42 protein-coding genes, 1 other RNA gene and 2 pseudogenes (1 of these 45 running past the window's edge) are annotated in these 45,303 nt (G+C 59.1%); 15 read left to right on the top strand and 30 right to left on the bottom strand.

Features of this window, described 5'->3' with window-relative positions:
- Positions 1-88: 88 nt before the first annotated feature.
- Both KGB14_RS27510 and KGB14_RS27505 read left to right on the top strand, forming a co-directional pair.
- The gene (locus KGB14_RS27510; protein ID WP_223490632.1) at positions 89-316 is read left to right on the top strand and encodes a hypothetical protein; all 228 of its coding nucleotides are present in this window, start codon (positions 89-91) and stop codon (positions 314-316) included.
- Positions 317-359: 43 nt separating this feature from the next.
- The gene (locus tag KGB14_RS27505) at positions 360-1,001 is read left to right on the top strand and encodes an HD domain-containing protein (RefSeq protein ID WP_223490630.1); all 642 of its coding nucleotides are present in this window, start codon (positions 360-362) and stop codon (positions 999-1,001) included.
- Between the two features lie 137 nt (positions 1,002-1,138).
- Here KGB14_RS27505 and KGB14_RS27500 read toward each other — a convergent pair whose 3' ends face one another.
- The 8 genes from KGB14_RS27500 to KGB14_RS27465 all read right to left on the bottom strand — a co-directional run bounded on the left by KGB14_RS27500 (position 1,139) and on the right by KGB14_RS27465 (position 10,304).
- Positions 1,139-2,029, bottom strand: coding sequence for an ABC transporter permease subunit (locus KGB14_RS27500; RefSeq protein ID WP_223490628.1), 891 nt, complete (start codon positions 2,027-2,029; stop codon positions 1,139-1,141).
- Positions 2,026-2,907, bottom strand: coding sequence for an ABC transporter permease subunit (locus KGB14_RS27495; protein ID WP_223490641.1), 882 nt, complete (start codon positions 2,905-2,907; stop codon positions 2,026-2,028). The genes KGB14_RS27500 and KGB14_RS27495 overlap by 4 nt, the downstream gene beginning before the upstream one ends.
- 35 nt (positions 2,908-2,942) lie before the next feature.
- Positions 2,943-4,085: an ABC transporter ATP-binding protein gene (locus tag KGB14_RS27490; protein ID WP_223490626.1), complete on the bottom strand. Its 1,143-nt coding sequence runs from the start codon at positions 4,083-4,085 to the stop codon at positions 2,943-2,945.
- A 61-nt stretch (positions 4,086-4,146) separates the two neighbouring features.
- Positions 4,147-5,244 (bottom strand): polyamine ABC transporter substrate-binding protein, encoded by a 1,098-nt coding sequence (locus tag KGB14_RS27485; RefSeq protein WP_223490623.1) that lies wholly within the window; start codon positions 5,242-5,244, stop codon positions 4,147-4,149.
- 188 nt (positions 5,245-5,432) lie between these two features.
- Positions 5,433-6,527 (bottom strand): polyamine ABC transporter substrate-binding protein, encoded by a 1,095-nt coding sequence (locus tag KGB14_RS27480; RefSeq protein ID WP_223490639.1) that lies wholly within the window; start codon positions 6,525-6,527, stop codon positions 5,433-5,435.
- Between the two features lie 182 nt (positions 6,528-6,709).
- Positions 6,710-8,074, bottom strand: a complete 1,365-nt coding sequence (locus KGB14_RS27475) for an aspartate aminotransferase family protein (RefSeq protein ID WP_223490621.1) — start codon at positions 8,072-8,074, stop codon at positions 6,710-6,712.
- A gap of 57 nt (positions 8,075-8,131) precedes the next feature.
- Positions 8,132-9,490 (bottom strand): glutamine synthetase family protein, encoded by a 1,359-nt coding sequence (locus tag KGB14_RS27470; RefSeq protein WP_223490619.1) that lies wholly within the window; start codon positions 9,488-9,490, stop codon positions 8,132-8,134.
- Positions 9,491-9,527: 37 nt separating this feature from the next.
- A complete protein-coding gene (locus KGB14_RS27465; protein ID WP_223490617.1) occupies positions 9,528-10,304 on the bottom strand; it encodes a gamma-glutamyl-gamma-aminobutyrate hydrolase family protein in 777 nt (258 codons plus the stop codon).
- Positions 10,305-10,582: 278 nt separating this feature from the next.
- On the opposite strand from KGB14_RS27465, the gene KGB14_RS27460 reads away from it, so the two are divergent.
- Both KGB14_RS27460 and KGB14_RS27455 read left to right on the top strand, forming a co-directional pair.
- The gene (locus KGB14_RS27460; RefSeq protein ID WP_010466681.1) at positions 10,583-11,959 is read left to right on the top strand and encodes a glutamine synthetase family protein; all 1,377 of its coding nucleotides are present in this window, start codon (positions 10,583-10,585) and stop codon (positions 11,957-11,959) included.
- Between the two features lie 216 nt (positions 11,960-12,175).
- The gene (locus KGB14_RS27455) at positions 12,176-12,814 is read left to right on the top strand and encodes a TetR/AcrR family transcriptional regulator (RefSeq protein WP_223490614.1); all 639 of its coding nucleotides are present in this window, start codon (positions 12,176-12,178) and stop codon (positions 12,812-12,814) included.
- A 201-nt stretch (positions 12,815-13,015) separates the two neighbouring features.
- On the opposite strand, the gene KGB14_RS27450 is transcribed toward KGB14_RS27455, so the two are convergent.
- The 8 genes from KGB14_RS27450 to KGB14_RS27415 form a co-directional block, all read right to left on the bottom strand.
- Complete coding sequence (locus KGB14_RS27450; protein WP_003229256.1) at positions 13,016-13,231, bottom strand: molybdopterin-binding protein; 216 nt, start codon at positions 13,229-13,231, stop codon at positions 13,016-13,018.
- 34 nt (positions 13,232-13,265) lie between these two features.
- Positions 13,266-14,072 carry an aliphatic sulfonates ABC transporter ATP-binding protein gene (ssuB, locus tag KGB14_RS27445; protein WP_223490612.1) on the bottom strand — a complete coding sequence of 269 codons (807 nt, stop codon included), beginning with the start codon at positions 14,070-14,072 and terminating at the stop codon, positions 13,266-13,268.
- Positions 14,069-14,851 (bottom strand): aliphatic sulfonate ABC transporter permease SsuC, encoded by a 783-nt coding sequence (ssuC, locus tag KGB14_RS27440; RefSeq protein WP_411740811.1) that lies wholly within the window; start codon positions 14,849-14,851, stop codon positions 14,069-14,071. Before ssuC ends, ssuB begins: the two co-directional genes overlap by 4 nt.
- 6 nt (positions 14,852-14,857) lie before the next feature.
- Positions 14,858-15,823 (bottom strand): sulfonate ABC transporter substrate-binding protein, encoded by a 966-nt coding sequence (locus KGB14_RS27435; RefSeq protein WP_223490607.1) that lies wholly within the window; start codon positions 15,821-15,823, stop codon positions 14,858-14,860.
- Positions 15,824-15,912: 89 nt separating this feature from the next.
- Positions 15,913-16,506: an NADPH-dependent FMN reductase gene (gene ssuE, locus KGB14_RS27430; RefSeq protein ID WP_223490605.1), complete on the bottom strand. Its 594-nt coding sequence runs from the start codon at positions 16,504-16,506 to the stop codon at positions 15,913-15,915.
- Between the two features lie 354 nt (positions 16,507-16,860).
- A complete protein-coding gene (locus tag KGB14_RS27425; RefSeq protein ID WP_223490603.1) occupies positions 16,861-17,499 on the bottom strand; it encodes a peroxiredoxin in 639 nt (212 codons plus the stop codon).
- Between the two features lie 292 nt (positions 17,500-17,791).
- Entirely contained in the window at positions 17,792-19,153 is a 1,362-nt protein-coding gene (locus KGB14_RS27420) for an OprD family porin (protein ID WP_223490600.1), read from the bottom strand.
- A 394-nt stretch (positions 19,154-19,547) separates the two neighbouring features.
- Positions 19,548-20,876, bottom strand: coding sequence for an OprD family porin (locus KGB14_RS27415; protein ID WP_223490598.1), 1,329 nt, complete (start codon positions 20,874-20,876; stop codon positions 19,548-19,550).
- A 323-nt stretch (positions 20,877-21,199) separates the two neighbouring features.
- Between KGB14_RS27415 and KGB14_RS27410 the strand changes: the two are divergent.
- Positions 21,200-21,695, top strand: a pseudogene (locus tag KGB14_RS27410) (hypothetical protein).
- Between the two features lie 61 nt (positions 21,696-21,756).
- Here the strand turns inward: KGB14_RS27410 and argA are convergent.
- The gene (argA, locus tag KGB14_RS27405; RefSeq protein WP_223490595.1) at positions 21,757-23,055 is read right to left on the bottom strand and encodes an amino-acid N-acetyltransferase; all 1,299 of its coding nucleotides are present in this window, start codon (positions 23,053-23,055) and stop codon (positions 21,757-21,759) included.
- A gap of 135 nt (positions 23,056-23,190) precedes the next feature.
- Entirely contained in the window at positions 23,191-24,342 is a 1,152-nt protein-coding gene (gene argE, locus KGB14_RS27400) for an acetylornithine deacetylase (RefSeq protein WP_223490593.1), read from the bottom strand.
- 190 nt (positions 24,343-24,532) lie between these two features.
- Here argE and KGB14_RS27395 point away from each other — a divergent pair, with 190 nt between their 5' ends.
- The gene (locus KGB14_RS27395; protein ID WP_223490591.1) at positions 24,533-25,900 is read left to right on the top strand and encodes an inorganic triphosphatase; all 1,368 of its coding nucleotides are present in this window, start codon (positions 24,533-24,535) and stop codon (positions 25,898-25,900) included.
- Between the two features lie 100 nt (positions 25,901-26,000).
- On the opposite strand, the gene KGB14_RS27390 is transcribed toward KGB14_RS27395, so the two are convergent.
- A complete protein-coding gene (locus tag KGB14_RS27390) occupies positions 26,001-26,474 on the bottom strand; it encodes an Lrp/AsnC family transcriptional regulator (RefSeq protein WP_008076029.1) in 474 nt (157 codons plus the stop codon).
- 126 nt (positions 26,475-26,600) lie between these two features.
- Between KGB14_RS27390 and KGB14_RS27385 the strand changes: the two genes are divergently transcribed.
- From KGB14_RS27385 to KGB14_RS27375, 3 genes are all read left to right on the top strand, one after another.
- On the top strand, positions 26,601-26,939 hold the full coding sequence (locus tag KGB14_RS27385; protein WP_223490582.1) for a hypothetical protein: 339 nt from the start codon (positions 26,601-26,603) through the stop codon (positions 26,937-26,939).
- Between the two features lie 90 nt (positions 26,940-27,029).
- Complete coding sequence (locus KGB14_RS27380; RefSeq protein ID WP_223490581.1) at positions 27,030-28,814, top strand: GspE/PulE family protein; 1,785 nt, start codon at positions 27,030-27,032, stop codon at positions 28,812-28,814.
- Between the two features lie 194 nt (positions 28,815-29,008).
- Positions 29,009-29,329 carry a DUF2388 domain-containing protein gene (locus KGB14_RS27375; RefSeq protein ID WP_223490579.1) on the top strand — a complete coding sequence of 107 codons (321 nt, stop codon included), beginning with the start codon at positions 29,009-29,011 and terminating at the stop codon, positions 29,327-29,329.
- 174 nt (positions 29,330-29,503) lie between these two features.
- On the opposite strand, the gene gcvP is transcribed toward KGB14_RS27375, so the two are convergent.
- Positions 29,504-32,377 (bottom strand): aminomethyl-transferring glycine dehydrogenase, encoded by a 2,874-nt coding sequence (gene gcvP / locus KGB14_RS27370; RefSeq protein ID WP_223490577.1) that lies wholly within the window; start codon positions 32,375-32,377, stop codon positions 29,504-29,506.
- Positions 32,378-32,530: 153 nt separating this feature from the next.
- On the opposite strand from gcvP, the gene KGB14_RS27365 reads away from it, so the two are divergent.
- Positions 32,531-33,670 carry a DegT/DnrJ/EryC1/StrS family aminotransferase gene (locus KGB14_RS27365; protein WP_223490575.1) on the top strand — a complete coding sequence of 380 codons (1,140 nt, stop codon included), beginning with the start codon at positions 32,531-32,533 and terminating at the stop codon, positions 33,668-33,670.
- 103 nt (positions 33,671-33,773) lie between these two features.
- Here KGB14_RS27365 and gcvH read toward each other — a convergent pair whose 3' ends face one another.
- The 9 genes and pseudogenes from gcvH to KGB14_RS27320 form a co-directional block, all read right to left on the bottom strand.
- Entirely contained in the window at positions 33,774-34,157 is a 384-nt protein-coding gene (gcvH, locus tag KGB14_RS27360; RefSeq protein WP_223490573.1) for a glycine cleavage system protein GcvH, read from the bottom strand.
- 49 nt (positions 34,158-34,206) lie between these two features.
- Positions 34,207-35,289 carry a glycine cleavage system aminomethyltransferase GcvT gene (gene gcvT / locus KGB14_RS27355; protein WP_223490571.1) on the bottom strand — a complete coding sequence of 361 codons (1,083 nt, stop codon included), beginning with the start codon at positions 35,287-35,289 and terminating at the stop codon, positions 34,207-34,209.
- Between the two features lie 157 nt (positions 35,290-35,446).
- Entirely contained in the window at positions 35,447-37,063 is a 1,617-nt protein-coding gene (locus KGB14_RS27350) for an ABC transporter permease (RefSeq protein WP_223490569.1), read from the bottom strand.
- A gap of 141 nt (positions 37,064-37,204) precedes the next feature.
- The gene (locus tag KGB14_RS27345) at positions 37,205-38,209 is read right to left on the bottom strand and encodes an extracellular solute-binding protein (RefSeq protein ID WP_223490566.1); all 1,005 of its coding nucleotides are present in this window, start codon (positions 38,207-38,209) and stop codon (positions 37,205-37,207) included.
- Between the two features lie 140 nt (positions 38,210-38,349).
- The gene (locus KGB14_RS27340; RefSeq protein ID WP_223490637.1) at positions 38,350-39,567 is read right to left on the bottom strand and encodes a 2-octaprenyl-3-methyl-6-methoxy-1,4-benzoquinol hydroxylase; all 1,218 of its coding nucleotides are present in this window, start codon (positions 39,565-39,567) and stop codon (positions 38,350-38,352) included.
- A 9-nt stretch (positions 39,568-39,576) separates the two neighbouring features.
- A pseudogene (locus KGB14_RS27335) lies at positions 39,577-39,672 on the bottom strand (tetrameric acyl-CoA thioesterase); the annotation flags it as partial.
- 31 nt (positions 39,673-39,703) lie between these two features.
- Positions 39,704-40,891, bottom strand: a complete 1,188-nt coding sequence (gene ubiH, locus KGB14_RS27330) for a 2-octaprenyl-6-methoxyphenyl hydroxylase (RefSeq protein WP_223490563.1) — start codon at positions 40,889-40,891, stop codon at positions 39,704-39,706.
- Positions 40,888-42,222, bottom strand: coding sequence for a Xaa-Pro aminopeptidase (gene pepP, locus KGB14_RS27325; protein WP_223490561.1), 1,335 nt, complete (start codon positions 42,220-42,222; stop codon positions 40,888-40,890). Before pepP ends, ubiH begins: the two co-directional genes overlap by 4 nt.
- A gap of 27 nt (positions 42,223-42,249) precedes the next feature.
- Positions 42,250-42,810, bottom strand: a complete 561-nt coding sequence (locus tag KGB14_RS27320) for a YecA family protein (protein ID WP_223490558.1) — start codon at positions 42,808-42,810, stop codon at positions 42,250-42,252.
- 267 nt (positions 42,811-43,077) lie between these two features.
- On the opposite strand from KGB14_RS27320, the gene KGB14_RS27315 reads away from it, so the two are divergent.
- The 4 genes from KGB14_RS27315 to KGB14_RS27300 all read left to right on the top strand — a co-directional run bounded on the left by KGB14_RS27315 (position 43,078) and on the right by KGB14_RS27300 (position 44,503).
- Entirely contained in the window at positions 43,078-43,287 is a 210-nt protein-coding gene (locus KGB14_RS27315) for a TIGR02449 family protein (RefSeq protein WP_007982902.1), read from the top strand.
- A complete protein-coding gene (locus KGB14_RS27310; protein WP_223490556.1) occupies positions 43,284-43,601 on the top strand; it encodes a cell division protein ZapA in 318 nt (105 codons plus the stop codon). The genes KGB14_RS27315 and KGB14_RS27310 overlap by 4 nt, the downstream gene beginning before the upstream one ends.
- 30 nt (positions 43,602-43,631) lie before the next feature.
- Positions 43,632-43,810, top strand: a non-coding RNA gene (gene ssrS, locus KGB14_RS27305) — 6S RNA.
- Between the two features lie 87 nt (positions 43,811-43,897).
- Complete coding sequence (locus tag KGB14_RS27300; RefSeq protein ID WP_223490554.1) at positions 43,898-44,503, top strand: 5-formyltetrahydrofolate cyclo-ligase; 606 nt, start codon at positions 43,898-43,900, stop codon at positions 44,501-44,503.
- Positions 44,504-44,538: 35 nt separating this feature from the next.
- Here the strand turns inward: KGB14_RS27300 and KGB14_RS27295 are convergent, their stop codons facing one another.
- Positions 44,539-44,688 (bottom strand): hypothetical protein, encoded by a 150-nt coding sequence (locus KGB14_RS27295; RefSeq protein WP_223490552.1) that lies wholly within the window; start codon positions 44,686-44,688, stop codon positions 44,539-44,541.
- Between the two features lie 200 nt (positions 44,689-44,888).
- Between KGB14_RS27295 and KGB14_RS27290 the strand changes: the two genes are divergently transcribed.
- Positions 44,889-45,303 carry the 5' portion of an EVE domain-containing protein gene (locus KGB14_RS27290; RefSeq protein WP_223490550.1) on the top strand. The gene runs 35 nt beyond the window's last position, so the window shows 415 of its 450 coding nt (coding positions 1-415); it begins with the start codon at positions 44,889-44,891; its stop codon lies off the right edge, out of view.

Here is a 45,303-nt window from a genome sequence, read left to right as displayed (position 1 = left end):
ACGATTGGCTTCGGAGAACACATCCATGGGGCCCGTGACGTCCAGTGACTGGACGCCTGGGAAAATGACGATGGCGACGGTTTTGTGCATGGTTCAAGTTCACCTTCAAATTGAAAAGATCGCAGCCTTCGGCAGCGCCTACATGGAATTGCGTACACCTGTAGGCACTGCCGAAGGCTGCGATCTTTTCTGGCTGATCACCATCAACCCTAGCCAATCCAAGCCCAACAAGCGAGGTTGGCGCGATATGCCTGCTCATTGGCCGGGATCGCAGCCATGGATCGATTGTCCGGTTTCGGCTGCATGGACAGACTGAACCCATCAGCGCCGCCACGGCGTTTCCCCATGAGGACAGCACCATGATCAGCATCATCGCCGGTATCAAAATCCCCGACAGCGCATTGGCCAGAGCCACCACTGAATACATTCGCGACGTCGAGTCCGACCTTCTGTATCACCATTCACGCCGGGTGTTTCTGTTCGGCGCCTTGAGCGGTGAGCGCAAGCAATTGGCCTACGACCCGGAGCTGCTGTACGTCGGCGCGATGTTCCATGATCTGGGCTTGATGGAAGGTCATCGCAGCGATGATGAGCGATTCGAAGTCGACAGTGCCAACGCAGCCAAAGCGTTCCTCAAACCCTACGGTTTGTCTGACGACGATATCGAACAGGTGTGGCTGTCGATTGCCCTGCACACCACACCGGGCGTGCCACAACATCTGAGTCCCAACGTGGCGCTGGTGACGGCCGGCGTCGAGATGGATGTGCTGGGCATCGACTACGCGGCGTTTTCCACCGTGCAGCGTGAAGCGGTGGTGCATGCGCATCCACGGGGTGAAGGGTTCAAGGAGTGCATTCTGTGTGCGTTCGCCAATGGCTTCAAACATAAACCGGACAGCACGTTTGGCACCGTGAACGCGGATGTGCTGGTGGACAGCGAGCCAGGGTTCAAACCGATGAACTTCGTCGAGATTATCCGCAAGTCACCGTGGGTCGCTTGACCCTATGTGGGAGCGAGCCTGCTCGCGATGCAGGCAACTCGGTGCAACCAAGAGACCGAGGTGATGCTATCGCGAGCAGGCTCGCTCCCACAGGGATTTGGGTTGGCCACGCAACGGTGGTCAACCCAACATCTAGCTCAAGCCGCTTCCGGCGCCCGCGCCCGGCGCACGTCCGGTTGTTTCCAGGAGTCGGCGGCGCCTTCCTCGATGGCCTGCTGAATCGCACGCTTGCGAATCTCTTCGGCACGACGGCTGAAGAACCAGACCAGGAACGTCACCAGCGACACCGCCAGCAGAATCAGGCTGGCCACGGCGTTGATCTCGGGTTTCACGCCCAGGCGCACCGCCGAGAACACTTCCATCGGCAAGGTCGTGGAACCCGGGCCCGACACGAAGCTCGCCAGCACCAGGTCATCGAGGGACAGGGCAAACGACATCATCCCGCCCGCTGCCAGCGACGGTGCAATCATCGGAATGGTGATCAGGAAGAACACCTTCCACGGCCGCGCACCCAGGTCCATGGCTGCCTCTTCGATGGACAGGTCCAACTCACGCAAGCGAGCCGACACCACCACCGCCACATAGGCCGCACAGAACGTGGTGTGGGCGATCCAGATGGTGATGATGCCGCGCTCCTGCGGCCAACCGATCATCTGCGCCATGGCCACGAACAGCAGCAACAACGACAGACCGGTGATCACTTCGGGCATCACCAACGGCGCGGTCACCAGGCCACCGAACAGCGTGCGGCCCTTGAAGTGGGTGATGCGGGTCAGCACGAACGCCGCCAGCGTTCCCAGTGCCACCGCTGCAATCGCCGTGTAGCAGGCGATTTCCAGCGAGCGCAGCACCGAGCCCATCAATTGGGTGTTGTCCAGCAACCCCACGTACCACTTGATCGACCAGCCACCCCACACCGTCACCAGTTTCGAGGCGTTGAACGAGTAGAGCACCAGGATCAGCATCGGCGCGTAGATGAACAGCAAACCCAGCACCAGCATCAGGTTCGAGAAACGGAAGCGCTTCATTCTTTACCCTCCATTTCCTTGGCCTGACTGCGGTTGAACAGGATGATCGGCACAATCAGGATCGCCAGCATCACCACCGCCAGGGCAGACGCCACCGGCCAGTCACGGTTGTTGAAGAACTCTTGCCAGAGCACTTTACCGATCATCAGGGTTTCCGGCCCGCCGAGCAGTTCCGGGATCACGAACTCCCCCACCACCGGGATGAACACCAACATGCAGCCGGCAATGATGCCGTTTTTCGACAGCGGCACGGTGATCTTCCAGAAACTGTTGAAGGTGCTCGAACCGAGGTCCGATGCGGCTTCCAACAGGCTGGTGTCGTGTTTGACCAGGTTGGCGTAGAGCGGCAGGATCATGAATGGCAGGTACGAATACACCACGCCGATGTACACGGCCAGGTTGGTGTTGAGGATCTGCAGCGGTTCGTCGATCCAGCCCATGCTCATCAGGAAACCATTGAGCAGGCCGTTGTTGCTGAGGATGCCCATCCACGCATACACGCGGATCAGGATCGCGGTCCAGGTCGGCATCATGATCAGCAGCACCAGCACCGTTTGCAGCTCTTTGCGTGCACTGGCGATGGCGTAGGCCATCGGGTAGCCGATCAGCAGGCAGAGGACGGTGCTGAACAGCGCCATCTTCAGCGAGCCGAGGTAAGCGGCGATGTACAACTCATCGTCACCGAGCATCGCGTAGTTGCCCAGGTTAAGCAGCACCTGGAGCTTCTGGTCGATGAAGCTATAGATCTCGGTGTACGGCGGTATGGCCACGTCTGCTTCGGCGAAGCTGATCTTCAGGACGATGAAGAACGGCAACATGAAGAACAGGAACAGCCAGATGAACGGAACCCCGATGACCAGCTGACGGCCACCGGGAATTATTCGATTGAGGCGGCGTTTGAGCTTGCGCATGTTCATGAGCGAAGTACCACGCCGCTGTCGTCTTCCCAATACACGTAAACCTGATCACCCCAGGTCGGCCGCTGGCCACGGCGCTCGGCGTTGGCCACAAAGGACTGGACGATCTTGCCGCTTGGCAGCTCGACGTAGAACACCGAGTGACCACCGAGGTAGGCGATGTCATGCACCTTGCCACTGGACCAGTTGTACTCGCAGGTCGGCATGGTCGGCGTTACCAGCAGTTTTTCCGGACGGATCGCGTAGGTGACGGACTTGTCCTGCACCGAAGTGCTGATACCGTGGCCCACATAAATCTGCCGGTCCAGATCCTTGCAAGTGATGGTCGCGTGGCCTTCGGCGTCGTCGATCACTTCGCCTTCGAAGATGTTGACGTTACCGATGAATTCGCAGACCAGACGGCTGGTCGGGGTTTCGTAAATGTCGATCGGGCTGCCGATCTGGGCGATCCAGCCCAGGTGCATGATCGCGATGCGCTCGGCCATGGTCATGGCCTCTTCCTGGTCGTGGGTCACCATCACGCAGGTCACACCAACCCGCTCGATGATCTCGACCAGTTCCAGCTGCATTTGCGAGCGCAGCTTCTTGTCCAGCGCGCCCATCGGTTCGTCGAGCAGCAACAGCTTCGGTCGCTTGGCCAACGAACGCGCCAGGGCCACACGCTGACGCTGACCACCGGACAATTGATGCGGCTTGCGCTTGGCATACTCGCTCATCTGCACCAGCTTGAGCATCTCGGCCACACGAGCATCGACTTCAGCCGACGGGATCTTGTCCTGCTTGAGACCGAAGGCGATGTTCTGCGCCACCGTCATGTGCGGGAACAAGGCGTAGGACTGGAACATCATGTTGATCGGCCGTTCGTACGGCGGCATCTCCGTAATGTCGACGCCATCAAGGTAAATGCGCCCCTCCGTGGGCCGTTCGAAACCTGCCAGCATCCGCAGCAAGGTGGACTTGCCCGAACCCGAGCCACCGAGCAAGGCGAAGATTTCGCCTTTCTTGATTTCCAGGGACACGTCGTCCACGGCAATCGTCTCGTCGAACTTTTTGGTGACCCGGTCGATTTTGACCAACACCTGTTTAGGTGTCTGGTCGCCCTCGAGGGCTTTCTTATAGGCGCCGGAGGCAACTGCCATTTACGAAACTCCCAACAGAATTTGCAGTTCGCTCAACGTGGCGAACCTGGATAGTTTGAAGCTATTTGCCCGACTTGACCTTGGTCCAGCTGCGCGTCATCAAACGTTGAATGTTCGGTGGCAACTCGATGGATACGTACGTCTTGTCGAGGACCGCTTGCGGTGGATAGACCGATGCGTCGGTGCGTATGGACTGTTCCATCAGTTTGTCCGACCCGGGGTTCGGGTTGGCGTAGCCTACGGAATCGCTGACCTGGGCGATCACCTCGGGTTTGAGCAAATAGTTGATGAAGGCATGGGCTTCCTTGGCGTTGGCGGCATCCTTGGGGATCGCCAGCATGTCGAACCAGAGCGCACCGCCCTCTTTCGGAATCGCGTAGGCGATGTTCATGCCTTTGCCGGCTTCAGCCGCGCGGGCCTTGGCCTGGAACATATCGCCGGAGAAACCGATCGCCACGCAGATGTCACCATTGGCCAGGTCTGCGATGTATTTGGATGAGTGGAAGTACGTCACGTAAGGCCGTACCGCCAGCAACTTGGCTTCAGCCTTTTTGTAGTCTTCAGGGTTGGTGCTGTTGGCGTTCAGGCCCATGTAGTTGAGGACCGTCGGCATCATTTCATCGGCGGAGTCGAGGAACGCCACGCCACAGCTGTGCAGTTTCTTGATGTTCTGCGGCTCGAACACCACATCCCAGGAATCGATCTTGTCGAGGCCCAGCACCGCCTTGACCTTGTCGACGTTGTAACCGATGCCGTTGGTGCCCCACAGATACGGCACGGCGTACTGGTTGCCCGGATCGTTCTGCTCCAGGCGCTTGAGCAGCACCGGATCGAGATTGGAATAGTTGGTCAGCTTCGACTTGTCGAGCTTCTGGAAAGCGCCGGCCTTGATCTGCTTGCCAAGAAAGTGGTTGGACGGCACGACCACGTCATAACCGGTACGCCCGGCCAACAACTTGCCTTCCAGGGTTTCGTTGGAATCGAATACGTCATACACCGGCTTGATGCCGGTTTCTTTCTGGAAGTCGACCAGGGTGGTTTCACCGATATAGTCCGACCAATTATAAACATGCACCGTGCTGGCAGCCTGAACACTGACGGCAAGTGTCAGCCCGGCGCCGACCAACAGGGCATTGCGCAACAAAGAAAAAATAGGCAAGTGCAGGTCCTCTAAAATGAGTTGGGCCCAAGTTGCCCCGCGCTACATGACAGCCATGGCTGCCTGGCAACAAAACCGGCGCGCAACTTACCCTCGAAAAACCGTTCCAGCAAAACTTTCTGTCATTTAATTATTCCTGTTGCCGCCATCGCGCAGACGACGGCAACAGGGGGTTGCCTCAAATCGGCTTATTTACCGGATTTGATCTTGGTCCAGCTGCGGGTCAGGTCACGTTGAGTTGCGGCTGGCAAATCAGCGATCGCATACAACTTGGCCTGCACGTCGGGAGTCGGATAGATGCCCGGGTCCGAAGTGATGTCCTTGCTCACGTACTGGGTTGCTTCGGCGTTACCGTTAGGGAAACGCACGGCGTTGGTGATATCAGCCATCACTTTTGGCTGCAGCAGGTAGTTCATGAACTTGTAGGCACCCTCGACGTTTTCCGCATCCTTGGGGATAGCGACCATGTCGTAGAAGCTGCCCGCGCCTTCTTTAGGAATGGCGTAGCTGACTTTCACCTTGTCCCCGGCTTCGGCGGCACGGGATTTGGCTTGCTGCACGTCACCCGAATAACCAACGGCTACGCAGATGTTGCCGTTGGCCAGGTCCGAGATGTACTTGGACGAGTGGAAGTAGGTCACAGAAGGACGGATCTTGAGGAACAGCTCTTCGGCTTTCTTGATGTCTTCCTTCTTCTGGCTGTCGGTTGGCAGACCCAGGTAATGCAGGGCGACCGGCAGCATTTCGGTAGGCGAATCGAGGAAGCTCACACCGCAGCCCTTGAGCTTGGCGATGTTCTCGGGCTTGAACAGGGTGTCCCAGGAATCGATTGTGTCGACGCCCAGCGCGGCCTTGACCTTCTCGGGGTTGTAACCGATACCGATCGAGCCCCACATGTAAGGGAAGGCATGTTTGTTGTCCGGGTCGCTGACGGAAACCGCTTTAAGCAGCGACTTGTTCAGGTTGCCGTAGTTGGACAGCTTGGACTTGTCCAGCTCCCGATAAACCCCGGCCTTGATTTGCTTGGCAAGAAAGTTGTTCGACGGCACGACGACGTCGTAGCCGGACTTGCCTGCCAGCAACTTGGCCTCCAGGGTTTCGTTGCTGTCGAAAACGTCGTACACCACCTTGATCCCGGACTCTTTCTCGAAGTTCGCGATGGTGTCCGGTGCGATGTAATCGGACCAGTTGTATACGTGCAACACTTTATCGTCAGCCTGAACGGCGCCCGCCATCACGCCCATCAGGGACATGGCGAGGAGGGTCTTGCCAGCTATCTTCATACCTAATGCCTTCATGGGTAATGCTCCAATTTTTCTTTTTAACCACGTGCTCAGCGGCCTGTTACTGGGCATCCGAACAACCGTTAGTCTGGCAAGATCCAAGGCAGGCTTTCAAGGAAAGCCCCATCCTTTGTTTGCACTGAGCGAAGTGCACACTTCGCACCTCGCTCAGAGCCTAGCACTTAGCCCTGTAACGCACTCAGGGTCAGGTCCAGGCACTTGCGTGCTTTTGTTACCAGCTCATCGATTTCAGCCGGTGTAATCACCAGTGGCGGAGCAATGATCATGGTGTCGCCCACCGCGCGCATGATCAGGCCGTTGTCGAAGCAGAAGGTGCGGCAAATCATGCCAACGCCCTTGCCTTCGTAACGTTTACGGGTGGCCTTGTCCTGAACCAGTTCGATGGCCCCCAACAGACCGACCCCACGCACTTCCCCCACCAACGGGTGATCGCTCAGTTCCCGTAGACGCTTTTGCAAATAGGGTGCCGTTTCTGCATGAACGCGCTCGATAATTTTTTCTTCGCGCAGGATGCGGATGTTTTCCAGCGCCACTGCAGCGGCCACCGGGTGCCCGGAATAGGTGAAACCGTGGTTGAAATCGCCACCCTCATTGAGCACGTCGACCACTTCGTCACGCACGATCAGGCCACCCATCGGGATGTAGCCGGATGTCAGGCCCTTGGCGATGGTCATCATGTCGGGTTTGAGGTCGTAGTAATCGCTGCCGAACCACTCGCCGGTACGGCCGAAACCGCAGATGACTTCATCGGCCACGAACAGAATGTCGTACTTGGCGAGGATTTCCTTGATGCGCGGCCAGTAGCTGTCTGGCGGAATGATCACGCCGCCAGCGCCCTGGATCGGCTCGGCGATAAAGGCACCGACGTTGTCGACGCCGACCTCCAGAATCTTCTCTTCCAGCTGATTGGCCGCCCAGATACCGAACTCGTTCGGGGTCATGTCACCGCCTTCGCCGAACCAGTACGGCTGGGCGATGTGGACGATACCCGGAATCGGCAAGTCGCCCTGCTCGTGCATATACGTCATGCCACCCAGGCTCGCGCCGGCCACGGTGGAACCGTGATAACCGTTCTTGCGGCTGATGATGACTTTCTTCTTCGGCTGGCCCTTGATCGCCCAGTAGTGGCGGACCATACGCAGCATGGTGTCGTTGCCTTCGGAGCCGGAGCCGGTGAAGAACACGTGGTTCATGCCTTGCGGCGCGATGTCGGCGATGGCTTTGGCCAGCTCCAGCACCGGTGGGTGAGCGGTCTGGAAGAACAGGTTGTAATAAGGCAGTTCGCGCATCTGCTTGCTGGCGGCGTCGGCCAGTTCATCGCGACCGTAACCGATCGCGACGCACCACAGGCCGGCCATGCCGTCGAGGATCTTGTTGCCTTCGCTGTCCCAGAGGTACACGCCCTTGGCGTTGGTGATGATGCGCGGGCCTTTCTCTTTCAGCTGCTTGAAATCGCTGAACGGGGCCAGGTGGTGATCACTGCTCAGGGCTTGCCATTCACGGGTTTGCGGGTTGTTGCTGGTCATGCGAATTCTCCTTGGATTCCGGTGACAGCGCGATGAGGATCCATCGCGCCCGGCGCATCAGACGGCGAAGAGCAGGAATTCCCGCTCCCACGAACTGATCACGCGCTTGAAGTTTTCATGCTCGGCCCGCTTGACCGCGACGTAGCCAGTGATGAATTTCTTGCCCAGGTATTTCTCGATAGTCGCGCTGTTTTCCATGCGTTCCAGTGCGTCTTCGATGGTCAGCGGCAGGCGCAGGTTGCGGCGTTCATAGCCACGACCCACTACCGGCGCGCTCGGGTTGAGGCCTTCGACCATGCCGATGTAACCGCAGAGCAGGCTCGCGGCAATCGCCAGGTACGGGTTGGCATCGGCGCCCGGCAGGCGGTTTTCCACCCGACGGTTTTGCGGCCCGGCATCCGGCACTCGCAGGCCCACGGTGCGATTCTCTTCGCCCCACTCCACGTTCACCGGTGCAGACGTGTCCGGCAGGAAGCGGCGGAACGAGTTCACGTTCGGCGCAAACAGCGGCAGCAATTCAGGAATGAATTTCTGCAGACCGCCGATGTGGTTCAGAAACAGCTGGCTCATGGTCCCGTCTTCATTGGAGAAGACGCTCTTGCCCGTCTCGATGTCGACGATGCTCTGGTGCAGGTGCATCGCACTGCCCGGCTCACCGGTCATGGGTTTGGCCATGAAGGTGGCGGCCACGTTGTGCTTGAGCGCGGCTTCGCGCATGGTGCGCTTGAACACCAGAATCTGGTCGGCCAGGGATAAGGCATCGCCATGACGGAAGTTGATTTCCATCTGAGCGGTGCCGTCCTCGTGGATCAGCGTATCGAGGTCCAATTCCTGCAATTCGCACCAGTCATAGACATCTTCGAACAACGGGTCGAATTCGTTCGCCGCTTCAATGGAGAAGGACTGGCGACCGGTTTCCGGACGACCGGAACGGCCAACCGGCGGTTGCAACGGGAAGTCCGGGTCTTCGCAGCGCTTGGTCAGGTAAAACTCCATTTCCGGCGCCACAATCGGCTGCCAGCCCTTGTCGGCATAGAGTTTCAGGACTTTCTTGAGCACGTTGCGCGGTGACAACTCAATCGGGTTGCCCTGCTTGTCATAGGTGTCGTGGATCACCTGTGCGGTGGGCTCGATGGCCCAGGGCACCAGAAATACGGCGTTATGGTCGGGACGACAGATCATGTCGATGTCGGCCGGGTCGAGCAGTTCGTAATAGATGTCGTCTTCGACATAGTCGCCGGTGACGGTCTGCAACAGAACGCTTTCGGGCAGGCGCATGCCTTTTTCGGCAATGAACTTGTTGGTCGGCGAGATCTTGCCCCGGGTGATGCCGGTCAGGTCGCCAATCATGCATTCGACTTCTGTGATCTTGTGGTCTTTCAACCAATCAGTGAGCTGGTCGAGGTTGTTACTCATAAATGCCTCTTAGGCTGAGTTTCCTGACTTCTATAAGTCAGGCGTTGTTTGACGCATCGGCGTCGCGTTGTAGTGCGCGCTTGCGGCAGGCATCGCCAAATGCCTGAAAGATCGCAAGGTAGTCAGGGTTAGAGCTTACCTGCCATTCGGGATGCCATTGAACTCCCAGAGCAAAAGCCTTGCCGCCATTGACTGAGACAGCTTCGATCAAACCGTCTGGGGCCAAAGCCTCTACGCGAAGGCCCGGCGCCAGACGGTCAACGCCCTGACCATGAATAGAATTGACTTGAATCTCGCTCGCCAGGCCCAGCCCGGCCAATACGCCGCCCGCCTGGACATGCACCGGGTGACTTGGCGCGTATTGCCCTTCCAGCGGCAGACTGTCGTCTTCACGGTGATCCATGAAAGCACCGGCTTCGTGAACTTTTTGATGCAGGCTGCCACCGAATGCCACATTCATTTCCTGGAAGCCGCGGCAGATGCCGAGCACGGGAATGCCGGCCTCGACAGCGGCGCGGATCAGCGGGAGAGTGGTGGCATCGCGTGCAGAATCGTGAGCAGTCCCTGGCGCACTGGCCGGGCCTTTATAGTGAAACGGTTCTATATTGGAAGGAGAGCCTGTAAAGAGAATGCCGTCCAGAGCGTCCAGAATATCGGACGGCGCCAGTAGATCCGCCAGGGATGGAAGAATCAACGGCAGGCCCTTGGCAGCTGAAGCCACGGCGCGAACGTATTTGTCGCCACTGATGTGATAAGCATGCAGACCGATCTGCTTTGAGCAGGCGGTGACGCCGATTAACGGCAGGCGAGACATCAAGCACCCCGGTATTATTGCTGTTATGGGTTTAAATCGAGCTTAGCCTTGTTCATTTTTTTACACAACACCCCCGTAAAAAATACAACACGGCCCGCTCAAGCTCGCGGGCGCCAAGACGACTGAAGGCAAAAAAATGCCCCAAAGTGCCTCAAAAAAGCCCCATGAGTGCTTTTTTAGGGCAAAAAAGGCCTCGCTTGACTTCGGCATGCCGTTCGGGTTGACTGGAATCCGAAGAGATCAATGATTGATATTTTTAACAACAAAGGTGTTGCATCATGTCGGTACCCCCGCGTGCCGTTCAGCTTAACGAAGCGAACGCGTTCCTTAAGGAACATCCTGAGGTTCTGTACGTTGACCTTCTGATTGCGGATATGAATGGTGTGGTGCGTGGCAAGCGCATCGAACGCACCAGCCTCCACAAGGTTTACGAGAAAGGCATCAACCTGCCGGCCTCTCTATTTGCTCTGGATATCAATGGCTCGACGGTGGAAAGCACCGGTCTGGGCCTGGACATCGGCGATGCTGACCGAATCTGCTATCCAATCCCCGACACCCTGTGCAATGAGCCCTGGCAGAAGCGCCCGACCGCGCAACTGTTAATGACCATGCACGAACTCGAAGGTGAACCTTTCTTCGCCGACCCGCGCGAAGTCCTGCGTCAAGTGGTGACCAAGTTCGATGAGATGGGCCTGACCATCTGCGCCGCGTTCGAACTGGAGTTCTACCTGATCGACCAGGAAAACGTGAACGGTCGCCCGCAACCGCCGCGCTCGCCGATCTCCGGCAAACGCCCGCATTCGACCCAGGTCTACCTGATCGACGACCTCGACGAATACGTCGACTGCCTCCAGGACATTCTGGAAGGTGCGAAAGAGCAAGGCATCCCTGCCGACGCGATCGTCAAGGAAAGTGCCCCGGCGCAGTTCGAAGTGAACCTGCACCACGTGGCCGACCCGATCAAGGCCTGCGACTACGCGGTCCTGCTCAAGCGCCTGATCAAAAACATCGCCTACGACCATGAGATGGACACCACCTTCATGGCCAAGCCTTACCCAGGCCAGGCGGGTAACGGTCTGCACGTCCACATCTCGATTCTTGATAAAGATGGCAAAAACATTTTTGCCAGCGAGGATCCCGAGCAGAACGCCGCACTGCGTCACGCGATCGGCGGTGTGCTCGAGACCCTGCCGGCGCAGATGGCTTTCCTCTGCCCGAACGTCAACTCGTACCGTCGTTTCGGCGCACAGTTCTACGTGCCGAATTCGCCATGCTGGGGCCTGGATAACCGCACCGTGGCGATCCGCGTACCAACCGGCTCCTCCGATGCCGTGCGCATCGAACACCGTGTGGCCGGCGCCGATGCCAACCCGTATCTGTTGATGGCTTCGGTTTTGGCGGGCGTGCACCACGGCCTGACCAACAAGATCGAGCCGGGCGCACCCGTGGAAGGCAACTCCTACGAGCAGAACGAACAAAGCCTGCCGAACAACCTGCGTGATGCATTGCGCGAGCTGGATGACAGCGAAGTCATGGCCAAGTACATCGATCCGAAATACATCGATATCTTCGTCGCCTGTAAAGAGAGCGAGCTGGAGGAGTTCGAACACTCCATCTCCGACCTCGAGTACAACTGGTACCTGCATACCGTGTAAGCGGTTGCAGTAAAAAACAACGCCGTCGGCCTTACAGCTTGCGGCGTTTTTTTATGGCCGCCTGCGGCGGATCGCGGGCAAGTCGGATCGCCGCACCGCTCGCTCCTACAGGGTGATACATGTGACCTGTAGGAGCGAGGCTTGCCCGCGAAGGCGTCCTGGCAGACAACATAGATGCCTGCTCGTACAATGCCCGCTGCCCCGCAGGAGACTTCAATGACGCGCACCGCCACCATTCGCAAACCCCGCGCCCGCAGCCAGGCCCGGATCGATTCGATACTCGATGCCGCCCGCACGTTGCTGGCCGCCGAGGGCGTGGGCAGTCTGTCGATCTACAGTGTTGCCGAGCGCGCCGAGATTCCGCCCTCCTCCGTCTACCATTTTTTCGCCAGCGTCCCGGCCTTGCTCGAAGCCCTGACCGCCGACGTCCACGCCGCGTTCCGCGCGTGCCTGCAAGCGCCCATCAACCACAATGCCCTGAGCGGTTGGCGCGACCTGTCGCGGCTGGTGGAACAACGCATGCTCGCCATCTACGACGAAGACGCCGCTGCCCGGCAACTGATCCTCGCCCAGCACGGCCTGACCGAAGTCACCCAGGCCGACCGCCAGCACGACATCGAACTTGGCGACCTGATGCACAAACTGTTCGACCACCACTTCGAACTGCCGACACTGCCCAGTGATGTCGATGTGTTTGCGCTGGCCATGGAGCTGGGCGATCGGGTGTATGCACGCTCGGTGCAACAGCATGGGCAGATCACGCCGCGCATGGCTGAAGAAGGGATGCGGGTGTTTGATGCTTATCTTGGGTTGTACTTGCCACCCTACCTGCCCAAGCGCTCCTTCCCCGCTTGATTATTGGCTGACCATCCCGACCTCATCGCGAGCAGGCTCGCTCCCACATTGAATCAGCGTCGGGCACACAATTCATGTTCACTGAAGATTAACTGTGGGAGCGAGCCTGCTCGCGATAGCCGCACAGCTGATTTACCGGAAAACACCCACAAAAAACCCCGAAGGGCTCACACCCTCCGGGGTTGTTGTTGGCGCACGCGCTTACAACTTGGCGATCGACACCTCGGTGGATTTCACAAACGCAATCACCTCACTGCCAACCACCAGTTCCAGCTCTTTCACCGAGCGGGTGGTGATCACCGAAGTGACGATACCGGAGGCGGTCTGCACGTCGATTTCCGACAACACATCGCCGAGTACGATTTCCTTGATCGAGCCTTTGAACTGGTTGCGAACGTTGATGGCTTTGATAGTCATGATGTTGATTCCTGTCGTGGGATGAATCTTCAAGTTATTGAGCCCAGCGCAATTGCGTAGGCAGTGGTGAAACAGGTTCCGGTTCCGGCGGTTGGCCGGGCAGGGACAGCACGCGGTTGAGCACTTCGGTTTCCAGCGCCGCCAGCCGGTGAGAGCCGCGGACCCGAGGGCGCGGCAGCTCCACCGCCAGGTCGAGGCCGACTTCGCCCTCTTCAATCAGGATCACCCGATCGGCAATCGCCACCGCTTCGCTGACGTCGTGGGTCACCAGCAACACGGTGAAACCGTGCTGTTGCCAGAGCCGTTCGATCAGTTGCTGCATTTCGATTCGGGTCAGGGCATCCAGTGCGCCCAGGGGTTCGTCGAGCAATAACAAGCGCGGTTGATGAATCAGCGCACGAGCCAGAGCCACACGTTGCTTCTGCCCACCGGATAAGGCTGCCGGCCACTCGTTGGCACGATCCGCCAGGCCGACCGCTTCCAGCGCTTGCAATGCTTGCGGTCGCCAGCTGCCCTTGAGCCCGAGACCGACGTTGTCGATGACCTTTTTCCACGGCAGCAAACGTGCTTCCTGGAACATCAACCGGGTGTCTTCCCGGGCGTCACTCAGCGGTGCGGCGCCCGCAAACAACTCGCCAGCCGTGGGTTTGTCGAGACCGGCGAGCAAGCGCAGCAAGGTACTTTTGCCGCAGCCGCTACGCCCTACCACCGCCACAAACTGCCCGGCCGGAATGTGCAGATCGATTTCACGCAGCACTTGCCGTGAACCGAAGGTTTTTTGCAGTTTGCGCACGGCCAATGGAATACCGCGCAGCAGGCGTGGCGGTTGTTGAGCCGTCATGCGGCACCTCCCTTGGCAACCTGATAGGCCGGATGCCAGCGCAGCCACACGCGTTCAAGCCCACGCGCCGCGAGGTCGGCCAGCTTGCCGAGCAACGCGTACAAAAGAATCGCCAACACCACGACGTCGGTCTGCAAGAACTCCCGCGCATTCATCGCCAGATAGCCGATGCCGGAGCTGGCAGAGATGGTTTCGGCGACGATCAGGGTCAGCCACATGAAGCCCAGGGCAAAACGCACACCGACCAGAATCGATGGCAGCGCACCCGGCAGGATCACCTGACGGAACAAGCTGAACCCGGACAAACCATAGCTGCGGGACATTTCCACCAGCGCCGGATCAACGTTGCGGATGCCGTGATACGTGTTGAGGTAGATCGGGAACACCGTGCCCAACGCCACCAGAAAAATCTTTGCCGATTCGTCGATGCCGAACCACAGGATCACCAGCGGAATCAGCGCCAGGTGCGGCACGTTGCGAATCATCTGCACCGAACTGTCGAGCAGGCGCTCGCCCCATTTCGACAAGCCGGTGATGAAGCCTAATGTCAGACCGATGCCGCCGCCGATGGCGAAACCGAGCGCCGCACGCCAGCTGCTGATGGCCAGGTGGGTCCAGATTTCACCGCTACCGACCAGGCTCACACCGGCCTCGATCACCGCGATCGGCGCCGGCAGAATCCGCGTCGACAACCAGCCCGCCGACACCGACAACTGCCATACCGCCAGCAACAAGACCGGCAACGCCCAGGGCGCGAGGTTGTGGATGAATTTTTTCATGGCCAATTACGGCGCCTTGGCGACGGCCGCCGGTGGCGTCCAGATCACGTCTTTGATGCTCAAGGGCTTGGGAATCAGCTTGAGCTGGTAGAAGCTGTCGGCGATTTTTTGTTGGGCAGCGACCACTTCCGGTGTGAGAAACAGCGCGCCGTAGCCCTGGCGTTTCATCGACGTCAGGGTGATGTCCGCTGGCAGGCCAAGCAGCGGCGAAACTTGCTGGGTCACGTCCTCGGGATTGGCCTTGGACCATTCGCCAACCGCGCGTACTTCTTCCACCAGCGCCTTGATCACTTCAGGATTTTTCTGCGCGTAAGGTTTGGTCGCCAGGTAGAACTGATGATTGTCGACGATGCCTTGGCCATCGCGCAGAGTGCGCGCTTGCAGTTGTTGTTCAGCGGCGGCCTGGTACGGGTCCCAGATCACCCAGGCATCGACACTGCCACGCTCAAACGCGGCACGGGCATCGGCTGGTGGCAGGAACACGGTCTGGATGTCGGTGTATTTCAGGCCGGCATCTTCCAGCGCACGCACCAACAGGTAATGAACGTTGGAGCCTTTGTTCAGGACGACTTTTTTGCCCTTGAGGTCCTGCACCGATTTGATCGGCGAGTCCTTCGGCACCAGGATCGCTTCGCTGTGGGGCGCGGGCGGTTCATAGGCAACGTAGAGCAGATCGGCGCCAGCGGCCTGGGCGAACACGGGCGGCGTTTCACCGGTGACGCCAAAATCGATGGAGCCTACGTTCAGGCCTTCGAGCAGTTGCGGGCCGCCGGGGAACTCAGTCCATTGCACGTCCACGCCTTGGGTGGCGAGGCGTTTTTCCAGAGTGCCTTTGGCTTTGAGCAGCACCAGAGTGCCGTACTTTTGATAGCCGATTCGTAACGTCTCGGCCTGAGCTTGAGCAATGGCGCCGAAGGTGACAGCCGCAGCAAACAGAGCGACCAGACCACGACGCAAAATGACAGTGCGCATAGCGCTCTCCTTTTTGCAGTTGGGTTTTGGCTGCACCTGCTTGCCCGTTAGCGGGCCAGTAAGGTGGAGTACATCAAATTCGGTGAGGCTTAAATGCTCCAGCGAGCACTCAACAGACGTTCGTTCAACAGGTTCGGATCGAGCGGCCTGGGCCGACGAGCCATGGCGCTGAAAAACTGCTCCAGCGCTTCAAACAATCGTTGCGCAAGCTCCGGCGCCAACTGGGCCTGGGCACTGCCTTCGCCGTAAGCGATCTGGCTGTCCACGGCGAAAATCCCCTGCAGCATTTCCTGGGCTTTCAACGCCGACAGCACCGGCTTGAGCGCGTAATCCACCGCCAGCATGTGGGCGATGCTGCCGCCGGTAGCCATCGGCAGAACCACCTTGTGGCTCAGGGCGCGCTCGGGCAGCAGATCGAGTACGGTTTTCAGCGCGCCGGAGAACGACGCTTTGTAAACCGGTGTGGCGATCAGCAAGCCATCGGCGTTTTCAATCTGTTGCAACAGGTCGATCACCTTCGGGCTGTCGAAGCGGGCATGCAGCAAGTCTTCGGCCGGGAAGTCCCGTACCTGGTAACTCACCACTTCCACACCTTGCTCTTGCAACCAGCGTCGCGAGCGCTCCAGCAAAACCCCGGAACGGGAGCGTGGGCTGGGACTGCCACCGAGTGAGACGACCAGCATTCAGACAATTCCTTGAACAGTGTTGGCGATTCGCGGCTTGCGGTCTCGCGTTGATGGAATGACCTTAACAGCCGACGTATATATCCATAAATCATATTTATTCATTTAGTTATTCATTAAACGAATATGAAAATTGTCTTTTCCCAAGCAAAAAAAACAGGCCGTCGAAACGACCTGAAATCCCCTGCTTTGTGGATGACATGAAATTTTCACTGGCCGGTCTGCCGCCTTCGCGAGCAAGCCCGCTCCCACAGGATTTTAGGTCTGCCACACATCTCTGACCCTCCCCCAATCCATTGTGGGAGCGGGCTTGCCCGCGATAGCGATTTCAGCCACTGCGCAAAATTCGGATGATTACCTGTTCGGTTGAGGTGTCAGGCGCAGGTACGGCTTCACTGCGCGATAACCCTTGGGAAAACGTCGTTTGATTTCGTCTTCGTCCTTGAGCGACGGCACGATCACCACTTCATCACCGTCCTGCCAGTTGGCCGGGGTGGCCACCTTGTAGTTGTCGGTGAGCTGCAGCGAATCGATCACCCGCAAAATTTCATTGAAGTTACGGCCGGTACTCGCCGGGTAAGTAATCGTCAGCCGAATCTTCTTGTTCGGATCGATCACAAACAGCGAACGTACGGTCAGGGTGTCGTTGGCATTCGGATGGATCAAGTCGTACAGGTCGGACACTTTACGGTCCGCATCGGCGAGGATCGGGAAGTTAACGATGGCGTTTTGGGTTTCGTTAATGTCCTCGATCCACTTGTGATGCGAGTCCACCGGGTCTACTGACAGAGCAATGGCTTTGACGCCGCGCCGGGCGAACTCATCCTTGAGCCTGGCGGTGAAGCCCAGTTCGGTGGTGCACACCGGTGTGAAGTCCGCCGGATGGGAAAACAACACGCCCCAGCTATCGCCCAGCCATTCATGGAAACGGAGGGTGCCGGCGCTGGAATCCTGTTCGAAATCGGGGGCGATGTCGCCCAGTCTGAGGCTCATGGTGCTGCTCCTTGTGAAGGCTTGTTGAGCTCAACTGTGCCTGCACTCGATATCAATTAAAAAGAATAAATATCGATTTATTTAGACTTAAAGTGAATATTAAAAATCTGTTCACTGGACCTGAATGGCCATCGAGACGAACATCGACCCCAAGGTTCGAGAAGGCCTTGAGTTGCTGCAAAAAGGGGAATTTCAAGGAGGGTTTACGGGGGTGAGCCCGCCTTGAAAACGCAAAAGCCCCGCCCGGCGTGATGCCGGGCGGGGCTTTTTTACGTCGGTTACGCGAGCGCTATTACAACAGCGGGATCGAGTAGCTGACGATCAGACGGTTTTCGTCCTGGTCGCGCTGACCTGGGACGTCATTGCGCCACATGGCATTTTTCCACGTGAGGCCCAGGTTTTTCAGCGGACCTTCTTGTACTACATACGCCAGGGTCAGGTCACGTTCCCACTCGGAACGACCGGAACCGTTCTCGCGACCATTGGTCCCCACGGTATCAATGTTGTCGCCACGCAGGTAAACCATGCCGGCAGTTGCGCCTGGCAGGCCAACCTTGGCGAAGTCAAACGAGTAGCGAGCTTGCCAGGTACGTTCGCCGGCGCGGGCGAACTTGGCGATCTGACTGTCGGTCGTCAGGTAAGCGGACGAGCCGTCACCCTGGTTCAGCCAAGGGAAGTCGCTGCTGCCGTTGCTGACCTGATAACCGCCACCGAAGGTGTGACCGGCAACGGAGTACAGGAACAGGCCGCTGTACAAGTTGTTGTCGACTTTACCGCGACCGGAACGGAAGCCCTCATCGTTACCGGAGCTGTAGTAAGCCGAGTCGTGGCCGTTGGCACCGTCATCGGAGCTGTTGAAGTAGCGCAAGTCAGACTTCAACACACCAGGGCCGATCGACCAGTTGTGAACCAGGCCCAGGAAGTGTTGCTTGTAGAAGTCTTCCAGGTTGCCGTAGTAGTACTGGGCAGTCAGGTCTTTGGTGATTTTGTAGTCACCGCCACCGTAGATGAACTTGTTGCTGTCACGGAAACCAGTACCGCGCGTGTTCGCACCAGCGATCGACAACTCTTCATTGTTGCTGGAGTTACGGCCCTTGGCGTGCTCGATCTGACCGCCGACCAATGTCAGGTCTTTGATCTCGTTCGAGGTAATCTGACCACCCTGGAAGGTTTGCGGCAGCAAACGACCGTCGTTGGTCACGATCACCGGCAGTTTTGGCTGCAGGGTGCCCAACTTCAATTCGGTCTGGGAGATCTTGGCTTTGGCGGTCAGGCCCAGGCTGGAGAAGTTATCAACCGCTTCGCCGTTGGACTTGCTTGGGAAAACGGTACCGCCGTAAGAGGTAGGCGTGGCGCCGTTGGTGCCGCCGCCCGAATCCAGACGAACGCCCAGCAGGCCGATAGCATCAATACCGAAGCCAACGGTGCCTTGTGTATAGCCCGAGGTGAAACGCAGATCGAAGCCTTGGCCCCACTCTTCGTTCTTGCTCTGAACATTGGAAGCCGTTTTAGCTGCCGAATCGCGGTTATCGGTGTTGATGTAGAAGTTACGCAGCCCCAATGTAGCCTTGCTGTCTTCGATGAAACCGGCGGCGCCTGCCTGCTGCGCCAAAACCCCTACGGCCACGGCCAGGGCCAAGGTGGACTTGTTCATTTGTTTCGCTCCTCTCGTTTCTAATTCTGGGTTCCTGGTCCTGGGTCGAGTGCCCGGATCCTAAGAGGCGCGATTAGCGCCAGACCATGATCTGCCCCCCGTGATGTGGGCAGTCTGGTAAGCATAAAAAGATTTACATCATTACTTTTTCATACCATTTCGGAATATGTCTCGGTGCCGAGACACAAGGTATCGGCTCATGAGCCAATTTCTTAACCATCGAAATCGGGTCGCAAATTGCTGTGTCCGATATGAGCGTCCGATGGATTTCACTTTATAGGCCGGCAACAAAAACCAAAAAGAATTAAAAATTAATTTGTCTGCTACTTTTGGAATATCAAAAAAAACGCAAAAAAAAGCCTCGCCAGCCGGCGAGGCCTTTTTTCTAACGGTTTTACAGGAAGCTGTAGGTGTAGTTGAAGATCAGACGGGTCTGGTCTTGGTCAGCAATGTCGATCTGGCTGCCACGGTAGACACCGTTACGCAGCGTCACACCAAAACCTTTGAGAGAGCCTTGCTGGATGGTGTAGTCGATCCGCATATCGCGTTCCCACTCGGACATATCGCTACCCACACCGCTCTTGGCCTTGATGTCGTCACCATGCAGGTAAGCAATCGAGGTTTTCAGGCCCGGCACACCCAGCGCAGCGAAGTCATAGGAGTACTGGCCGAAGGTGGTGTTTTCACCGGCACGAACGAAGCCGTTGATCATGGAATCGGTGAACAGGTAGAAGCTGGCGCCACCGTTCCCTTCCGAACGGCCATTACCATTAACCACGTTGCCCTGGTTCAGGTAAACGAAGCCGCCGTCATCGCTGACGCGCTGATGGCCGAGCAGGAACGCGTTGCCACCCAGGGTATAGGTGAACATGGCGCTCCAGGTCTTGTTATCGACCTCGCCCTTATTCTTGGCATAACCACCGTTGTTAGAGAATTGATAGCCCGGATCACCATTCTTGCCGTCAGAGCCGCTGTCGAAATAGCGCAGATCGGTCTTGAAGGACTGGTTGGCGTCGATCGGAAAGACGTGGATCAAGCCGAGGAAGTCCTGCTTGTAGTAGTCTTTCAGGTTCGAGTGGTAGTACTGCAGGGTGAGGTCCTTGGTGACCTTCCAGTCAGCACCGGCGTAACGGAACTGGTTGCTGTCCTGAGTACCGCCAGCCACAGCCATGCCGGTGGCGTTTGACGAGGCGCGACCCGTCGTGTGCTCCAACTGACCTACGTTAAAGGTCACGTTGTCGATTTCCTTCGAGGTGACGGTGCCACCTTCAAAGGTCTGTGGCAGCAGACGGCTGTCATTGGCTACCAGAATCGGCATGTTAGGCTGCAGAGCTCCACCCAGGTGGGCCTCGGTCTTCGAGAAGCGTGCCTTGACGTTAGCTGCCGCGCGGCTCCACTCGTCCACGGCCGAGCCATCGGTATCGCTTGGGGAGAACGTGTTATTGGCTGGGTGGTGACCCTTGCCACCATCAAGGTGGATGCCGACCAATGCCTGGGCATCGATACCGAAGCCGACAGTACCTTGGGTGAAACCGGACAGGTAATCGAACTTGAGGCCTTCGGCGGTCTCGTTCTGATCCGCGCCGCCATCCCGGTTGTCGTTATTGAAATACATGGTGCGGGAACTGACGGACGCTTTGCTGTCATCGATGAAACCGGCGGCGCCTGCCTGCTGCGCCATAACCCCTAAGGCCACAGCCAGGGCCAAGGTGGACTTGTTCATTGTTTCGCTCCTCTCGTTTTCTAATTTTTGTGTTCTTTGGTCTTGGGTCGAACGCCCTGGATCCACAGATGCGCGATTAGCGCCAGACCGTGACTGCCAAGTCAATCGTAACCATGTATGTCTACGACCAAGGTCTAACCTCGAATATTGAGTCCCTGCCGGGTAATGATTTCTTCATCACTCCAAAAAGAATTTTTAGATTCTTTTTAATACCCTTTAGGAATATTGCAGCTAATTCCTAAAGGGTATTTGCTAGCCTTTTTTTAGATCGATCAGCTTTGGCACATCCCGTATACGTCAACCCCTATCGAAAAGGCGACGTCATAATGGCCAAACGCGCACTATCTAGTCAATTTGTTACAGTTTGTGTATCGATGATATTTTCTTTCTACCACCCAGGCGGAGACGCTCACGGTCGGTTATCAAACCGGTATCGGCCCCAGCAAAGTCCCCCAGGCTGACGGCGTTTACGAGAGAACCATATGCCATAAAATCGATTGACGTCGTTTCGATAGTGGTCCGGAAGTGGTCACCCTGAACTCGTTCGCCGACTATGCCGCCGCCCATAAAGACAGCTGGACCGCCGATTCGGTACCGGTGCAGAAAATCGCCAAACTGACAGGTGCCAATACAGCCGATGTGCCGGAACTGCTGGCTGGCTCCGCATTCCCGGATGCCAAGGCGCAGCAGACCACCGCGCGGCTTGATAGCGGCACGGCGAGACGGCGAAGTTCTTGAAGGAACAAAGGGAAGGTAGAGACGGTGCGCCCTGTAGGAGCGAGGCTTGCCCGCGAAGGCGTCATCAAGGACAACCGATAAATCGGGTCGTCTGCTTCGCGGGCAAGCCTCGCTCCTACAGGGGGGGCGGATAGCCCGGAGGTCAGAGGGTTTTTTCGAAGATCTTCGAATTACGCTGGTAGTTGTAAAGCGACGCCCGCGCCGACGGCAGACGTTCCACGCTGCTGGGCACAAATCCCCGTTCACGGAACCAGTGGGCGGTACGGGTAGTCAGCACGAACAAGGTTTTCAGCCCCTGTGCCCGGGCGCGGGTTTCGATGCGTTCCAGCAGTTCATCGCCGCGACCGCCATGACGGTACTCCGGGTTCACCGCCAGACACGCCAACTCCCCCGCCTCTGAATCAGCAATCTGATACAGCGCCGCACAAGCGATGATCATGCCTTCACGCTCGACCACGCTGAACTGCTCGATCTCACGCTCCAATACCTCGCGGGAACGGCGCACCAGAATGCCCTGCTCTTCCAGCGGGCTGATCAAGTCCAGCAAACCGCCGACGTCCTCGATAGCCGCCTCGCGCACAACCTCGAATTGCTCTTGGGCCACCAGCGTACCGCCACCGTCACGCGTGAACAGTTCGGTCAGCAGCGCGCCATTTTCGACGTAACTGACGATGTGACTGCGTGCCACTCCGCCCCGGCACGCCTCAGCGGCCGCATCCAGCAGCTCGGCCTGATAATGGGTGCCCAGCCGTTGCAGATGCGCCGGCACTTGCTGCGGCCGTAACTCACGAACCAGACGACCGTTTTCATCCAGCAGACCCAGTTCGGCGCCAAACAACAGCAGCTTGTCTGCCCCAAGGTCGATGGCCGCACGGGTGGCGACGTCTTCGCAAGCGAGGTTGAAGATCTCACCGGTCGGCGAGTAACCCAACGGCGACAACAACACGATGGAGCGTTCGTCCAACAGGCGATTGATGCCCTTGCGGTCGACCCGGCGCACTTCGCCGGTGTGGTGATAGTCGACACCTTCAAGTACGCCGATCGGCCGTGCCGTGACCAGATTGCCGCTGGCCACCCGCAGGCGCGAGCCCTGCATGGGCGACGAGGCCATGTCCATGGACAGCCGCGCTTCGATGGCGATGCGCAGTTGGCCGACCGCATCGATCACACACTCCAGGGTCGCCGCATCGGTGATGCGCATGCCGTGATGGTAATGCGGGGTCAGGCCGCGCGCAGCGAGGCGGGTTTCAATTTGCGGACGCGAACCGTGAACCAGCACCAGACGCACGCCCAGGCTGTGCAGCAGCACCAGGTCGTGGACGATGTTGCCGAAGTTGGGGTGCTCCACGCCGTCGCCAGGCAGCATGACGACGAAGGTGCAATCGCGGTGGGCGTTGATGTAAGGCGAAGCGTGACGAAGCCAATTGACGTATTCGGGCATGAACCTGGGCCTGTAATAAATAGCAGCCGAAAAAAGGGTAAGGCAGTAAACGCACAGCGGGCTGATGGTTATCGTCGGAACAGGCTTGGCGACACGCGCGCTCTCCTCATAAGTACGGGTTGTGACATCGGCAATTTATACGGCCGGCGTCAGGCAGTAATGTTCAATCAGTTGACGTAATAGATGCACGGTAGGCTGCAAACGTGACATTTCGAGGAATTCCCCCGGTTGGTGAGCGCAGGCGATGTCACCCGGTCCCAACACCAATGTTTCACAACCAAGACGCTGAAGATAAGGCGCTTCCGTGCCGAACGCCACTGCTTCGGCGCGATGGCCGGTGAGCTTTTCGGCGACTCTCACCAATTCCGAGTCCTCGGCCTGCTCGAAGGATGGCACTTCGGGGAACAGCGGCGCGTAATCGATCTTCACCTGATGCCGTTCGGCAATCGGATTGAGCTTCTGCAAAATCGCCGCACGCAGGGCTTTGGGGTCCATGCCCGGCAACGGACGCAGGTCGAACTCCAGCGAGCACTGGCCGCAGATGCGGTTGGGGTTATCGCCGCCGTGAATGCAGCCGAAATTCATCGTCGGCTGCGGCACGCTGAACTGAGGGTTACGAAATTCGCGCTGCCACGCCAGGCGCAAGCCGCGCAGTTCGCCGATGGCGTCGTGCATGGCTTCGAGGGCGCTATGGCCCAGGCGCGGGTCCGAGGAATGGCCGCTCTGACCGAGGATGTCGATGCGTTCCATCATGATGCCTTTGTGCATCCGGATCGGCTTGAGCCCGGTCGGTTCGCCGATCACCGCTGCCCGGCCCAGCGGACGTCCGGCTGCGGCCAGGGCGCGAGCACCGGACATCGAGCTTTCTTCATCGCAGGTCGCGAGGATCAGTAACGGCTGCTTGAACGGTTGGTCGAGCAAGGGTTTGACGGCTTCGATGGCCAGGGCGAAAAAACCCTTCATGTCGCAACTGCCCAGGCCGACCCAGCGACCCTCCACTTCCGTCAATTCCAGCGGGTTGGTCTGCCACAGTGCCTCGTCGAACGGCACCGTATCGCTGTGACCCGCCAGCACCAGGCCGCCGGGGCCGGAACCGAAACTGGCCAGCAGATTGAATTTGCCGGGGCTGACCTGCTGGATGTCACAGGAAAAACCCAGGTCCCCGAGCCAGGTCGCCAGCAAGTCGATGACCGGCCGATTGGTTTGATCCAGGCTGGGTTGGGTACAGCTGACGGACGGCGCGGCGATCAGCGCAGCGAACTGATCTCTCATGGATGGCAAAGGCATCGCTGACTCCCAACTCGCGAATTGAAGTCCATCATAGAACCATCCGGCGACAGGAATAAACCGCAGCGGTGCGTAGGGTCTTTCGCCACCAAGTGTCAACAGACCCTACACCCCTTCAGTCCTGTACACTGCACGACCTTGGCAGCCACACATTCCCCCGGCTGCGCTCCCGATCCTGGATTTTCCGGCCATGCAGAAAGAAACCGAAATCAAACTCCGCGTCAGCCGCGAAACCCTCGCGGCCCTGCGCGAGCACCCATTACTGAAAAAACGCAACAAAAGTGGCTGGGAACGCCGTGAACTGATGAACCAGTACTTCGACACGCCTGAGCGCGATCTGGCCCGCGCCAAGGTTGCCCTGCGCTTGCGCCGCGATGGCGAAGAAGTGATTCAGACCCTCAAGACCCGTGGCCAGAGCGTCGCCGGTCTGTCCGAGCGTCACGAGTACGACTGGTCCCTGCCCAAAGCCAAGCTCGATGTTAAGAAACTCGACGGTGAATGCTGGCCCGAAGAGTTGGCCGAGCTGGACAAGAAAACCCTGAAAGCCATCTTCACCACCGATTTCGTTCGCGAACGCGCGGAAATCGCTTGGGGCCGTGGCAAGACCAAAGTGGTCATCGAAGCCGCGCTGGACCTGGGCCACGTGGTGGTCGGCAAGCAGAAAGAAGAAATCTGCGAGCTGGAACTGGAACTGCGCGAAGGCGAACCGGCCGCGCTGCTGGAACTGGCCGCCGAACTGGCTGCGACCCTGCCACTGATGCCATGTGACATCAGCAAGGCCGAGCGCGGTTATCGCCTGTTCGATGCCAACAGTTACTCGCTGAGCTTGCCGGCGCCACAGATCACCGCCGAAATGCCCCTGGACGATGCGTTCGCCGCGTTGAGCTGGCATTTGCTGAGCAGCAGTCAACGTCTGGCCGAGCAATATCGCTTCAATGGCCACTGGCGCCTGTTGCTGGACTGGGTCGAAAACCTGGCTGAATTGCGCGCGTTACTCAGCAGCCTGGGCCAAGCCGCGCCGCGTCAGTCGACGCACGATCTGCGCGTCGCGCTGGACGCCTTGCTCGAAGACTGGCGTCCGCTGGTGCAAGCCGGGGTCGACGACGAAGACGTACGCAAAGCCGCGCCGGAGCAGTTCCTCGAAGAACTGGAAGACCCACGTTGGGGCCTGTTCTCGCTGAACACTTCGCGTTGGTTGCTGGCCCGCACCTGGGCTGCCGATCGCAACGTCCGCGGCAATCGCCAGGGCGCTGCGCAACTGGGCAGCTGGCTGCCACGCCTGCTGGGCGAAGAAGCCAACTCGCTGCAATTGCAGCGTTACCAGCAACAGCCGGAAGACCTGGCCGAACAGCTGCCGCGCATCGAGCGCATCCAGGCCTGGCTGCACCATGCCCGTAATGTGCTGGACATCCCGGAAATGGATCGTCTTTACGGCGAGCTGAACAAACTGGCGCAACTGGCCAACGAACCGATCACCGATGAATCACTGGATGCGCGTAAGCAGCAGGCGATTGCGGTGTATCAGAATCGTGCCTGGAAAATGCTTTTGCGCATGTAATACCGCCTTCGCGGGCAAGCCTCGCTCCTACAAGAGATCATGTTGCCCTTGTAGGAGCGAGGCTTGCCCGCGAAGAGGCCCGCACAAACGCTGAAAATCTCTAACCCCGCAACACCGGCAAACTCGTCGTGGACTTGATTTCAGATAAAGCCACGATCGAGTTGACCTCTTGAATCCCCGGCACCATCGACAGCTTCTCGAAGAAGAAACGCTCATAAGCCTCGATGTCCGCCGTGACGATCCGCAGCAAGAAATCCACCGACCCCATCAGCACATAACACTCCAGCACTTCGGGAAAGCCGCGAATCGCTTCGGTGAATTCAGTGAAGTTCGAACGTCCGTGGGCGTTGAGTTTGATCTCGGCGAAGATCTGCGTGTTAAGGCCGATTTTCTTCCGGTCAAGCAACGTCACCTGAGCGCGAATGATCCCCTCCTCCTTCATCCGCTGAATCCGTCGCCAGCACGGCGACTGCGAGAGCCCCACCTGTTCGGCGATCTGCGCGCTGGAAAGCGAAGCGTCCTCTTGCAGCAACGCGAGAATCTTGCGGTCGTAGCCATCCAGCTCGCTGTGCATAAAAAAACCTATCGTGGGTACTAAATCGAATTGATCCATTCGATAAATGGTCAATAAGCCCAATCATAGATAAGAAATACCCGGCACCGAATGTAAAAATTCCTCCAGTCATTTTGGAGCCCGACCATGCCGCATTTAGAAGCCGTGAACACCCCGTCTGCCCGCGCCGATGTCTGGAACGTCAGCAACGCCCACTGCCGCGTTCACTATCAATTGCTGGCCGAGGCCGAGCCGGATCTGCTGTGTCGGGCGTTAAATCTGTTCGCCTTGCAGTTTCTGACGCCGCAGCAGGTCAACGTGCAGCGCATGGACGATCTGCTGTCGGTCGACATTGTCATGGACGGCCTGAGTTGGCACCGTGCCCAAGTGATCGCGGAAAAATTACGTAACCTGATCAGCGTCTGCTCGGTGGATCTGCAAGCCGCTGATTCTGCATGGGAACAACCGGCCCAGGCAGCAGGTTGAAAAAACTCGACATGCCTTGGTCGGGTAGTGGCCCAACGGTCTGCGGCTGCGCGGCTATCCTTTGCGAACTGTTGTTCATAAGGAGCCCGCATGTCCGTTCAACTTGCCACTCAGGACCGCTGGCTGGACCTTAATGATTTGCTGCGCGAACTGGTCGCCCAAGGCTTTATCAGCCAGGATTCGGCCGAGCACGCACTCAACGCCCGCCGCCGTCACGCTGCGAATGGTCAGCAGCACCCGCTGGAATTCATCGCAGGCCAACACCTGGACGACCTCAGCCGTCCCGGCAAACACCTCGATCTGGAAAGACTGACCCTGTGGCTGTCCCAACAGGCCGGCCAGCCTTATTTGCGCATCGACCCACTGAAAATCAACGTCGCGGCCATCACGCCGCTGATGTCTTATGCCTTTGCCCAACGCCACAAGATTCTGGCGGTGTCCATCGACCGCGATGCCGTCACCGTGGCCAGCGCCCAGCCCTTCGTCAATGGGTGGGAAGCCGACCTGACCCATGTGCTGAAGCTGCCAATCAAGCGCGTAGTAGCCAACCCGGTGGATATCCAGCGCTTCAGCGTGGAGTTTTTCCGCCTGGCCAAATCGGTCACCGGTGCCACCAACGCTGATCAGCAAATAAGCACCCTGGGCAACTTCGAACAGTTGCTCAACCTCGGCGCCAGCGATCAGGAGCCGGACGCCAACGACGCGCACATCGTCAACATCGTCGATTGGCTGTTCCAGTACGCGTTCCAGCAGCGGGCCAGCGATATCCACATCGAGCCCCGGCGCGAGCAAGGCACGGTGCGCTTTCGCATCGACGGCGTGCTGCACAACGTCTATCAATTCCCGCCGCAGGTGACCATGGCCATCGTCAGCCGCCTGAAAAGCCTGGGGCGGATGAACGTCGCGGAAAAGCGCAAACCCCAGGACGGTCGGGTCAAGACCAAAACCCCGGACGGCGGCGAAGTCGAACTGCGGCTGTCGACACTGCCGACGGCGTTCGGCGAGAAGATGGTCATGCGGATCTTCGACCCGGAAGTGCTGCTCAAGGATTTCGATCAGCTGGGTTTTTCCGCCGATGACCTGCGTCGCTGGCAAGACATGATCCGCCAGCCCAATGGCATCATTCTGGTGACCGGGCCGACCGGTTCGGGCAAGACCACGACGCTGTACACCACGCTCAAGAAACTGGCGACACCGGAGGTCAATCTCTGCACCATCGAAGACCCGATCGAAATGGTCGAGCCGGCGTTCAATCAGATGCAGGTCCAGCACAACATCGACCTGACCTTTGCCGCCGGCGTGCGCGCGCTGATGCGGCAAGACCCGGACATCATCATGATCGGCGAGATCCGCGACCTTGAAACCGCCGAGATGGCGATTCAGGCGGCACTCACCGGCCACCTGGTGTTGTCGACGTTGCACACCAACGACGCTCCAAGCGCCATCAGTCGCCTGCTGGAACTCGGTGTGCCGCATTACCTGATCAAAGCCACGGTGCTCGGAGTCATGGCCCAGCGTCTGGTCCGTACCTTATGCCCGCATTGCAAGGCACCGCTGGCACTGGGCGAGGACGACTGGCATACCCTGACCCGACCCTGGCAAGCACCACTGCCAGGCAATGCACAGCGCGCCATCGGTTGCCTGGAATGCCGCGAAACCGGCTATCGCGGTCGCGCCGGGGTTTACGAAATCATGCAACTGACGGACGGCATCAAAGGGCTGATCAACCCCGACACCGATCTGCTGGCGGTCCGGCGTCAGGCATTCAAGGAAGGCATGCGCAGTTTGCGCTTGTCCGGCGCGCAGAAAGTGGCGGCGGGTTTGACGACGATCGAGGAAGTATTGCGAGTAACGCCGCAAAGTGAGCAGAAGTAGGCTTCATGCCGATACACGCCTTGTTGTAGCAGCTGCAAAGCCTGTATTCCCCGTAGGAGCTGCCGCAGGCTGCGATCTTTTGATCTTGTTTTTAAAAGCGAAAATCAAAAGATCGCAGCCTGCGGACGTCACGGAACTCGATTGGGTAGTTGGCAATCCAACGCCGCAGTTAAAACCCAGTGGAGTCACCTTTTATGCGTCTCAAACTTGCTGTCGCTACCTTCGCCGTGTTGTCCCTTCAAGTCGGTTCGGCGATGGCTGATGACAGCTTTTTGCGTAACGTCCTTACTTCCGGTGCCACCACCGGTACGTCCTACCTGACCTCAAGGGATCACAAGCTGGTCGTCGCCGCCCAGGACGACGCCGGCAGCTTTGTCGCCAGTGACGGCGCCATTCGCGGCCCCTACCTGGAAGCTGCGATGCAGAAAGTCCGCGCCGACAACCCTGGCCTGCAAGCCACGGACATGGAACTGGCGAACGCAATCCTGGCGAAGAATGCGGTCGCTTCGGAATAAGGTTCGCTGCTCAACAAAATGCCGCTCCCATGAGCGGCATTTTTTTGCTTGATGCAATTCATTGTGGGAGCGAGCCTGCTCGCGAAAGCGGTGTTTCAGTCGACATCGATGGTGAATGTTGAACCGCTATCGCGAGCAGGCTCGCTCCCACATTGGGTTAGTGTGTTCCGTACTTCAGCGGTAATCATCCACCGGCACACATGCACAAAACAGATTCCGGTCACCGTAGACATTGTCCACCCGGTTCACCACCGGCCAGTATTTGTGAGCCTTGGTGTGAGCATCCGGCGTGACGGCCTGTTCGATGCTGTACGGCCGCTCCCAAACGCCAGTGATGTCAGCCAAGGTATGCGGTGAGCGTTTCAGCGGGTTGTCCTCAGCCGACCAATTGCCGTTCTGCACTTCGGTGATTTCCGCGCGAATGCTCAGCATCGCACCGATAAAACGGTCCAGCTCCGCCTTCGACTCGCTCTCGGTCGGTTCGACCATCAAGGTCCCCGGCACCGGGAACGACATGGTCGGCGCATGAAAGCCATAATCCATCAGCCGCTTGGCAACGTCCTCTTCACTGATGCCGGTTTGCGCCTTGAGCGGTCGCAAGTCGAGGATGCATTCGTGGGCCACTCGCTCGTTGCGCCCGGTGTAGAGCACCGGGAACGCCCCGGACAAATGCCGCGCCAGGTAATTCGCGGCGAGGATCGCCACCTCACTCGCATCCGCCAATTGCGGCCCCATCATGGCGATGTACATCCAGCTGATGGGCAAAATGCTTGCACTGCCCCAAGGGGCCGCGCTCACCGCGCCGTTCTCCGGCAACGGGCCTTCGATTGGCACCACCGGGTGATTGGCGACGAACGGCGCCAGGTGCGCCCGGACGCCAATCGGGCCCATCCCCGGTCCGCCACCGCCATGGGGAATGCAGAAGGTTTTGTGCAGGTTCATGTGCGACACGTCGGCACCGATGTCTGCCGGTCGCGCCAATCCAACCTGCGCGTTGAGGTTGGCGCCATCCATGTACACCTGACCGCCATGGCGGTGGATAACTTCACAGATCTCGCTGATGCCTTCCTCATAGACCCCATGGGTCGAAGGATACGTCGCCATCAGGCAGGCGAGTTTGTCCCCCGCCTCTATGGCCTTTTCTTTCAGGTCTTCCAGATCGACATTACCTGCCTCGTCGCACTCGACGATCACCACCCGCATCCCGGCCATTTGCGCCGAAGCCGGGTTGGTCCCGTGGGCCGAGGACGGGATCAGGCAGATATCCCGCGCGCCCTGATGGCGGCTCTCGTGATATTTGCGAATCGCCAGCAACCCGGCGTACTCGCCCTGAGCGCCCGAGTTGGGCTGCATGCAGATCGCATCGAAACCGGTGATCGCGCAGAGCCAGCGCTCCAGCTCCTCGATCATCAACGAATAACCTGCCGCCTGTTCTTTCGGCACGAACGGGTGCAGGTTGGCGAACTGCGGCCAGGTGATCGGGATCATCTCGCTGGTGGCATTGAGTTTCATGGTGCAGGAGCCCAGCGGGATCATCGATTGATTGAGCGCCAGGTCTTTGTTTTCCAGCTGCTTGAGATAGCGCAGCATTTCGGTTTCGCTGTGATGAGCGCTGAACACGGGATGACGCAGATACGGCGTACTGCGCTGCAATCCGGCAGGAATGCCGGACTCCAGGGTTTCAGCGTCCAGTTCGTCGACGTTGAGCCCATGATCGGCACCGAGAAACACATCGAACAGTTTCGCCACGGTGCTTTCGTCACAGGTTTCATCCAGGCTCAGGCCCAACCGCCCACGGCCGAGAATGCGCAAGTTGATCCGTGCTGCCTGGGCACTGTCGATGATCGCGGTCTGAGTGCCACCGACCTCCAGGGTCAGGGTGTCGAAGAAGTGTCGGTTCAGCCGTGTAATGCCGTGGCGTTCCAGGCCGGCAGCGAGGATGCAGGTCAGCCGATGGACGCGTTGGGCAATCCGTTTGAGCCCTTCCGGGCCATGGTAGACCGCATAGAAACTGGCGATATTGGCCAGCAGCACCTGGGCGGTGCAGATGTTCGAGTTAGCCTTCTCCCTGCGGATATGTTGCTCGCGGGTTTGCAGAGCCATGCGCAGGGCGACGTTGCCGCGAGCATCTTTCGACACGCCGATGATCCGCCCGGGAATGGCTCGCTTGTATTCGTCGCGACTGGCAAAAAACGCCGCGTGGGGACCGCCGTAGCCCATCGGCACACCAAAGCGCTGGGACGAACCGAACACCACGTCGGCGCCCAACTCACCCGGCGGGGTCAGCAACAGCAGGCTCAGCAGATCGGTCGCCACACAGGCCAGGGCTTGCTGGGCATGCAAATGATCGATCAATGGACGCAAATCATGAATTTCGCCATGGGTATTGGGATATTGCAGCAGCGCGCCGAACACTTGGTGCTGCTTCAAGTTATCCACAGCATCGATGATCAGCTCGAAACCGAACCCTTCGGCCCGGGTCTGCACCACGGAAATGGTCTGAGGGTGGCAACTCTCATCGACGAAAAAAAGATTGCTTCTGGATTTGGCGACCCGCTTGGCCAGTGCCATGGCCTCGGCTGCCGCCGTGGCCTCATCCAGCAACGAGGCGTTGGCCAGTTCCAGGCCGGTCAGGTCGATGGTCAGTTGTTGAAAATTCAACAACGCTTCGAGTCGCCCTTGGGCAATCTCCGGCTGATAGGGCGTGTAGGCGGTGTACCAACCAGGGTTTTCCAGCACGTTACGCAAGATGACGGCCGGTGTGAGCGTGCCGTGGTATCCCATGCCGATCAGGCTGGTCCAGACCTGGTTCTGCTCGGCGTAGCCTCGCAGTTTGGCCAGGGCGGCTTCTTCATCAAGGGCGGGCGGCAGGTCCAGCGGTCGGTTGAGGCGAATTCCCGGCGGCACCGTCTGCTCGATCAACTCGACCCTGCTGCCAAGACCGAGGCTGTCGAGCATCGCCTGTTGCTCGGCGGCATCGGGGCCCAGGTGGCGGCGCAGGAAGGCATTGGGGTCGCGTAACTGACTCAAGGACGGCAACTGGGACATGACGGGCTCTCTCTTTGCTGGCGCTCAGCGTCGATGCAACTCGGTCAAACCAGCATAGCAGTCGATACCCGCACGGATGGCGTGGCGCTATTGGTCAATCCATATCATCATCCTCGGCGCCTACAAACGTTCGCTGATCGGATGTCTACATTTATGAGCCAACTGTCTTTCCTGCCCTTCTCCAAACCCACCATCGATGAAGCCACGATTGCCGCTGTCGGCGATGTGCTGCGCTCGGGCTGGATTACCAGCGGCCCCAAGGTTCAGGCTTTTGAGGCGCAACTCTCGGAATACTTTGGCGGGCGCCCGGTGCGCACGTTCAATTCCGGCACCTGCACCATGGAAATCGCACTGCGTATTGCCGGAGTCGGACCGGGCGATGAAGTGATCACCACGCCGATTTCCTGGGTAGCCACCGCCAACGTGATTCTGGAGGTTGGCGCTACACCGGTGTTTGCCGACATCGACCCGGTCACCCGCAATATCGACCTGGCTCAGCTTGAAGCTGCGATTGCCCCGCGCACCAAAGCCATCATCCCGGTGTTTCTCGCGGGACTGCCCGTAGACATGACGCACCTTTATGCGATTGCCAAAAAGCACGGTTTGCGAGTGGTGGAAGACGCTGCCCAAGCATTGGGTTCGAGCTGGAATGGACAACGCATCGGTGCGACGGGCGATTTCGTGTCCTTCAGTTTCCAGGCGAACAAGAACATCACCTGCTCGGAAGGCGGGTGCCTGGTACTGAACAATGACGAGGAAGCGCGGCTGGCGGAAAAGTACCGCTTGCAGGGCGTCACCCGCAGCGGTTTCGATGGGCTGGACGTTGACGTGCTGGGCGGCAAGTTCAACATGACCGATGTCGCGGCGGCCATTGGCCTGGGACAATTTGCCCACATCGAGGCCATCACCGCTCATCGTCGTGAGCTGGCCAAACATTATTTCGCCTGTTTTGGCGAGGACTTCGAAGCGCAATACGGGGCTCAACTGCCACCGGCGGATTTCGCGAACAGCAATTGGCATTTGTTCCAACTGGTGCTGCCTGAGCGCCAGGATGGCCAACCGGCACGGGCTGCTTTCATGGAGCAGATGCAGGCACTGGGGGTTGGTATCGGCTATCACTACCCGCCGATCCACCTGCTGAGTCTTTACCGCGAACGCGGGTTCAAGGAAGGCATGTTCCCGGTAGCCGAACGGGTCGGACGACTGATCGTCTCGCTGCCGATGTTTACAGCCATGAGCAAGGCCGATGTCGAGCGTTCGGTGGCGGCGGTCAAAGCGGTCTTGCGGCCTTGACTCTGCCTTTGTAGGAGCTGCCGAAGGCTGCGATCTTTTGACTTTGATTTAAAAAAACAAGATCAAAAGATCGCAGCCTGCGGCAGCTCCTACGGGGCGAGCATTACTCGCCGATAGCAGCCTTGTAGGCCGCCGGGTCGAGCAGCTTGTCCAGCTCGGAGGTATCGCTTGGCTCGAGTTTGAAGAACCAGCTGTCATAAGGCGCGCTGTTGACCAGTTCCGGGCTGTTGGCCAACTCTTCGTTGATGGCAATGACGGTACCAGAGACTGGCGAGTAGATATCCGACGCGGCCTTGACCGACTCCACCACACCCGCAGCCTCACCAGCCTTGAACACTTTGCCGATTTCCGGCAGCTCGACGAACACTACGTCACCCAAGGCTTCCTGAGCATGGTCTGAGATACCCACTTTCACGCCGCCATCATGGTCCAGGCGGGCCCATTCGTGACTTTCGGCAAAACGCAGGTCGACAGGGATTTCGCTCATGTTCTGTGTCCTCAAGAAAAATGTCAGCGGTCATTCCCGCCAGAAAAAGTTAGATCAAGGTTTTGCCATGGCGTACGAAGGTCGGTTTGACCACTCGAACCGGGTACCACTTGCCACGGATTTCCACTTCAGCGCGGTCGGCGGTGGCCACCGGCACGCGCGCCAGCGCAATCGACTTGCTAAGCGTAGGAGAGAAACTACCACTGGTGATCTCCCCTTCGCCAACATCGGCGATGCGAACCACCTGATGCGCACGCAAAACTCCACGCTCTTCAAGGACCAGGCCGACCAGTTTGTGCTGCACGCCGCTGGCTTTTTCCGCTTCCAGGGCGCTGCGACCGATGAACTGGCGGGTGGCCGGTTCCCAGGCAATGCTCCAGGCCATGTTGGAGGCCAGCGGTGAAACCTCTTGATGAATGTCCTGACCGTAGAGGTTCATGCCGGCTTCGACTCGCAAGGTATCCCGCGCGCCGAGACCGATCGGGGAAATGCCCGCGCCCACCAGATCGTTGAAGAACCCCGGCGCCTGATCGGCCGGCAGCACGATTTCCAGACCATCCTCACCGGTATAACCGGTGCGCGCGATGAACCAGTCACCGTCGGTCTGACCTTCGAAATATTTGAGCCGCTGGATCAATGCGCCACGAGACTGGGTCACCAGCTCGGCAATCTTGTGCCGGGCGTGAGGCCCTTGAATGGCCAGCATCGCCAGTTCGGAGCGCTCGTTGAGCCGCACCTCGAAGTCGCCGAGATGAGCCTGCATCCAGGCCAGGTCCTGATTGCGGGTGGAGGCGTTGACCACCAGGCGATAACCATCCTCGAGGCGGTAGACGATCATGTCGTCGACGATGCCGCCGTGCTCGTTGAGCATGGCGCTGTACAAGGCACGGCCGGGGCTATGCAGACGTTCGACGTCATTGGCCAGTAAATACTGAAGCCAGGCCTTGGCCTGGGGGCCGTCAACATCGATCACGGTCATGTGGGATACATCGAAAACCCCGCAATCGCGGCGCACCTGATGGTGTTCCTCGACCTGCGAGCCGTAATGCAGAGGCATATCCCAACCGCCAAAATCGACCATCTTCGCGCCGAGGGCGAGATGAAGGTCATACAGAGGCGTACGCTGTCCCATGGGTTTCTCCTTCCGGGCGTGGCGAAGGTGCGGGCAGGCGCTGCACGGGGTGAAATACCTTGAAATAAAAGGCTTTCAGCCGATTTCAGCGACCCGGTCTGAAGGACGGACCGCACCGAATGCCGCGCATTGTAGCCGCAAGGTGTAGGACTGACACCTAGGTGTTTCGATGCGCCGACCTTCGGATCAATCCGATGACCGGTAACAGCCCGACCAACACCAGCGTCAATGCCGGCAACGAGGCCCTCGCCCACTCGCCTTCGCTGGTCATTTCAAAGATCCGCACCGCCAGCGTGTCCCAGCCGAACGGGCGCATCAGCAGGGTCGCGGGCATTTCCTTGAGCACGTCGACGAACACCAGCAATGCCGCGCTCAACGTGCCCGGCAACAGCAGCGGCAGATACACCTTGAAAAACAGTCGCGGCCCACTGACGCCAAGGCTGCGTGCTGCTTCGGGCAAAGATGGCCGTATTCGCGCCAGGCTGCTTTCAAGCGGCCCATAGGCCACGGCAATGAAACGCACCAGATAGGCCAGCAACAACGCCGACAGACTGCCCAGCAGCAACGGTTTACCCGCGCCGCCAAGCCAGCCCGACAGCGGGATCACCAGTTCGCGATCCAGGTAACTGAACGCCAGCATGATCGACACCGCCAGCACCGAGCCCGGCAAGGCATAGCCAAGGTTGGCCAGACTGATGCCGGAACGGATTGCCCGTGTCGGCGCCAATCGACGGGCAAAGGCCAGCACCAGAGCAACACTGACGGTGATTAACGCTGCCATGCCGCCCAGGTACAGGGTATGCACAATCAAACCGGTATAACGCTCATCCAGATCGAAACGCCCGCGTTGCCAGAACCACACCACCAGTTGCAGCACGGGAATGACGAAGGCGCAGGCAAACACCAAGCCACACCAGCTCATGGCCGCCAGCGCCTTGACCCCACGCAGGTGATACAGCGCCTTGACTCGTGGCCGCTCGTTGCTCGCCCGGTTGGCTCCCCGGGCCCGACGCTCGCTATACAGCACGACCATCACCACCAACAGCAGCAGGCTGGCCAGTTGCGTGGCGGTGGAGAGGCTGAAGAAGCCGTACCAGGTTTTGTAGATGGCGGTGGTAAACGTATCGAAGTTGAACACCGACACCGCCCCGAAATCCGCCAGGGTTTCCATCAGCGCCAATGCCACCCCCGCGCCAATGGCCGGACGAGCCATGGGCAACGCCACTCGCCAGAAGGCCTGCCACGGGGATTGCCCAAGGACTCGCGCGGCTTCCATCAAGCCTTTGCCCTGAGCCAGGAATGCAGTACGCGCCAACAGGTAAACGTAGGGATAGAAAACCAGCACCAGCACCAGAATCACACCGCCGGTGGAGCGCACTCGCGGCAGCCTCAAACCGCTGCCGAACCATTCGCGCAGCAAGGTTTGCACGGGGCCGGCGAAATCCAGCAGGCCGACGAACACGAATGCCAGCACGTAAGCCGGGATCGCAAAGGGCAGCATCAGCGCCCAGTCCAGCCAACGCCGTCCGGGGAACTCGCAGAGGCTGGTGAGCCAGGCCAGGCTTACACCCAGCAGCGTTACGCCGAAACCGACGCCGAGTACCAGCGTGAGGGTATTGCCCAGCAGCCGTGGCATCTGGGTGTCCCACAGGTGGGACCAGATCTGCTGGTCGATGGTTTGCCAGGAGAGAAACAGAACGCTCAGGGGCAGCAGGACCAGCGCGGCAATGGCAAAGACCAGGGGATACCAGCGGCGTTGGGCAGGGTGGGCCAAGGAAAAGCTCTCGAGGTGAATCAGCGAAGTGTATGCAAACCGCAAAAAGATCGCAGCCTGCGGCAGCTCCTATCGGGTGTACACCATCCCAATGCTGGAGCTGCCGCAGGCTGCGATCCTTTGATCTTTAAAACAGCAAACTCAGTTCCAGCCAACCCGATCCATCATCCGAATCGCTTCAGCCTGACGCTTGCCGGCGATTTCCACCGGCAAGGTGTCGGCCACAAACTTGCCCCAACTCGCGACTTCAGCTGAAGGCTGAACGGCAGGGTTGGCCGGGAATTCCTGGTTCACGTCAGCGAAGATTTTCTGCGCTTCAGGCGTGGTCATCCACTCCACCAGCGCCTTGGCGGCTTCCGGGTGCGGCGCGTGCTTGGTCAGGCCGATGCCCGACAGGTTGACGTGCACGCCACGGTCGCCCTGATTCGGCCAGAACAGTTTCACCGGCAGGTCCGGCTTCTGTTTGTGCAGACGGCCATAGTAGTAAGTGTTGACGATGCCGACATCGCACTGACCGGCACTGATGGCCTCCAGCACGGCGATATCGTCGGAGAACACGTCGGTGGACAGGTTATTGACCCAGCCCTTGAGGATCTTCTCGGTTTTCTCGGCGCCATGGACTTCGATCATGGTGGCGGTCAGGGACTGGTTGTAGACCTTCTTCGCCGTGCGCAGGCACAGGCGGCCTTCCCACTGTTTATCGGCCAGCGCCTCGTAGGTGCTCAGCTCACCGGGTTTCACCCGGTCGGTGGAGTAGGCGATGGTCCGCGCCCGCAGGCTCAGGCCGGTCCAGGCATGGGAAGAAGCGCGGTATTGCAATGGGATATTGGCGTCGATCACCTTGGAAGTGAACGACTGGAGGATGCCCATCTGCTCGGCCTGCCAGAGGTTGCCGGCATCGACGGTCAGCAGCAGGTCGGCGGTGGCGTTTTCACCCTCGGCCTTGATCCGCTGCATCAGCGGCGCTTCCTTGTCGGTGATGAACTTCACCTGCACGCCGGTTTTCCGGGTGTAGGCATCGAAGACCGGTTTGATCAGCTCATCGATACGCGAGGAGTAAACCACTACCTCGTCGGCGGCCTGGGCGGCAGTACTGCCAATCAGGGTCAGGGCCAGTGCGGTCAGTAGACGCTTGGGTGCCAACATGGAAGCGGTCTCTCGAGTGGGGAAGTGATGCCAAATGATAAGGACTCACATTTCGCTTCTCAATCGAACAGTTAGCGGAGGCGTTACCGGATGTTGCACAACCGAATGAATGACAAATGTGGCGAGGGGGCATGCCCGCTTCAGGCCTTGGCCAACGCCGGCAGATCCCCGATCAACCCAAGCGCCTCGCGCACAAACAACGCCTTGGCCTCGGGCATCTGATCGACCATCTTCAAACCGGTATTACGCAACCAGCGCACCGGCAACGGATCGGCCTGGAACAAGCGCTCGAACCCTTCCATCGCCGCCATCAACGCCAGGTTGTGGGGCATGCGCCGACGCTCGTAGCGACTGAGCACTTTCACGTCCGCCAACCGCTCGCCGCGATCGGCCGCTTGCAGCAGCACTTCGGCCAGCACCGCAGCATCGAGAAAACCGAGGTTCACACCCTGCCCCGCCAACGGGTGGATGGTGTGGGCCGCATCGCCGATCAGCGCCAGGCCTTCAGCCACGTAACGCTTGGCATGACGCTGACGCAGCGGCACGCACAGGCGCGGGTCAGCGCTGAGCACCGTGCCAAGACAGCCTTCGAAGGCCCGCTCCAGTTCCTTGCAGAAGCCTTCGTCGTCCAGAGCCATCAGGCGTTCGGCTTCGCTCGGCGTGGTGGACCAGACGATCGAACACCAATCCTGTTGACCGTCCCGTTCCAGCGGCAGAAACGCCAGCGGGCCGTTGTCGGTGAAACGCTGCCAGGCGGTCATTCGATGAGGTTTTGAGCTGCGCACACTGGTAACGATCGCGTGGTGCATGTAATCCCACTCGCGGGTCGCAACGCCGGTCAGGCGCCGAACGGCCGAGTTGGCGCCATCCGCGGCGATCACCAACGGTGCACGCAAAGTGCGGCCATCGGCCAGGGTCAGCAGCCAGTCATCACCGGAGCGGCGCATCTGCTCCAGACGCGCATTGGCCAGCATCCCGAGGTCGCAGTCGTGCAGTCGGTCGAGCAAGGCGTCTTGAACCACGCGGTTTTCGACGATATGCCCCAACACTTCGGCATGCACACTGGTCGCCGAGAAATGAATTTGCCCCGTGCCGCTGCCATCCCAGACGTGCATGTCGGTATAGGGGCTGCTGCGTCGCTGGGTGATGCCATCCCAGACACCCAGACGCTCAAGAATCCGCTGGCTGGCCGCCGACAAGGCACTCACTCGCGGTTCGAACGGTGCCTGCCCATCGAAGGGTTTGACGCTCAAGGGGCTACCGTCCAGCAGCAGGACTTCGAGCCCGCTGTTTTGTAACGCCAGCGCCAGGGCACTGCCGACCATTCCGGCCCCGACAATCAGCAGATCTGCGCGCATTTCCATGCTTTAAGCCTGTCTCGCTTGCGGCTTGAGCCGCACGTAAAGGTATTTTTCGACCCGCGCCAACAAGGCGCCCGCGCCGTTGTGAATATCGACCTGCAGGTGCGCCCTGCCCGGTTTTTGCTGCAACCACCTAAGCATCGGGACGCGTGCCCAGCCCCATGGCCTGACGAGCGAACCAGCGTTTGGCCGGCGGCAACAGATCGAGGCCGAGCAGGCCGATGTTGCGGCCCAGGGAAACCAGTGGCTGGGTGCTGCCGAACAAGCGGGTGACCTGATCGGAAAAACCCACGGTCAGGCTCTGGTCCAGACGCTGACGCTCGCGATAGGCCTGCAAGGTGGCGAAATCGCCGGGCCCTGTCTCGCTGCCCAACAAACTGTCGGCCAGCGCCTGGGCGTCACGCAACGACAGGTTGAAACCCTGCCCGGCGATCGGATGCAGGCTGTGGGCAGCGTTGCCGAGGATCGCCAGGTGCGGGCGGACTTGTTCCTCGGCTTCGATCAGCGACAACGGATACAAATGCCGTGCGCCAACCTGTTTCAACGTGCCGAGGCGATAACCGAATATGCCCTGCAGCTCAGTGAGAAAGCTGCGGTCATCAAGGGCCGCCAGCCGTTGCGCATCCATGCCCAGACGAGTCCAGACCAGGGCGCAACGGTTTTCCGGCAGCGGTAACAAAGCCATCGGGCCGTCATCGGTGAAGCGTTCGAAGGCCATGCCGTTGTGCGCTTCACTCGGGGTGATGTTGGCGATCAGCGCGCTCTGGTTGTACGGGCGCTTCTTGATGCCGATCCCCAGTTGCTCCCGCAGGCCGGAACGGCCGCCATCGGCGAGCACCGCAAGGTCGCATTCCAGGATGGTTTCATCGTTGAGGGTCAGGCGATAGCCGTCGGTCAGTGGTTCCATGCGGGTGACTTCCGCCGGGCAACGCCAACTGATCACGTCCTTGTCCAGACCTTGCCAGAGGCATTGGCCGAGCCAGGCGTTTTCCACCACATAACCCAATGCCGGAACGCCCTCTTCCATCGCCGACAGCCGCGCGGTGGAGAAACGCCCACGGTCGGAGACATGAATCTGCTTGATCGGCTCGGCGCGGCGGGAGATTTCCTGCCACACGCCCAGCCGTTGATAAATCTGCCGGGCACCGAAGGACAGCGCCGAAGAACGGGCGTCATAACTCGGTTGATAGCTGTCGCCGGGAGCAAACGGTTCGATCAGCACGATCTTCCAGCCCCGGGCCTTGGCCCCGGCCTGCAACGCCAACGCCAGACTGGCGCCGACCAGGCCACCGCCGATGATTGCCAGATTGACTCGACTCATGCCGCTTGTGTCCGTGCGGCGGCCATCAAGGCTTCGATCTCGGCGACCGTTTTCGGCACGCCGTTAGTCAGGATTTCACAACCGGTTTTGGTGACCACCACATCGTCCTCAATGCGCACGCCAATGCCGCGCCATTTCTTCGCCACACTCTGGTTGTCCGGAGCAATGTAAATACCCGGTTCCACGGTCAACGCCATGCCAACTTCCAGCACGCGCCATTCGCCGCCGACCTTGTACTCGCCGACGTCGTGCACATCCATGCCCAGCCAGTGGCCGGCGCGGTGCATGTAAAACGCTTTATAGGCTTCACTGGCAATCAACTCGTCGACGTCGCCCTGCAACAGGCCCAACTTCACCAGCCCGGAGGTAATGACCCGGACCGTGGCTTCGTGTGCCTGATTCCAATGTTTGTCTGGGGCGATTTCGGCAAACGCCGCTTCCTGGGAAGCCAGCACCAACTCGTAGATCGCCTTCTGCTCCGGTGAATACTTGCCGTTGACCGGCCAGGTGCGGGTGATGTCGCTGGCGTAGCAGTCGATCTCGCAACCGGCGTCGATCAGCACCAGATCGCCGTCCTTGAGCACCGCGTCATTCTGCTGGTAATGCAGGATGCAGCTGTTGCGCCCCGAGGCGACGATCGAGCCATACGCCGGCATCTTCGCCCCGCCCTTGCGGAATTCATAATCGATCTCGGCTTCGAGGCTGAATTCATGCAAACCGGCACGGCTGGCCTGCATCGCACGAATATGGGCCTGGGAAGAAATCCGTGCGGCTTCGCGCATCACTTTCACTTCTGCCGCCGATTTATACAGGCGCATGTCGTGAAGCAGATGATCCAGGGCAACGAATTCGTTCGGCGGCTGGGCGCCGAGGTGCGCTTTAGAGCGGATCACGTTGATCCAGTCCATCAGGTGCCGGTCAAATTCGGGGTTGCTGCCCATGGCCGAATACACCCGGTCGCGACCTTCGATCAGGCCCGGCAGAATGTCGTCGATGTCGGTGATGGGGAAGGCGTCGTCGGCGCCAAAGTCGCGGATCGCGCCTTCCTGGCCGGCGCGCAGGCCGTCCCACAGTTCCCGCTCGGCATTGCGTTCCCGGCAAAACAGCACGTATTCGCCATGCTCACGGCCGGGCATCAAAACGATGACGGCTTGAGGCTCGGGGAAACCGCTGAGGTACTGGAAGTCGCTGTCCTGACGGTAGACGTGCTCGACATCGCGGTTGCGGATGGCCACCGCGGCGGCGGGCAGGATGGCGATGCTGTTGGGTTCCATCTGCGCCATCAGGGCCTTGCGGCGACGGCTGTATTCCGATTTCGGGATATGAATCATGGGCAGATGGCTTTCCCTGGCACGCGATTAATGCAACGACGGTTTGGCGGCTGGCGGCACGTCCGCTTTTTTGGTTTCGGAGAACAGCAGCAGCGGTGCGACGCGCAGGTACTCCATGACCTCCATGTAATCGCTTTCGCCGTCGTCGGACTCTTCCAGGGCGTCTTGTACCTGGGAGATGGCGGCCAGATCCTGCAATACTTCAGTGGCCTCGGTGCTCAGCATGCTGCTATCACGGCAGTTCAGGCCGAACCCGCTGAGAAAGCCCTGGCACCATTGGCCCAGTGCAGCGGCACGGTCAGCCAGTGGCTCGTCATCGGTCGGTAGCAGCAGAACGACTGTCACGTCGTCGCCGGTGAGCTCACCCTTGACCATCTCTTGCAGGCCGATCAAAGCATTGCGAACGTTGTCTTGCGGCTCGCCTTCAAGCAACTCGGCGGCATCAACCAGCCAACCTTCGGCATCGAAGCCGGCACCGGCGCAACTGCGGCCGAGCAGCAGGCCATGCAGTTCGGCAGGCGAGACGTTATGGCCGCTGGAAGTCAGCAGCGTGGCGAAGGCTTTGTACGGGGAATTCTGAATGGTCATGGGCAGCTAGGCGCCAGACGGCGCTATGTCTAGAATGAAGGCCTTGTATCCTACATCGACAGACTCGCCAAGACTATTAAAGGCTGTCCGCCAGCCAGGCCTGTACGAAAACTCGCCGAGCGGCGATCAGGCAAGGCAAAAACAGGCGAGCAAGCGGAGTGTAGGGCCCTACATGAGCATTGCGAGCCTGTTTTTAACGCAGCATGATCGACGCGCAGGCAGTTTTGTACAGAGCCTGCCACCCATCAGACACAACCAGTGGACACAATGGAAGACACCGACCTGCAAGCGCTGATGGCCAGACTCGAACTGCTAATTACTCGAGTCGAGCAACTAAAGAGTCAAAACGGACTCCTATTAGCTCAGGAAAAGACCTGGCGCGAGGAACGCGCGCACCTCATTGAAAAAAATGAAATCGCCCGGCGTAAGGTCGAATCGATGATTTCGCGCCTCAAGGCCCTGGAGCAAGACTCATGAGTTCAAGCAATAGCGTTACCGTGCAGATCCTCGACAAAGAATATTCGATCATCTGCCCCCAGGAAGAGCGCAGTAACCTGATCAGCGCGGCTCGTTATCTGGACGGCAAGATGCGCGAAATCCGCAGCAGCGGCAAAGTCATCGGCGCCGACCGCATCGCCGTGATGGCCGCCCTGAACATCACGCACGATCTTCTGCACAAGGAAGAACGCCCGGATGTACAGGCCAGCGGCTCGACCCGAGAGCAGGTTCGCGACCTGCTGGACCGCGTCGATCTGGTACTCGCCACCGATCCGGACGTCACCAAGGGCTGATTCGCGTGACCGCTTGGGGTATACTCGCATCACTCCCTGGGGTGCTTGCCAGTTGACGACGTCCCTGAGCCGATTCGCACTACCCTGGAGGTTGCACGTTGGGCTGGTGTGCATGTCCGCTAGACGGAAAGCCTTAAAGCCTACTGCATCTTCCACCTTGAACTTTCGGGTTCAAGGGCTAAGTCGACAGCGGTTCATCCGGGGAGCCTGATTTCAGTCCGATGCCGGTTTTTAATACCGGCATCGGCTTTTTTACGGGTACGCTTTCAGTACTCGCACTGTCGAAGCCTGAATCCATGACCGAACCTGCGCTGCTGCCCCGCCCGCAACTTCGACGCATGCTGCGCAAGGCCCGCCGCGCACTGACACCCAGTCAGCAGCGCCAGGCCGCTCGCGGGCTGTATAAGCAATTGGCCCAACACCCGCTGTTCCGCCGCGCAAAACACATCTCTCTGTACCTGCCCATGGACGGTGAAATCGATCCGCGCCTGCTGATGCGTGCCGCACAACGTCGGGGCAAGGCGACGTATCTGCCGGTGCTCAGTGCCTGGCCGCGCACCAAAATGGTATTCCAGCGGGTTCGCCCCGGCGAAAAGCTCAAACCCAACCGCTTCCGTATCCCCGAACCACGACACAACATCGCCCTACAACGCAAGGTCTGGGCGCTGGACCTGGTGTTGCTGCCGCTGGTGGGGTTTGACGATGTCGGCGGACGCCTGGGAATGGGCGGTGGTTTCTACGATCGGAGCCTGGCGTACCTGGCGCGCCGCAAAAACTGGCGCAAGCCGACGCTGCTGGGCCTGGCCCACGAATGTCAGAAGGTTCAACGGTTGGCTCAGGCGAGCTGGGATGTGCCGCTGCAGGGAACGGTCACGGACAAGGCGTGGTATTTCGCGGACTAGACGCCACTGAAGTCAGCGGCGTCCAAAAGACAGGTTCAGCGTTTGAAAGCCGGCGGCTGTTGCTGCGCAATCTCGATGGGCGCATCGGTTTTGTTGGCCCACAGGCTTTGGGCATAGCCGGTGGTCACGACGCCCAAACCGAACAAAATAACCAATATCCATAGTAAATCCGGTTTGCGTTTCATCGATTGCCCCCCTCAAGGCACATCAACACGATGACAGCAGCGGTTTCCGTTTAGGTGTAGGCCGTGCAGCAGCGTCAAGCTTGGAAGGCCGGCATTTTGCGACAACGTGAACCGACACGCAAACGCTGGCGTCAACCGACTGTCGGTTTGTCATAAAATTGCCCGACAAGTTTGCCACTACCTCGCAAGGAGCAAAAAACATGGCCTATTGGCTGATGAAATCCGAGCCGGACGAGTTCTCGATCCAAGATCTGGAGAAGCTTGGCCGAGCGCGCTGGGACGGGGTTCGTAACTATCAGGCGCGGAATTTTCTGCGAACCATGGCGGTGGGGGATGAGTTCTTTTTCTACCATTCCAGCTGCCCTGAGCCAGGGATTGCCGGGATCGGCAAGATTGTCGAGGCGGCGTACCCGGACCCGACGGCACTGGAGCCGGAGAGTCATTACTTCGACCCGAAAGCCACCCAGGAGAAAAACGCCTGGAGCGCGATCGATGTGGCTCACGTCAAAACGTTTTCCAACGTTCTGAAGCTGGACTATCTGAAGCAGCAAGCGGCGCTGGCGCAGATGCCACTGGTACAGAAAGGTTCGCGACTGTCGGTGATGCCGGTGACAG

It is taken from the genome of Pseudomonas sp. A-RE-19, from assembly GCF_019956555.1.
Classification (GTDB): domain Bacteria; phylum Pseudomonadota; class Gammaproteobacteria; order Pseudomonadales; family Pseudomonadaceae; genus Aquipseudomonas.
The sequence above is the reverse complement of the archived record's forward strand: the minus strand, read 5'-3'. Positions and strand labels throughout refer to the sequence as shown.

Coding starts and splice junctions, on each gene's coding strand:
- KGB14_RS27510 (WP_223490632.1), top strand. CDS start 89: ATGGTTCAAGTTCACCTTCAAATTGAAAAGATCGCAGCCTTCGGCAGC.
- KGB14_RS27505 (WP_223490630.1), top strand. CDS start 360: ATGATCAGCATCATCGCCGGTATCAAAATCCCCGACAGCGCATTGGCC.
- KGB14_RS27500 (WP_223490628.1), bottom strand. CDS start 2,029: ATGAAGCGCTTCCGTTTCTCGAACCTGATGCTGGTGCTGGGTTTGCTG.
- KGB14_RS27490 (WP_223490626.1), bottom strand. CDS start 4,085: ATGGCAGTTGCCTCCGGCGCCTATAAGAAAGCCCTCGAGGGCGACCAG.
- KGB14_RS27480 (WP_223490639.1), bottom strand. CDS start 6,527: ATGAAGATAGCTGGCAAGACCCTCCTCGCCATGTCCCTGATGGGCGTG.
- KGB14_RS27475 (WP_223490621.1), bottom strand. CDS start 8,074: ATGACCAGCAACAACCCGCAAACCCGTGAATGGCAAGCCCTGAGCAGT.
- KGB14_RS27470 (WP_223490619.1), bottom strand. CDS start 9,490: ATGAGTAACAACCTCGACCAGCTCACTGATTGGTTGAAAGACCACAAG.
- KGB14_RS27465 (WP_223490617.1), bottom strand. CDS start 10,304: ATGTCTCGCCTGCCGTTAATCGGCGTCACCGCCTGCTCAAAGCAGATC.
- KGB14_RS27460 (WP_010466681.1), top strand. CDS start 10,583: ATGTCGGTACCCCCGCGTGCCGTTCAGCTTAACGAAGCGAACGCGTTC.
- KGB14_RS27455 (WP_223490614.1), top strand. CDS start 12,176: ATGACGCGCACCGCCACCATTCGCAAACCCCGCGCCCGCAGCCAGGCC.
- KGB14_RS27450 (WP_003229256.1), bottom strand. CDS start 13,231: ATGACTATCAAAGCCATCAACGTTCGCAACCAGTTCAAAGGCTCGATC.
- ssuB (WP_223490612.1), bottom strand. CDS start 14,072: ATGACGGCTCAACAACCGCCACGCCTGCTGCGCGGTATTCCATTGGCC.
- ssuC (WP_411740811.1), bottom strand. CDS start 14,851: ATGAAAAAATTCATCCACAACCTCGCGCCCTGGGCGTTGCCGGTCTTG.
- KGB14_RS27435 (WP_223490607.1), bottom strand. CDS start 15,823: ATGCGCACTGTCATTTTGCGTCGTGGTCTGGTCGCTCTGTTTGCTGCG.
- ssuE (WP_223490605.1), bottom strand. CDS start 16,506: ATGCTGGTCGTCTCACTCGGTGGCAGTCCCAGCCCACGCTCCCGTTCC.
- KGB14_RS27425 (WP_223490603.1), bottom strand. CDS start 17,499: ATGAGCCTCAGACTGGGCGACATCGCCCCCGATTTCGAACAGGATTCC.
- KGB14_RS27420 (WP_223490600.1), bottom strand. CDS start 19,153: ATGAACAAGTCCACCTTGGCCCTGGCCGTGGCCGTAGGGGTTTTGGCG.
- KGB14_RS27415 (WP_223490598.1), bottom strand. CDS start 20,876: ATGAACAAGTCCACCTTGGCCCTGGCTGTGGCCTTAGGGGTTATGGCG.
- argA (WP_223490595.1), bottom strand. CDS start 23,055: ATGCCCGAATACGTCAATTGGCTTCGTCACGCTTCGCCTTACATCAAC.
- argE (WP_223490593.1), bottom strand. CDS start 24,342: ATGCCTTTGCCATCCATGAGAGATCAGTTCGCTGCGCTGATCGCCGCG.
- KGB14_RS27395 (WP_223490591.1), top strand. CDS start 24,533: ATGCAGAAAGAAACCGAAATCAAACTCCGCGTCAGCCGCGAAACCCTC.
- KGB14_RS27390 (WP_008076029.1), bottom strand. CDS start 26,474: ATGCACAGCGAGCTGGATGGCTACGACCGCAAGATTCTCGCGTTGCTG.
- KGB14_RS27385 (WP_223490582.1), top strand. CDS start 26,601: ATGCCGCATTTAGAAGCCGTGAACACCCCGTCTGCCCGCGCCGATGTC.
- KGB14_RS27380 (WP_223490581.1), top strand. CDS start 27,030: ATGTCCGTTCAACTTGCCACTCAGGACCGCTGGCTGGACCTTAATGAT.
- KGB14_RS27375 (WP_223490579.1), top strand. CDS start 29,009: ATGCGTCTCAAACTTGCTGTCGCTACCTTCGCCGTGTTGTCCCTTCAA.
- gcvP (WP_223490577.1), bottom strand. CDS start 32,377: ATGTCCCAGTTGCCGTCCTTGAGTCAGTTACGCGACCCCAATGCCTTC.
- KGB14_RS27365 (WP_223490575.1), top strand. CDS start 32,531: ATGAGCCAACTGTCTTTCCTGCCCTTCTCCAAACCCACCATCGATGAA.
- gcvH (WP_223490573.1), bottom strand. CDS start 34,157: ATGAGCGAAATCCCTGTCGACCTGCGTTTTGCCGAAAGTCACGAATGG.
- gcvT (WP_223490571.1), bottom strand. CDS start 35,289: ATGGGACAGCGTACGCCTCTGTATGACCTTCATCTCGCCCTCGGCGCG.
- KGB14_RS27345 (WP_223490566.1), bottom strand. CDS start 38,209: ATGTTGGCACCCAAGCGTCTACTGACCGCACTGGCCCTGACCCTGATT.
- KGB14_RS27340 (WP_223490637.1), bottom strand. CDS start 39,567: ATGCGCGCAGATCTGCTGATTGTCGGGGCCGGAATGGTCGGCAGTGCC.
- ubiH (WP_223490563.1), bottom strand. CDS start 40,891: ATGAGTCGAGTCAATCTGGCAATCATCGGCGGTGGCCTGGTCGGCGCC.
- pepP (WP_223490561.1), bottom strand. CDS start 42,222: ATGATTCATATCCCGAAATCGGAATACAGCCGTCGCCGCAAGGCCCTG.
- KGB14_RS27320 (WP_223490558.1), bottom strand. CDS start 42,810: ATGACCATTCAGAATTCCCCGTACAAAGCCTTCGCCACGCTGCTGACT.
- KGB14_RS27315 (WP_007982902.1), top strand. CDS start 43,078: ATGGAAGACACCGACCTGCAAGCGCTGATGGCCAGACTCGAACTGCTA.
- KGB14_RS27310 (WP_223490556.1), top strand. CDS start 43,284: ATGAGTTCAAGCAATAGCGTTACCGTGCAGATCCTCGACAAAGAATAT.
- KGB14_RS27300 (WP_223490554.1), top strand. CDS start 43,898: ATGACCGAACCTGCGCTGCTGCCCCGCCCGCAACTTCGACGCATGCTG.
- KGB14_RS27295 (WP_223490552.1), bottom strand. CDS start 44,688: ATGAAACGCAAACCGGATTTACTATGGATATTGGTTATTTTGTTCGGT.